We start from the raw sequence: 57,671 nt of genomic DNA, 5'->3' as shown, positions 1-57,671 counted from the left end.
ATATTTGTTGCGCTCGCCGGATACGGGCTTGTCATGCTGATGGCCGTCATCTTTGCCGTACCCGAAACACTGCCGCGCGAACGCCGCAACGACCGCGGCTCAACCACCATGCTCGAGCGCTACCGCATGGTGTTCTCTGACCGCGTGTACGTGGGCATGCTCATCATTGGTGCCATGACGTTCTCGGGCCTGTTCTCGTACCTGTCGGCGTCACCGTTTCTGTTTCAAATCACCCACGGGCTCGACCCGCAACAGTACGGCCTGCTGTTTGCCATGAATTCGATCGGCATGGTGATCGGAGTGCAGGTGTCGTCGCGGCTCGCCGCACGATTCGGCCCCCAGTGGGTGCTGGCGTTCTCCACCGGCCTGCAAATTATTGCGGCCACCATGATCATCACCCTCGACCAACTGGGCACCGGACTGTGGGGCGCGGTTGTGCCCCTGTTCTTCTTTATGCTCTCGTGCGGGTTTACTTTTCCGAGCGTGCAGGTACTCGCTCTTGACCGGCACGGTAAAGCAGCCGGCACCGCCGCATCGCTTCTGGGAGCCTGTAACTTCGGTGTCGCCGCGATCATCTCGCCCCTGGTCGGGTGGCTTGCGCGCGACGCGGGCATTACCGCGACGACCATGGCGGCCGTTATGGTGGCGTGCTCGACGATCGGCACCCTTGCGCTCTGGTTCATCGTGCGCCCGCGCACCGTCGGAATGCTCAACCCCTAAACCGCGCGTGCGCGCCGTCGGGTTTTTACGGGTCTTTACCCGATGAGCATGAGCACCGCATGCGACTGCTCAATAGCTTCCAATTCGTGGAGCACCCCGGCCTCCACCTGAATCGAACCGCCCTCACCCAGCTCATATTCGGCACCATCGACCCGGAACAGAATGCGCCCCTGCGCCACCTGCACAATAATCGGCACCGGTGCACGATGCTCTTTCATCACCGCACCGGCATCAAAAGACAGCGCACGCACCTTTAACCCGGGGGCATCAAAAACTCGGAACGGTTTGACACGGCCTTCAACAACCGGGTTCTGTGCCTGCCAGTCGGCGCTGCTACTGGCCAAAAGAGTGTGCGACATATCGACTCCGTCCGCTTCCGTTCTTCGAAACAACTCCTGTGCCCACCGTATCGGTCGGCATGGGCGGCCGGCTCAAAACGGGGGAATGTGTGGGGTGCAGCATCCGGATGCTACTGTTCACCGGCATGCGCATGCGACACAATGACCACATGGCACGATCACGATTAATGCAGTGGGGCGCCGCTGCCCTCGTCTTGGCGTTGGCGCTGGGAGTGTGGGTGGTGTGGCTGCCGATACCGCTGTTCGCCGCAGCAGACCAGGGCTGGCATGATTTTGTTGTCGAGCACCGCACACCGCTTATGGTGTCGATCGCGACCGTGCTGAACTGGGTCGGCGGCGGTGTCATTGGAGCAATCGTCATACCGCTTCTGACCGCCCTCATTGTGCTGATCACCCACGGATGGCGGTGGGCCGTCACCGTCGTTGTGGCGCTGGCCAGCAGCAGCGTGGCCGTGCAGATACTCAAATATGCGTTCTCGCGGGCACGGCCCGACAGCCCCCTCGTACCGACTGACTTTGGTTCATTCCCATCCGGGCATACATCGCATGCCGCGGGCCTGGCGATAGTGGTGTGGCTGCTGTGGCCGCGCGTTATCGTCGTCATCGCCGCAGCGCTGGCTGTTATCACGATGGCGCTGTCACGCACGATCGTGTCGGCACACTGGGCCAGCGACACACTCGGAGGCATGCTAACGGGCCTCGCCATGACACTGATCGTCTGCGCAGCCATGAACGGCTGGGTGCGCCGCGATCATCGAAAGCTAGGCTGGAAACACCGCGCCGACCCCCAATAAATCCCCCAGGAGTAACCGTGTCGCACATTCGCGCCTACCAGCCCGCCGACCGTCCAGCGCTCTACGACGTGTGCGTGCGCACCGCGAACGCCGGCGGCGACGCCCGCGGAATTTTCTCTCACGACCACCTGTGGGGCGACGTCTGGGCCGTGCCCTACGCCGAACGACACCCCGACCTCGCCTGGGTCGTCGAAAGCGACGACAAACGCGTCATCGGCTACATCGTCGCCACCGACAACACCGACGCCTTCGAAACCTGGTTCCGCGACGAATGGTGGCCAACGCGCGCACCCGCCTATTCGAAGGGTGTGCCGGATGCTCGTGGTGCAGCGGGTGATGGTGGCGGCGCTGGTGTTGGTCGTGCTGGCGCGGATGTTGGTGATGACTCGGGCGCTGGTGGTGCGGGCCCGGATGCTGGTGGCGGTGCGGGTGTTGGTGATGACTCGGACGCTGGTGGTGCCGGCGCGGGTGTTGGAGGAGGTGCTGGTGTCCGAGGCAGTGACCCGGAACGTGAACAGCGCGTGATCGCCATGGCCGCACACCGCGGGCCCGGCCAAGAACCCTTCGCCGCAGAGTACCCGGCACACCTGCACATCGACCTACTGCCCGAAACACAGGGGCAAGGGCTCGGCCGAAAGTTGATGGATACCCTCACAGCAGAATTGCGACGCCGAGGAGTCGCAGGCCTTCATCTGGGCATGGACCCGGCAAATAAGGGAGCCGCCGTGTTCTACGAGCGCCTCGGCTTCGACCGACTCCCCACCAGCGACGGATCACTCAAATACGGCCTGCGCCTGTAACGCCGCCGCGCGCCTTTTCGTCTCGAGCGCGCCCCTTCGCGCCTCCTGCTCCACCACCCGGCGTTCGCTTTTCGCCACCGGTCGCAACATGCCGTTGGTGTTTGACGGTGTGCGGCATGTTGTGCCCGGTCGCGGTGCGGCCCGTTCCGCCACCGGTCGCAACATGCCGTGTCTATGCGGTGTGTTGCGGCGTGTTGTGCCCGGTCGCGCAAAAAACGGTGTGGCCCGTTTCGTCACCCGCCGTTCCTGTGCACCACCCGGCGTTCGCTTTTCCGCCACCCGGCGTTTGAGCTTCCGTCATCGGGCACTCGCTGTCCACCACCCGGCGTTCGCTTTTCCGCCACCGGTCGCAACATGCCGTTGGTGTTTGACAGTGTGCGGCGTGTTGTGTCCGGTCGTGGTGTGGTCCGTTTTGCCACCGGTCGCAACATGCCGTGTCTACGCAATGTGTTGCGGCGTGTTGTGCCCGGTCGCGCAAAAAACGGTGTGGGCGAAGGAGAGCGCGCGGTAAAGGCAGCGGTTACGGCTGGCTTGGCACTCTCGGCAGTTCGGGTAGGATGATCTGTGGCCCTGCGGGGCCGCCCGGAGGATTCGCCTAGTGGCCTATGGCGCACGCTTGGAAAGCGTGTTGGGGATGAAACCCCTCGGGGGTTCGAATCCCCCATCCTCCGCCAAGCGAAATGTGCACCTGACCAGGAGTTTTTATGCTCCGGATGCTTCTCGTAATGCCTTGATCTGGCAGTATGCGCGGCATGTAGGCTGGGTCGATGGCTGTCAGCGTGAACTCTGAGTTTTTGATCACCACTGCCATCATTATCGCGGTCGCTGCGGTAATTGGGGTGGGTGTGGTTTACGGCATCCGGCTTATTGGTCTGCTTATTAGCAGGCGCGTGAGTTGGGTGGGTGAACTGGGGCGCCGAGTGCACCGGTCTTTGCTGGTGTTTACCCTGATTATTGCTGTGTGGTTGGGGGCGGCGGTTGCTCCGACGGGAGTAATGGGGCTGTGGCCGATCGTGTCGCGGCTTTTTTTGATCGCCACCATCATTGCCGGGTCGTGGCTGTTGGCGGCCGTTGTGTCTTTTGGTTTTGAACGCCTCATGGCGAAAGAGAAAGAGCTGCTGTCGGGTGCTGAGCAGCGCCGCAGGCAGACTCAACTGCTGGTCATTCATCGCCTCACCCTCGTGGTGATTGCGGTCATTGCTATTGGTGGGGCGTTGTCGACGTTCCCGCAGTTGCGTGCGCTGGGTACGAGCATTCTTGCTTCTGCCGGCATTGTTGGCGTGGTTGCGGGTCTTGCTGCGCAGTCGATTTTGGGCAATCTGATCGCGGGCATTCAGATTGTGTTTACGGATGCGATTCGGGTCGATGACATTGTGGTTATCGAGGGGGAGTGGGGCCGCATCGGCGAGATTAATTTGTCGTATGTGGTTGTTTATATTTGGGATGAACGGCGGCTGGTTTTGCCGTGTAGTTATTTCACGACCACGCCGATTGAAACGTGGACGCGGCATTCCGACAAGATTATGGGCGCGGTCATTATGGATCTTGACTGGCGTGTTCCGATGGATGAAGTGCGGGCGAAGTTCCACGAAATTATTGATGCTTCGCCTGAGTGGGATCGCCGGTCGTCGAGCGTGTGGGTTATTGGTTCCGAGGGCGGTTGGGTGACGGTGCGGTTTGTCATCTCGGCAAAGAACTCTGACGACCAGTGGGTGCTGCGTTGCCAGGTGCGCGAGAAAATGATGACGTGGTTGCAGCAGCAGCATCCGGAAGCTCTTCCGCACACTCGCGTGCGTGTCGATGACCCGACTTCGGCTGCAGAGCCTGCCCGGAACGTTCAGAGTGTGAGCACGTAGAATTTGAGGGTGGCCACCCCAAAAATTGTGTTGTTTTATGCGTTCACGCCGCTTGCCGACCCTGAGGCGATCCGTGTGTGGCAGCGTGACCTGTGCGAGGCTCTGAGGTTGCGCGGCCGCATCATTATTTCTGAGCATGGCATTAACGGCACGCTCGGTGGCGATCTGCCTGCGGTAAAAAAGTGGGTGCGTAAATTTCGTTCGTATGCGGCTTTTGCCGATACCGACATCAAGTGGAGTGAAGGCTCTGGTGTCGACGATGACGGTTACAGCGTTGATTTTCCGAAGTTGAGCGTGAAAGTTCGCGACGAAATTGTGTCTTTTGGTGCGCCGGGCGAGCTCGCTGTCGACGACGACGGTGTTGTGGGTGGCGGGGCCCGGCTTACGCCGGAAGCGTTGCACGACCTGGTCGAAAAACGTGGCGATGACGTGGTGTTTTTTGACGGAAGAAACGCGCTCGAGGCCCAGATTGGTCGTTTTCGTGACGCGATTGTGCCCGATGTTGAGACCACCCGCGATTTTGTGAAGGTGCTCGACTCGGGCGAATACGACCATCTGAAAGACAAACCGGTCGTCACCTATTGCACGGGTGGTATTCGCTGCGAAGTGCTGTCGAGCCTCATGCGTTCACGCGGGTTTGGTGAGGTCTATCAACTCGACGGTGGCATTGTTCGCTACGGCGAAAAGTATGGTGACGAGGGGCTGTGGCAGGGGTCGTTGTACGTTTTCGATCAGCGTCTTGCTGTTGATTTCAGCGACAAAGCCGCGGTAATTGGCGAGTGTGAGAATTGCGGCGCGTCGACGAATCGCACCGCTAATTGTCCGGATGCTTCGTGTCGCCGCCAGTTCGTGGTGTGTGAGTCGTGCGACCAGATGCCCTGCTCAGAGCACGCCGCAGCAGGGTAGTCAGCGAAGGCACCAGAGCGCCGACCGTCGCGAACACTGCGCGTATGACTGACCGCGGCATGATGAGCGCGCCCACACGAGTGCGCCGGGGTGCCAGCGGTGGTATTTCTGCGATGGCGCGGTGCAGAACCGGGGCGAGAGTGACCGTGTATTGGCCGGGCCGCGCAAACGTTGCCCGCTCGAAGGTTTCGATAAATGCCTGCGCCGAATCTTCAGGCATGCCGTGTGTTGCAACAAGGCGCTGAGCACTGGCACGCACCGACTCGTGGTGCGGCACGGCAAAACCATAGTCGGTCAGGGTTGCCTGCCATTCGGCGGCAGCTGCCGAGGTTGCGGCCGCAGCAGCCTCGGGCGAAGTTCCCGCAGCCGTTGCGGGGTGGCTTGCACGATGCATCCGGATGCTGCGCAGCACCCGGCGCACACCGGCCGGAAGCAGCAGCACAACCAGCACAATGCCTGAAACCCATAGCCACGGCATGGTGGTGGCGGTGGAGTCGGTGTCGGTGGCCGGTGCCCGGGTGGGTTCGGGTTGCGCCTCGGGTTCGAGAGTCGGCTGAAGTTCGTGCTCAGAGGCGTCGGTGTCGGCGGTGGGGGTGGGCTCGGGGTCGGTGACGAGGTTGTCGTCGTCATCGACGGCTGTCGTGGCGGGGATGCCGAGTGTGGCCGTGGGTTCAAAAGCTACCCAGCCGATGCCCTCGAAAAATACTTCGGGCCACGCGTGCAACTGATCGGTTGAGACAGCGTAGACGGTTTTGTCGTCTTGTTTTTGTGTCGTGGCGGCTCCGGGCAGGTATCCGACCACAATGCGGCTGGGCATGTCGAGCGTTCGCGCCATGACAGCAAAAGCGCCGGCAAAGTGCACGCAGTATCCGGCGCGTGCTTCCAAGAAAGCCGACAGGGCTTCGACACCGGTACCGTCGAAATCGTCGTCGACGGGGGCCGTCAGCGAATAGTGAAACGATGACCGAAACCAGTCTTGGAGCGCAACGAGCCGCTCATAATCGGTGTTTTCTTCGACGGTCACCGACGCGGCTGCTTCATAGAGTTCGGGAGGCAGATCTTCGGGCAGATAACGATATTTGGCTGATTGCACGAGAAAAGCACGCGACTGCCGCAGCTGTTCGAGCGTTGGCTGCCCGATCACGGTGTCGATCGTGTACACCTGGTCGGCGGCGTCGGCCGATGACGACGTCACCGTGTCGTTTTCGGGGTGGGCACGCCACGCGCCATCTAAACCACGCGCAGCCACGGCACCGGATGGTACGGGTATGCGGTCGCCCTGCAGCGCAGTGATACGAATCGAGGTGGTGTCGTGCAGTTCTTCAACACCCTCGGGTACTGCACCGGCGCGACCCTCAGCCTGGGCGCGAAGGGGCGCAGCAGAAGGGGTATCCGGATGCCACACATCGCCGTCAAAACGCGAGAGCGTGGCCACACGCAAATAGGGCGCTCGCGACGCCGTCGTCATCAGCGTGAGGGCCACGGCAGGCTCGTGCTGTCGTAGGTCACTGCCCATATCGAGTGACGTGTTGATGTGCATTGCTCCTGCCCCGCCCAGCACAGAAAGCTGATGCAACGGCACAAAAGGAGTCAGGATGAGACTGGCGACGATCGCGGCCGTGCCCAGCAGGAGCGCCACCGCTGCGCCGGGCCGCGGAGTGGGCGCGGGCTCGCTGCCGCCCCACGCCGCGCGAGCCGGGGAGTCGCTGGACTGCGGCATCCGGAGCGCAATAACGACATAGAGCCCCATCGCGATGAGCCACAGAACACCGGGCCATTGCGAGACCGCCAGTGATGGGATAGCGGCGGTGGCCAGCACAATAATGATGGCCGGAACCACCAGTCGCACGGCACCCACCAGCGCATCGAGCAAAATGACCAGGCCAGCACAGCCCGCCGTCAACGCAAAAATGAGGCCCGTGGCGGGGTCAAGAGGAGCAACACCCTCGGTCACCTGACGCATGGCATCGCCGATAAGAGCGGGAAACCTGCGCCACACGCCAGCGCCGGGCCAGGCACCAAAGACGATATCGGCCGGGAAGAGTCGTCGAAAAGTGATGACCCCGGCGATATACACCTGCACAGCCATCACAATGAGTGTTGTTGCTACCTCGGAGCGGCGACGCAGCAGCCGGCGCAGCACCATGCCCGTCACGACGCTGGCCAGCGTGGTCACCACGACCGTGACCACCCATGGGCCGGGGATAATGACCTGGGCAATGGGCCACACGGCAACGACCATGCCGAGCAGCACAATTGCCGCGGCGTGGGCGCTGCGGGGTAGGGCCGGGCGCGGGTCGGTAGAATAAGCGGAATCGGCGGCTGAGGGTTCGGCGGCGAGGGCTTCGGCAACCGCGTCGTTATCGATGACAGAGTTAGACACGCGTGGCCGCCCCACCGGTCTCATCAGAACCTTCGCCGCTGTGGGCCTGCTGCCACGCTGCAGCCGGGTCGTGCGTGAGCGGCGCCGCGCGCCAGCCGTAACTGCGGGCGTGTGCATGCACCGCGGGCGTCAACCGCTGAGCCAACAGCACAACAGAAGAGCCCAGAGCGCGCGCCCAGTCGTCGATGGTCGAAGCCTCGACATTACCCGCGATGATCACCGTCAGCAGCGCCGAACCGCGTTCAAGCACCAGGGTCTGCTGGGTTTGTTGCGGCGCGACCGCGGCAAGTTTTTCTAAAAGATCGTGGCGGCCATCTAGTCCCGCGACCGTGCCCCACTGTGCCCCGGTACTGTCGAGCACCACCACGCGGTGCCCCTGATCGGCCAGGTGCATAGTGACCGAGGCGCAGGCAGTGACCGCATCGTCCATCAGCTCAGCATGATTCTTCGCGGTCGGGCCGACCAGCCACCGCCGCAACGCCACATCAACCACCACCTGCGTATGCGTTGCATCGTGCTGCTCTTCTTGCCGCACCATCATCTCGCCGTGGCGCGCGGTGGCCCGCCAATGCACGCGACGCAGCGAATCCCCCGGTGCATAGGGGCGAGGAATAGGACTATCGGCACCATGCTGCATGAGCATGCCCCGACGAGTAACAGCCGATTCGCCCCCGGATGCTGCTGCCTGCCCGGCATCCAGAGTATAAATAGCCGGAAGCACAGTGACGCTTGTTGATTGCCCACAGGTGCGTGTGCGCTGCACAAGACCAAAAGGGTCCGTGACCGTCACCCGCAGGGGCCCGAGCGTACCCCGACCTCGCCGTGCGGCACCAACCACGTAACCCTGCGGCACCTCGCTGCCATACGAGTCGATCGACGCAACACCGAGTTCACCGCGACCCTCACCCACGAGCGGGGCAGACACCGGATCATGCCAGGCTGCAGCACGCACACGCCGCTGTCGCCCGCCCGTCGTCTGCGCCCACACATCAAGCGTCACCTGAGCACTGTCACCGACCGTAAATACGCGCGGCGAAACCTCGCGTCGAACATCAACGTTCACCATGGCGACGACAACCCACAGTGCCGCCAGCGCCACGACAGTCACCAGCATGATGCCGGATGCAACAACCACTGCCGAACCCACCATTGCCCCGCCACCAACACACAGCACCCCGGTCAGCGCAACCGCCAACCCCCGCGAAGTAACGCGACGCATGCGCATTATCTAGCGAACGGCCGTGCCCGGCACCGGAGTGCGCGCCACAATACCCTGCAAAACTGAAGCGATCGTATCGGCAGAATCAGCATGCCGAGTGCGGGCCGGTAACACCCTGTGCGCGAACACCTGCGGCATAAGCGCGCTCACATCGTCGGGAACAACAAAATCGCGGCCATCCATCGCAGCCGCCACCTTCGCAGCTCGCAACAGCTGCAAAGTAGCGCGAGGACTCGCACCCAAACGCAAAGCATTATCGGCACGTGTCGCGCGAGCCAACGCCACCGTATAGTTCTCGATCGCTTCGCTCGCATGCACACTGCGAGCCCAACCAATCAACGCAACCACCTGCTGCGTAGAAACAATGGGGCGAACATGGTTGATGGGGTCATCGCGATCGCGGGAGCGAAGCATGCGGGCCTCGGCTGCGGCATCCGGGTATCCCAACGCTATGCGCATAAGAAAACGGTCACGCTGCGCCTCAGGGAGCGGATAGGTGCCCTCCATTTCGAGCGGGTTCTGTGTTGCCACCACAAGAAAGGGGCGCGGCAAAGCATAAGTGGTGCCATCGACCGTGACCTGGTGTTCTTCCATTGCTTCTAGCAGCGCCGACTGAGTTTTTGGCGACGCACGGTTAATCTCATCGGCGATCACAACATGCGAAAAAACAGCCCCCGGCGTAAACCGAAAACTGCCCTCCGAAGCATAAAAAACCGACACGCCCGTGACATCGCTCGGTAACAGATCGGGCGTGAACTGAATGCGCCGCACATCGGCATCCACCGTCGCAGCCACAGCACGCGCCAGCATCGTTTTACCAACACCCGGCACATCTTCTATCAACAAATGCCCCTCGGCGAGCAGGCACAGCAGCGCACTACGCACGGCCTCATCGTGCCCACCAATCACGGTGCGAATCGACGCCATCATCGCATCGGTGAGCGCCGAAAAATGCTGCGCCGACATGGCCGAAGAAGAACTCGCCGGCACCGGTGAATAAAAATGCGCCGAAGATGTGGACGCGGCGGACATGGCGGGAGTGGCGGGAGTGGCGTGCATCTCGACCTTCCTCGGCGCAACACCTCTCACGCCGCGATGACTGTATTTGATCGTAACGTGCCCGTGAAGAACGCACACGAGAAGGGGCGAATTATCCCCAGGTGGGTTGTGGGTTGTGGGGTGTGCGGGGCTGCGCCGGGTGGGGTGCGGGCTAGGTGTGGGGTGTGCAGGGGAGGGTTGCCGGGAACAGGAAGATTGCCGGATGCAGGATGTTTTGTGCGGAATTGTCCTATTTTCGGCGATTGTGCTGTTTTCGGTCAATGGGACGGCGCGGGGTGGCGCAGGTGGCGAGGGCGAGCGTGCGCTGCGCGGGGTGGGTGCGGGGCTGCGCCGGGTGGGGTGCAGGCTAGGTGGGGGAGGTGTACGGGGGAGGGGTTGCCGGGAATAGGGTTGCCGGGAACACGGTTGCCGGGAACAGGAAGATTGCCGGATGCAGGATGTTTTGTGCGGAATTGTCCTGTTTTCGGCGATTGTCCTGTTTCCGGTCGATGGGGTGGCGCGGGACGGCGCGGGTGGTGCGGGCGAGCGTGCGCGAAGGGGTTGCGCTTCGGTTACACTGGTTGCTGGCTCTCCGTGTGACGATATCCAGGCCAATTCCCCCAGGGCGGAAACGCAGCAAGGGTAACCGGGCTCTATCGGGTGCACGGAGGGCCTTTTCTCTCCCCGGATGCTGCGCCAGCCCCGCTGCACGCGAACCGGCGGCGCCCACCCGCTGCACACCAACAGACTGCGCCAGCCCCGCTGCACGCGAACCGGCGGCGCCCACCCGCTGCACACCAACAGACTGCGACAGCCCCGCTGCACGCGAACTGGCGGCGCTCGCCCGCTGCACACCAACAGACTGCGCCAGCCCCGCCGCACGCGAACCGGCGGCGCCCACCCGCTGCACACTAACAGACTGCGCCAGCCCCGCTGCACGCGAACCGGCGGCGCCCACCCGCTGCACACCAACAGACTGCGCCAGCCCCGCTGCACGCGAATCGGCTGCGCCCACCCGCTGCGCACCAACCGACTGCGCCACTCCGCTGCGCGAGAACATTAGGCTGGGTGCGTGGCGCAGAGCATTTACATCACCTCGGCCGAGGGGCATACCGGTAAGTCGACGATTGCACTGGGAGTGCTCGATGCGCTCATGCGGGTTTCGCCCCGTGTGGGGGTGTTTCGGCCTATTGCGCGGTCGTCGCAGGAGCGCGATTTTATTCTTGAGTTGCTGCTGGCCCACGATGGTGTGCATCTTGATTATGACGAGTGCGTCGGTGTCACGTATGAGGATGTGCGGGATGACCCTGATCGTGCTTTGGCCACGATTGTTGACCGGTTTAAGCGGGTAGAGGCCCAGTGCGATGCGGTTGTGGTGGTGGGCAGCGATTACACCGATGTGGCCAGCCCAGCCGAGCTTGCCTATAACGCGCGTATTGCAGCGAATCTGGGTATTCCTGTGCTGCTGGTGCTCAGTGGTCGCGATCAGCGTCAGCAGGTGGAACGTTTGGGTACAACCACAGCTCGCACCCCGGCGGCTGTCGGCCATTTGGCGGCGTTAGCGCTCGGCGAGCTCGAGACTGCTCGCGCCGACCTTTTTGCTGTTATTGTCAACCGCGCGGACCCGGATGCCCTTGAGCCAACGATCGCTGCGGTGCATGAGGCCGTGCACAGTGCAGCATCCGTGTGGGCTATTCCCGAAGACCGCACGCTGGTTGCCCCGTCGATGCGAGGAATCCTTGAAGCAGTCGACGGCACGCTGGTGAAGGGCGACGCGCAACTTCTGGGTCGTGAAGCGCTCAGCGTTGTGATCGCAGGAATGTCGATGGTGAATGTGCTGCCGCGGCTCGACGAGAGCGCGGTTGTTGTGATCGCCGCCGACCGCACGGATGTGCTGTTAGCGACACTGTTGGCGGATGCATCCGGAACATTCCCTTCGCTGGCGGGAATCATTCTTAACGGGCCTTTTGAGCTGCCCGAACCGGTCGAACAGTTGCTTGATGGTTTAGCGTCGACCGTACCGATTATCGCCACCGACCACGGCACGTATGACACGGCGGCGCGTGTGATGGGTGCTCGCGGCAGGCTTACTCCGCAGTCGCGGCGCCGGTACGATACGGCAGTCACCCTGTTTCAAACGCACGTTGATATCACCGAGTTGACGACGCAGTTGGGCTTGGCGCGATCAGAGGTGGTAACGCCGCTCATGTTTGAATATGGGCTGATTGAAAGGGCACGCGCCGACCGGCAACATATTGTTTTGCCCGAGGGCGAAGACGACCGTATTTTGCTTGCCGCGGCGACGCTGGTAACGCGCGAAGTTGCCACGCTCACCATTTTGGGCAACGAAAAAACGATTCGGGGTCGGGCAACAGAACTGGGTATCGACCTGGCCGACACCGCCATCATCGACCCGACCAACTCGCCGCTGGTGGCGTCTTTTGCCGAAGAATATGCGCGCTTGCGGGCACACAAGGGTGTCACCATCGAGCAGGCCCGCGACACGGTGACTGATGTGTCGTATTTCGGCACGATGATGGTGCATCAGGGCCTTGCCGATGGCATGGTGTCGGGCGCCGTGCACACAACAGCGCACACGATCCGTCCGGCGTTTGAGATTATTCGCACGCGGCCGGATGTCGCCGTGGTGTCGAGCGTGTTTCTTATGGCGCTCGCCGACCGGGTTCTCGTATACGGCGACTGTGCGGTTATTCCCGACCCGACCAGCACACAACTGGCCGATATCGCTATTTCGTCTGCAGCCACGGCCGAGCAGTTCGGTATTGAACCGCGTGTGGCGATGCTGTCGTATTCGACGGGTGAATCAGGCACGGGCGAAGACGTCGATAAGGTGCGCGCGGCCACACAACTTGTGCGCGAACGGGCACCACAACTGCCTGTTGAGGGGCCGATTCAATACGATGCCGCCGCCGACGCCGCCGTCGCCCAAACAAAACTGCCCGATTCGGCTGTTGCTGGCCGGGCAACGGTGTTCATTTTTCCCGACCTCAACACGGGCAACAACACATATAAAGCGGTGCAGCGCTCAGCCGGTGCAGTAGCGATGGGTCCGGTTTTGCAGGGGCTGAACAGGCCCATTAACGACCTGTCGCGGGGTGCGCTCGTCGAAGACATCGTCAACACCGTTGCGATTACCGCTATCCAGGCGCAGGGGGCTTCAGCATGAGCTTTGTTCTTGTTATTAACAGTGGCTCGTCGTCGCTCAAATACAGCCTTCGTGATATGCAGCAGCAGACCGAATGTGCGAGCGGACTGATCGAACGCATCGGACAAGACGAGGGCATCGTTACGCACGAGGTTGCGGGTGATAATAAGCATCCGGATGCCACACCCTCGTCGGATCCTCAAAAATTTACCACCGAGCGACGCATCGCCGACCACCATGAAGCGTTTGCTGTCATGCTTGAGCATTTTGCTCAGCATGGTCCCCACCTCGACGAACATCGCCCCGTGGCCGTAGGGCACAGGGTTGTGCACGGTGGGGCCCGTTTCTTTGCGCCGACGCTGATTGACGACGATGTAGAACGCCAGATTGGTGAACTGGGAGTATTGGCACCGCTGCATAACCCGGCAAACCTGGCCGGGATTCAGGCGGCACGGCACGCTTTTGCCGATATTGTGCACGTTGCTGTTTTTGATACCGCTTTTCATCAGACACTGGAACCGGCCGCCTACACCTACGCGATCGATGCGCAGTTGGCCCGTGAGCACCGGGTACGCCGTTACGGTTTTCATGGCACGAGCCACAAATATGTGAGCGAGCAGGCTGCGCAGTTTCTTGGCCGCGATAACGCCGAACTGCGGCAGATTGTTTTTCACCTGGGAAATGGTGCTTCGGTCACCGCGATTCGCGGGGGTCAGTCGGTCGAGACGTCGATGGGCCTCACGCCGCTCGAGGGCCTTGTTATGGGCACGCGCACGGGCGATATCGATGCGGCAGCGCTGTTACATTTAGCGCGGCGCGCGCACCTGTCGATTGACGACCTCGATACTCTCGTCAACAAACGCAGCGGCCTGCTGGGTTTGGCAGGTGTGAGCGACATGCGCGACGTGCTGGAAGGGCTTGAGCGTGGCGACGAAGCAGCAACGCTCGCCTTCACCGTGTATGTGCATCGGCTGCGCGCCTATGCGGGTGCCTATATTGCGCAGCTTGGTGGGGTTGATGTGATTTCGTTCACGGCAGGGGTCGGCGAAAATGCGGCTCGGGTGCGAGCAGAAGCACTCGCAACACTGGAGTTTATGGGCATCACGGTCGATGCGGAACGCAATACGGCGCCGGGTCGCGGCATCCGGCACATCAGCAGCCCTGAGTCGCCGGTGGCGGTACTTGTTGTGCCCACCGATGAAGAGCAAGAAATCGCTCGGCAGGCCCTCACACTGGCCTAGGCGTCTCGGCCGACACTGCGCCTTACTTCTTTATGCTGTCGCGGCTACGCTGGTAGCAGCACCGGTGAGCCGGTCGGTCATTTTCCATCCACAGTTTCAGGAGGCTCGCGTGCCAGAGGCTCTGCCTGCGCTCACAACATTCGACGGAATTCTCTTCGACCTCGACGGGGTGCTCACCCCGACTGCAGAAATACACATGCGTGCATGGCACCGTGTTTTTGACGACGTCTTTACCGAGCTCGGTATAACCCCTGCGTATACGGATGCCGACTATTTTGCGCACGTTGATGGCAAAAAACGCTACGACGGAGTAGCCGATATGCTGCGCAGTCGCAACATTGAAATGCCGTGGGGTGCGCCCAGTGACCCGCCCGAAGCGGCCACCGTATGCGGAATTGGTAACCGCAAAAATGCGGCATTTGAGGCGGCCCTCCAGGGTGAAGGAATAGCACCGTATCCGGGTTCTTTGGCGCTCATCACGTATCTCGCCGAACAGGGAATACCCATGGGCGTTGTTTCCAGCTCTAAAAACGCCCCCGAAGTGCTCGCTATCGCCAAAATCGACCACTTCTTTCGCGTTGTCGTTGACGGCGCCGTGGCGGAAAAAGACGGACTCGCATCGAAACCCGCCGCCGATATGTTTCGCGCAGGGGCCGAACGCCTCGGTGTCGACCCTGCGCGCGCCGCCGCTGTCGAAGACGCCGTCTCGGGCGCTGCCTCCGCCGCAGCATCCGGATACTCATGCGTGATCGGAGTCGACCGTGGTGCCGGAGAACAGGCACTGCTCGACGCCGGAGCCACGATCGTTGTTCGCGACCTTGCCGCCCTCGTGCCCGGTGCAGCGCTCGCGTAGCATCCGAAATTCTTCTTGCACCATTCTTTTGCACCACACCACCCAGCACAGCCCGGAGAACGAATGATCGACCGCGATATTTACCCCGTCGACCCCTGGCGTTTTGTTGAAACTCGCTACCCTCTTGTCGACCCCGGAGTCAGCGAAACCCTCTTTACCGTGGGTAATGGTTATTTAGGGTTGCGTGGCAACCATATTGAGGGTCGCATTGCGCACGAGCACGGCACGTTTATTAACGGCCTGCATGAAACCTGGCCCATTCGCCACGCAGAACAGGCTTATGGTTTTGCCGAGGTAGGGCAAACAATTGTTAATGCTCCGGATGCAAAAGTAATGCGCATCTATGTTGATGATGAGCCGCTGTCGTTCGACGAAGCAGATATACGCGAGTACCGTCGGCAAATCGATTTTCGCACCGGCGTTCTTGAACGCGACCTGCTGTGGGTAACCCCCTCGGGCAAAAGGGTGCGCATTCGCGATGAGCGACTGGTGTCGTTTGAGGAACGCCATATTGCGGTGCTCCGACTCGAGGTGACGGTAGAAAACGACGACGCACCAGTCACCGTCAGTTGCCAGATGCTCAACCGTCAAGATGGCGAAGACGTCTATGGCGGTGTGCCCGAAATGATGCGGGCCGGGTTTGATCCGCGCAAGGCGGAGAAAATCTCTGACCGAGTGCTGGAGCCGGTGGAGTTCTGGCAAGAAGATCTGCGCTCAGCGCTGTCGTACCGCGTAGCAGCATCGGCTATGACGGTGGCTGTTGTGGCCGACCACGTGGTCGAGACCGAAAACGAATACACGGCGCGGCGGCTGATCGACGCCGACATCGCCAAGAACGTTTTTCGCGTGCAGGCCCGCGCTGGGGTGCCCACGCGCATCACCAAGCTCATCAGCTATCACTCCTCGCGCGGGGTGCCGGCGCGCGAACTTGTTGACCGCTGCCGCCGCACTCTCGACCGCATCGGCGTGGAGGGCGTACAAGAACAGTTCGACGCACAGGAGCGCTGGCTCGCGGCTTTCTGGGAGCGCTCCGACGTTCAGATCGGCGGGCACGACGACCTGCAGCAGGCAACACGGTGGTGCCTGTTCCAGATCGCCCAGGCGTCGGCGCGTGCCGATGGCCTGGGGGTAGCTGCCAAGGGAGTTTCGGGCTCGGGCTACGGCGGCCACTATTTTTGGGACACCGAGGTGTACGTCATGCCATTTTTGACATACACCTCGCCGCAGTGGGCCCGCAATGCTCTGCGTGCTCGCGTACTGATGCTGCCCGCCGCTCGTCGCCGTGCGCAGCAGCTGAACGAGGCCGGGGCACTTTTTCCCTGGCGCACCATCAACGGCGAAGAAGCTTCGGCTTATTACGCGGCGGGAACAGCGCAGTATCACATCAACGCCGATGTCAGCTTCGCCGTCGGCAAATATGTGCGCGCTACCGGCGACCTCGACTTCATGCTGCGTGAGGGTGTCGACATCCTCGTCGAAACCGCACGGCTCTGGGCCACGCTCGGGTTCTGGCGCACGAACGGCGGCACGGACACCTTCCATATTCACGGTGTGACCGGACCCGATGAATACACCACGGTCGTCAACGACAACCTGTTTACCAATGTGATGGCACGGTACAACCTTCGTGTGGCCGCGCGCGTCGTCAACGAGATTCGTGAGCATGATCCTCACGCTTATGCGGCCATGGTGGAGCGGCTGCGGCTCGAAGAGGGCGAAACCGAGGCGTGGGAGCACGCGGGCGATGCCATGCATATTCCGTATAGCGAGGCGCTGGGGATTCACCCGCAAGATGCCATGTTCCTCGAAAAAGAGGTGTGGGATCTCGACAACACTCCGGCCGAGCAGCGCCCGCTGCTGCTGCACTTTCACCCGCTGGTCATCTACCGATTCCAGGTGCTCAAACAGGCTGATGTGGTCTTGGCGCTCTTCCTGCAGGGCAACCACTTCACTCCCGAGCAAAAACGGGCCGACTTTGAGTACTACGACCCGCTGACCACAGGAGACTCCACGCTGTCGGCCGTTGTGCAGTCGATACTCGCGGCCGAGGTGGGCTATCAAGATCTGGCACGGCAGTATTTTGAACAGGCGCTGTATGTCGACCTCGCAGATTTGCATCACAATGCTTCGGACGGCGTGCATGTTGCTTCGGCCGCCGGAGTGTGGACTGCTCTGGTCAGTGGCTTTGGCGGGATGCGCGACCACTATGGCGATCTGAGCTTTGACCCGCGCCTGCCCGAAGACTGGCCCGAGCTGTCGTATCCGCTGCGCTGGCAAGACACACTGCTGCGAATCACCGTGACGCGAGAAGCGTTGACCGTGCGCATTGACGAGGGCGAGGCGATAGATTTTTATGTTCGTGGCGAAGCCTTCCGCGTCGAACCGGGATTCGACTCGGTCGTCTCGTTGGTCAACCAGGGGCCGGTGCTTCCGGGTCGACCAACGCTGCGGCGTTTTGCTGATGCGCGGCGCGAAGATGGCACGCTTTTGTCGGCATCGGTTCCCTCAACATCGTCGATTCCGATCGTCGGACCGTTCGAAGACTGATGCCGATGTCAGAGGCACACTTTAGGCTGGTCGAGTGACCACCGCTCTGTATCGCCGCTATCGTCCCGAGACGTTCGCCGAAATGATTGGTCAGTCCCAGGTGACTGACCCGCTCATGACCGCTCTACGTGGCGACCGCGTGGGCCATGCATACCTGTTTTCTGGGCCGCGTGGCTGTGGCAAAACAACATCGGCCCGTATTCTTGCGCGCTGCTTGAACTGTGCCGAAGGGCCGACCGATACACCCTGTGGCACATGCCCGAGCTGTGTGGAGCTATCACGGGCGGGCGGAGGTTCGCTCGACGTTGTCGAGATCGACGCCGCCAGCCACAACGGTGTTGATGATGCCCGCGACCTGCGGGAACGAGCAACTTTTGCTCCCAGCCGCGACCGCTACAAGATTTTTATTCTTGACGAGGCACACATGGTCACGGCGCAGGGCTTCAACGCACTGCTCAAGCTTGTTGAAGAACCCCCGGCACACGTCAAATTTATTTTTGCCACGACCGAGCCAGAAAAAGTACTCGGCACGATTCGTTCGCGCACGCACCACTATCCGTTCCGGCTGGTGCCGCCCGCAGCCATGCTCGAATATGTCGAGCGACTGTGCGCCGAAGAGAACGTCACGGTCGACACGGGTGTTTTGCCGCTCGTCGTGCGCGCCGGAGGCGGTTCGCCACGAGACACTCTCTCGCTGCTCGACCAGCTCATTGCTGGATCAGAAGAATCGGATGCCGGTGACGGTGGTATCGCTGTGCGCTACGACCGCGCTGTCGCCCTGCTGGGTTACACGCCGTCGTCGCTCCTCGACGAGATTGTTGAAGCGCTCGCCGGCAACGACGCCTCGGCTGTTTTCCCTGCCATTGACCGCATCGTGCAGACGGGGCAAGACCCGCGCCGCTTCGTTGACGACCTGCTCGAGCGCCTGCGAGACCTCATTGTGCTGGCGGCCGTCGGCGACAGGGCATCGTCGGTTCTTCGAGGCGTGCCCGAAGACGAACTCGCACGCATGCATACACAAGCACAGCTCTTCGGGCGTGATCGACTCTCGCGCACCGCCGACATTGTGAGCCTCGCCCTCGACGACATGAGCGGTGCCACCTCGCCCCGCCTTCACCTCGAACTCATGATCGCGCGCGTGCTTGCTGCCGAACCCGCGTCGACCAGCGAAGCACCGAGCAGCAGCCCTGCGCCTGCGGCAGCCGCTTCTGCTCCGGCATCGCGGCAACAGAGTCCTGCTGCCGCGCCAGCGCCGGTACCTGAACCAGCGTCGGCATCCGAACCAGCCCAGGTACCCGAACCAGCGTCGGCACCCGAACCAGCCCAGGTACCCGAACCAGTACCTGCACCTGCACAGAAACCTGCGCCCGCGCCCGCAACCGCGTCTGCCGCCGAGTCGAAGCCCGAACCTGCTGCATCCGGCCCCGTCACAATCGATACCGTTCATGCTGCCTGGCAGAGTGTGCTCGGCCGACTCGAGCAAATCAGTCGCGCCTCATGGCTCGTAGCCACGGGTGTCGAGCCGTTGGCGTACGACACCGGCGAGGCTATTTTGACACTCGGTTTTCACAGCCCGAGCGATGTCGAGCGTTTTCGTGGGGCCTCGGTGGCCGAGGGACCATCCGAGCACCTGCGCCAGGCGATCGAAGCCGAACTGGGTGTGCGCGTCAAATACCGGCCAGCGCCGCTTCCTGCGCGCACCGAAAACGTCGCGACGCAACAGTCATCCACTCAACCGCCAACAACGCCACCGAGTTCCGGATCACCGAGTGCTGCTTCACCGAGTGCTGCTTCACGCGACGCCACACCGCCGAATGCTGCACAGTCGACACCGGCGCAGCAGGCACCGACAGTCCAGAGTGCTCCACAGCCTCGGCCCTCCGCCTCGGCTGCTGCACCCGTGACCGACTGGGCAGTAGCGTCTATTCCCAGCAGTGAACCGGCTTCGCCGAGCACCCCCGACAACTCGTTACCCGCCACGCCGGATGCCACCCGCTCGCCCGCACCCGCTTCCGCACCAGCGTCGCTTCCCGTCGACGACGAACCTGCCGATGCCGAGGCCATGCCAGCATCGGGCTGGTATCAGCCGCCCACCGACGGCGAGGTCTCGGACGACGAACCGCCACCCTACGACGACGAACCGCCGTACCCCGACGACGACCGCTACGCCACGCCGCCCGCAGCACCCGCACAGGCGTCGGATAGTGCAGCATCCGGCACCCCGAGTGCTGTCGCGCCGGCGCAAGCAGTACCGACCCAGGCCGCGCCCGTACAGGCCCCTGCTGCGGCTGCCCGCCGCTCATCGGCCGGTGGAGTGCAGCGCTACGGTGAAGCCGTTATTCGCCAGGTGCTCGGCGCCACATTCGTGCGCGAAGAGCCCTATGAACCGCCCGCGAGGTTCTCGTAATGTACGACGGAATTGTTCAAGAACTCATCGACGAATTCGGGCGACTGCCAGGAATTGGCCCGAAGTCGGCGCAGCGCATCACCTTCCATATTTTGCAGACCCCCAGCTTTGACGTCACCCGGCTCGCCGAACTGCTCACCCATGTGCGTGAACGCGTGCGTTTTTGTGAGAACTGCGGAAACGTCGCCGAACAAGAGCTCTGCGGCATCTGCCGCGACCCGCGCCGCAACACCGCACTCATCTGCGTCGTCGAAGACGCCAAAGACGTCTCGGCTATTGAACGCACTCGCGAGTTCCGCGGTCTTTACCATGTGCTCGGCGGCGCCATCAGCCCCATCGCAGGAATCGGCCCCGACGACCTCCGCATCGCACAACTCATGTCACGGCTCGCCGACGGCACCGTACAAGAAGTGATTCTTGCCACCAACCCCAACCTCGAAGGTGAAGCAACAGCCAGCTACCTCAGCCGCCTACTCACCAGCATGAACATCACCGTGTCGCGCCTCGCCTCCGGGCTTCCCGTCGGGGGCGATCTCGAATACGCCGACGAAGTCACACTCGGGCGCGCCTTCGAAGGCCGACGCGTACTATGACACCGCGCAACAGCCCCATAACTCGCCGCGGATGGGTGCTGTTTGCCGTCATGTCGCTCGTGTGGGGCATCACGTACCTCTTTATCAAAGAGGCTGTCGCCACCTTCAGCCCCGCAGCCGTTGCATCCGGCCGCACACTCCTCGCCGGAATCATCCTGCTCCCGTTCGCCATCCGCAGCGGAGCACTCCGACAAGCCTGGCGATACTGGCCATGGATTCTCGCCTTCGGTGCAGTAGAAATGGCCGGGCCCTTTCTGCTCCTCAGCCACGCCGAAACCACCATGCCCTCCGGCCTCACCGGCCTACTGGTAGCAACCGTGCCACTCTTCGCCGTCATCATCGCCCTATTCCGCGGCGACCGCACAGCACTCACACCCATCCGACTGGGCGGGCTGCTGCTCGGCTTCATCGGCGTCGCGGTCGTTGTCGCAAGCCCCGGGCTGATTGAACTCACAGCGGGCAGCAGCATCGCCATCGGCGAGATCATGCTCACCGCCCTGCTCTACGCCATTGCGCCGTTCATCATCGCCCACAAACTGGCCGATGTACCATCGATCGGCACCATCACCCTGGCGCTGCTCACCGTCGGAATCCTTTACCTGCCCCTCGGCATCGCCACACAGCATCAGGTGCCCACAACCCGCTCCATCGTTTCGCTCGTGCTGCTCGCCATCGTGTGCACGGCGCTGGCCTTCTTGGCGTTCTTCGCACTCATCCGTGAAGTAGGGCCGGTACGGGCACCACTGTTCACCTACGTCAACCCCGTGGTTGCTGTTGCGCTCGGAGCCGTCATCCTCAGCGAGCCCATTACGCCCGGCCTGATCCTCGGCTTTCCACTGGTGCTTGCCGGATGCTGGTTTGCCGCCACCGGCGGAAAACTACGCCGCACAGAACCTGACCTCACCACCGGCCCCGTCACCACCGTCGAAACAGCCGAGGCCCTCCTCGCCGACACCGCCACAGACACCGACACCACCACCACCGACAAGCACTAGCAGTCGCCCCAGGCTCGCGTCATATGACAGCGCGCGCATATGAATCACTCATAGAATATGTGCGGGCGAATCTGCTCACCATCCCCAGGAGTGATACGTGGCTCTCATCGTGCAAAAATACGGCGGCTCCTCCGTCGCCGACGCCGAAGGCATCAAGCGCGTCGCCAAACGCATAGTCGATACCCGCAGGGCAGGTCACGACGTTGTCGTTGCCGTCAGCGCCATGGGCGACACAACCGACGAACTACTCGACCTCGCAGCCGAAGTTGCCCCCATCCCGGCACCCCGCGAACTCGACATGCTGCTCTCCAGTGGCGAACGCATCTCGATGGCTCTGCTGGCCATGGCGATTCACTCGATGGGTTTTGACGCCCGCTCCTTCACCGGCCCCCAGGCCGGTATGCGCACCGATAGCAGATACGGCTCTGCGCGCATCGTCGATGTCACCCCCACCCGGCTGCGCGAAGCGCTTGACGAGGGCGCGATCATCATCGTCGCCGGATTCCAGGGCCTCAACGACGACACTCAAGACATCACCACCCTTGGCCGCGGCGGCTCCGACACGACCGCCGTCGCTCTTGCCGCGGCTCTCGACGCCGATGTGTGCGAAATCTATAGCGACGTCGACGGCATTTTCACCGCCGACCCACGGGTGGTGCCGCTCGCCCGCAAACTGCAATCGGTCACGAGCGAAGAAATGCTGGAACTTGCGGCCAACGGTGCGAAGGTGCTCTACATTCGTGCCGTCGAATACGCGCGCCGCCACGGCGTTATGATTCACGCGCGCTCCACTTTCACGCCCAATGAGGGCACGTACGTACTGGGCGAAGGCATGAGCCGCCCCAGCCTCACCGAGGGAGAAGCCATGGAAGAGCCCATTGTTGCCGGAGTCACCACCGACCTCAGCCAGGCAAAAATTACTATCGTTGGCGTTCCTGACGTGCCCGGTAAAGCGGCCGGTATCTTTACGATCGTCTCGAAGGCGGGTGCCAACGTCGACATGATCGTGCAAAACATCTCGGCCGCCGCTACCGGCCGTACCGACATCTCGTTCACTCTGCCCAAGGCCGAAGCCGCAACCGTGCTGCGGGCACTGGCGGCAGAAAAAGACAGCGTCGGCTTTGAAAGCCTCGTGCACGACGACCAGATCGGTAAGCTCTCGGTCGTCGGCGCAGGTATGCGCTCGCACTCCGGCGTCTCGGCGATCCTGTTCGAAGCGCTCTCGGCAGCCAACATCAACATCGAAATGATCTCGACCTCCGAAATTCGCATCTCCGTGGTTGTGCGCGGCGATGAACTGGCAGAAGCTGCACGCACGGTGCACAGCTCCTACGGGCTCGACAGCGAAATCGAAGCGGTTGTTGCCGCAGGCACGGGTCGCTAGGCCGCAGCATCCGGTAGAATCCAGGCAACCCTGACACCGTCGCCAGGCGTGGCACCTACACCCCGGCGTCGCGTCCTGGCATTCGTTCTGCTATTGCACGAAGCCAAGGACAATCATGACCCGTATCTCAGACAGCGGACTCTCCGTCGCGATCGTCGGTGCCACCGGCCAGGTCGGCACTGTCATGCGCGGCATTCTTTCTGAACGCTCTTTTCCCATCGGTCAGCTGCGCCTGTTCGCCTCAGCGCGTTCGGCGGGCACCACTATCGACTACAACGGCACGCCCGTAGTGGTTGAAGATATTGCGACGGCCGACCCTCGGGGCATCGATATTGCTATGTTCTCGGCGGGTGCCACGGCCAGTCGGGCCTATGCCGACAAGTTCGCGGCGGCGGGCGCGGTTGTTATCGACAACTCCAGCGCATGGCGCAGCGACCCCGAAGTTCCCCTGGTCGTCAGCGAGGTTAACCCCGAGCAGATTGATCAACGCCCGCGCGGAATTATCGCCAACCCTAACTGCACAACGATGGCCGCTATGCCGGTGCTGAAAGCGCTGCACGACGAAGCAGGGCTGGAGCGTCTCGTTGTTTCGACGTATCAGGCTGTGTCGGGTTCGGGTCTTGCCGGAGCCGAAGAACTGCTCGGCCAGGTAGAAAGAGTTCTTGAACAGGGCGACACTCTGCGTCTTGTGCACGACGGTTCGGCGGTTGAGTTTCCGGCCCCCGAAAAATATGTCGCCCCGATTGCTTTCGATGTTGTGCCGCTGGCGGGCTCGGTTGTCGATGACGGTCTGAACGAGACCGATGAAGAGAAGAAACTGCGCAACGAGAGCCGCCGCATTCTTGATCTTCCCGACCTTCGTGTCTCGGGTACATGCGTGCGCGTGCCGGTGTTTACTGGCCACTCGCTCTCGATTAACGCCGAGTTTGCCCGCGACATTACCCCCGAACGTGCCCGCGAGGTGCTGGCTGCTGCACCGGGCGTGAGCGTCGAAGAAGTTCCCACGCCGCTGCAGGCGGCAGGTAAAGACGCCAGCTTCGTCGGCCGCATCCGCGCTGATCACGCAGCCGCTGACAACCGTGGCCTTGCGCTGTTTGTCAGTAATGACAACCTGCGTAAGGGAGCAGCGCTGAACGCTGTGCAGATCGCCGAGATCGTTGCGGAGCGCTTGAGCGCTTGAGCGCTTGAGCGCGCAGTAGTGCGGTTGTGGGGTTATTGGTCATTTGGTCAAGGGGTGCCGACAAGCGAACTAGACTAGACGGGTGACCGAAACCGTCGACGTCGTACTCATCGGTGGCGGCATCATGAGCGCCACCCTGGGTACCCTTCTTCATGAACTGCAGCCCGACTGGAAGATTGTCGCTTTTGAGCGGCTATCCGATGTGGCCCAAGAGAGCTCTAATGCGTGGAATAACGCGGGCACGGGCCATTCGGCCCTGTGTGAGCTGAACTATATGCCACAGGCTAAAGACGGGTCGATGGACCCGGCGAAGGCAGTGAGCATTAACGAACAGTTCCAGCTCAGCCGCCAATGGTGGAGCACGCTGGTTGATCGCGGTGTGCTCGAAGAACCGCGCAGCTTCATTAACCCCACACCGCACATGACTTTTGTGCGCGGCGAAAAAGATGTTGCGTTCTTGAAACAGCGCTACGAGGTGCTGCGTGAACAGCCGCTGTTCGCAGGGATCGAGTACAGCGAAGATTCGCGGGTCATTCACCAGTGGGCACCGTTGCTCATGAAAGAGCGCATCGACGACGGCGAACCGTTTGCAGCAACGCGTGTACCTGCCGGTACCGATGTTGACTTTGGTGCGTTGACGACACAGATGTTCCGTCACCTCGAAGAAGAGGGCACGACGGTGTACCGCAACCGCGAGGTGCGCAAGCTGCTGCGCCAGAACGATGGCACGTGGGAGGTGCGGTACCGCGACACGCTGGGCCGCACTCCGGGTCGCATCCGGTCGCGTTTTGTTTTTGTTGGTGCGGGTGGTTGGGCACTGAAACTGCTGCAGGGGTCAAAGATTCCCGAAATTCGGGGTTACGGATGCTTCCCCATTGGCGGTCAGTGGCTCAAGACCAGCAACCCCGAGATCGTTGCCCAGCACAAGGCCAAGGTCTATTCGCAGGCTCCCGTGGGCGCGCCGCCGATGTCGGTGCCGCACCTCGACACCCGCGTGGTCGATGGCGAGGCGAGCGTCATGTTCGGGCCTTTTGCGACATTTAGCCCGAAGTTTTTGAAGAACGGCAATCCGCTCGACATTGTGACCCAGGTGCGACCGCACAACCTGTTCAGCATGCTAAAAGTGGGGCTGACAAACCTCGACCTCGTGAAATACCTCATCAGTGAACTGTTGAAGACTCACACCGGCAAGGTCGACACTCTGCGCACATTTATGCCCACGGCTCGCGACGAAGACTGGGAGCTTTTGAACGCTGGACAGCGCGCGCAGGTGATGAAAGACGGCAAGCTGCAGTTTGGTACCGAAGTGGTTGCTTCGGCAGACGGTTCGATTGCCGGTCTGCTGGGCGCTTCGCCCGGGGCCTCGACCGCTGTTCCGGTCATGCTGAATGTTTTGCGCAGCTGCTTCGCCGACGAGTACGCAGAGTGGGAGCCGCGTTTGCGCGAGATGATTCCCACTCTGGGCGAAAAGCTTAACGACGACCCGGATGCTGCTCACGCTGCCATGAAGTCGACGGCAGACGCCCTCGACATCGCTCTGTAACGGGCTGTCGTGGCGAAACTGTATTTCCGCTACGGCGCGATGAACTCGGGCAAATCTACTGCCCTGTTGCAGGCTGCCCATAACTATGAGGAGCGCGGACAGCACGTGTTGCTGGCTAAGCCCGCTGTCGACACGAAAAGCGCGGGCCACGTAGAGAGCCGCCTCGGGATGACTCGTGAGACCGATTTTCTTATCGGTCATGACGACAACGTGCGCGAACTTTTTGCCGGCGAACGCAGCGAGTTGCAGCGCCGGTATGCGAACTCTCTTCTGCCGAGCCCGCACACGGATGTGGCGTGTCTGCTGATCGACGAAGCCCAGTTTTTGACCACAGCACAGGTCGATGACCTCTTTCGGATTGCCGTTGATGATGGCATTCCGGTTATGGCCTACGGCATCCGGGTTGATTTTCGTACTCATGCCTTTGAGGGTGCAGCACGACTGCTTGCCGTTGCCCATACGCTCGAAGAGCTCAAGACTATTTGTCGCTGCGGCCGCAAGGCTGTGTTGAATGGGCGCCGCATCGGTGACCGTTTTGTTTTCGACGGCGACCAGGTTGCTATCGATGGTCAGCATGCCACGGTCGATGAGGCTGCTGCTGAGGCACCCGAACTTGTCACATACGAGTCGCTGTGCGGTAGCTGTTACCTCCAGGAGTCGGGCGGAACGCTTACCTAGGCCTTCATAGGCTGAGCGAGTAGGCGCGCTTGCGTGGTCTGACCACACGCGATACTGTGGTCAGACCACAAGGGGGAGCTGTGACGACACACGAAAACGCCACCGCGCAGCCGCGCGCGTGGCAGAGCGTGCTCGAACACATTGAAACGCGGCTCGTGCACGGTGCCCTCGCGCCGGGCGACCGTCTTCCTGCTGAGCGAGAACTCGCGGCCGAGCTGGGAGTAGGGCGCTCGAGTGTGCGTGAAGCGCTCCGCGTGCTCGAAGTGATGGGCCTTATCCGGACAGCGACAGGCTCCGGCCCGCAGGCCGGCGCGATCGTCATCGCCACGCCCGTCGGTGGCATGGAAACCCTCCTGCGGCTGCAAGTGGCAGCGCAGGGATTTGCGCTTGCCGACATCGTGCGCACGCGACTCGTGCTCGAAAGCACCGTGGTCACGACCCTTGCTGCGCGCCATGATCGCGACCACGCACTGCGTAACGCCTACCGTGTGCTCGAAGCGATGGATGCCCCCGATCTTGCCGCGCATGACTTTTTGGCACTGGATGCCCGACTGCACCTTGCCCTCGCTGAAGCATCCGGCAACACTGTCATTACGGCCGTTATGGCCGGGCTCCGCACTGCGATCGAGTCGTACGTGCGCGAGGGATCAGCCCACATCAGCCAGTGGCCTGACATGGCCGCGCGGTTACGCAACGAACACCGCAGCCTGATCGATGCGATAGCCGCTGGCGACGCTATGCGCGCGGCAACCATCGTGCGCGAGCACATTCTGGGCTACTACACCGCAACCGGTCTTGTTGCAGCATCCGGCGCCGACATCTCGATGCCAGCGTCCACCACCCTTCACACCACACCGCACAAGGAGCACTGATGGTTCAGCGACAGCTTCCTCGTCCCGCCGAGATTCTTGAACTCATGCAGTTCAAAAAACCGCAGTTCAACGCAAAAAAGCGGCGCCTTGCCAGCGCGCTTACCATTGACGACCTGCGCACCATCGCGCGTCGGCGCACGCCCAAAGCAGCTTTCGATTACACGGATGGCGCTGCCGAAGGCGAACTGTCGCTGGAGCGCGCACGGCAGGCGTTCCAAGACGTTGAGTTTCACCCCGGCATTCTCGCCCCGGCGCCCGATGTCGACACGAGCGTGTCGATTCTTGGCGGGCACAGCTCGATGCCGTTTGGAATTGCCCCCACCGGGTTCACTCGCCTTATGCAGACCGAAGGTGAGGTTGCCGGCGCCGGGGCAGCAGGGGCCGCCGGAATTCCGTTTACCCTCTCAACCCTCGGCACCACATCGATCGAAGGCGTTATCGAAGCCAACCCGCACGGGCGCAACTGGTTTCAGCTCTATGTGATGCGTGACCGCGAAATCTCGTATGAACTCACACGGCGGGCGGCCGCAGCAGGCTTTGACACCCTCATGTTCACGGTCGACACGCCCGTGGCCGGTGCACGCCTTCGCGATGCTCGCAACGGCTTCTCTATCCCGCCGCAGCTGACCCTCGGCACGATCATTAATGCGCTGCCGCGCCCCTGGTGGTGGATCGATTTTCTTACCACCCCCAAGCTCGAGTTCGCCTCGCTCACATCGACAGGCGGCACTGTCGGCGAACTGATCGACTCCGCCATGGACCCCACCATCAGCTACGACGACCTTGAGGTTATTCGTGGCCTGTGGCCGGGCAAAATTATTGTGAAGGGCGTGCAAACGCTCGAAGATTCGCAGCGCCTGCATGACACCGGCATCGACGGCATTGTGCTGTCCAACCACGGTGGCCGCCAGCTCGACCGTGCACCGATTCCCTTCCACCTGCTGCCCACGGTGCGTAAGGCTGTCGGCGACGACTTCACCGTCATGATCGACACCGGCATTATGAACGGTGCCGACATTGTGGCATCCGTGGCTCTGGGCGCTGACTTCACCCTTATCGGTCGCGCCTACCTTTACGGGCTCATGGCCGGCGGGCGCGCGGGAGTCGACCGCACGATCGAAATCTTGCGTACCGAGATCGAACGCACCATGCGCCTGCTGGGCGTTTCGAGCATCGCCGAGCTAGAGCCCGGTCATGTTACTCAGCTGGCCCGGCTTATGCCGCTGCATCCGGCAGTACAGGCCGTGCATGCCGACTAGTCCGCTGATACGAGTGCATGAGGTTTAACAGGTGCTGCTCGTGCCAGGCAGGCGCAGAAAACGCGATGCCCACGGGCAGCCCCTCATAAAACCCGGCATTCACACTGCCGATCGGATACCCCGCGAGCGCGGTGAGCGTTGATGCGCCCAGCGGATACGGCTCACCGTGCACGGGGTCGATGCGTGCTGCCGGTGCCACGGCCGGTGCGATGAGAGCATCGAGCCGGTAGATGGCGAAGGCCGTGTCGATCGCGGTGCGAGCCATGCGTTGAAAATGGGCGATCGCTGCACGCACTTCAGTATCGTCATCGCCCACTGACTCGGCGATCGAGCGCAGAATTTCGTGGTCGGGGGCATCGGCAGGTTCCGGATGCTGCGCAAGAAAGGCCACCACATCGGCCATGGTGCGCACGGCAAACTCGGGGTCGACGTAGTCGCGCATATATCGTTCGAGTCCGCTGCGTGTTTCGGCCATGAGCGTGCGCACTTGGCGGCCTCGCGTGCGAAGAATTTCGTCGTATTCGGGTATCGCGACGTCGTCAACGATTGTTGCGCCGGCTTCGCGCAAAAGTGGCAGTGTCTGCTCAAAGATTTCGGTGGCTGCGGGGCTGTGCTTGCACGCGACACGGTCGATGCCGAGGCGGGCGCCGCGCAGGGCTGTTGCTGATAGGGCGGCGGCGTAGTCGGTGGCATCCGGGGTGGTTGGTCGGATCGGCAGGTGTGGTGCGTGTGCATCGCCGGGTGCAGAGCTCGGGGTGTCGGGGTCGGGGCAGAGGGCGAGCACGGTGAGCGCTGTTGCGAGGTCGGCGACGGTGTGGGCCATGGGGCCTGGACTGTCTTGAAAATATGAGATCGGTATGATGCCGCGGCGACTCACGAGACCAACGGTGGGCTTGATGCCTGTTATGCCGGTGACCGAGGCCGGGTAGGCGATCGACCCGGCCGTTTCGGTGGCGATCGTTAACGGTACGTATCCGGCTGCGATGGCGACGGCTGAGCCCGAGCTGGAACCACACGCGCTGCGCGAGGTGTCCCAGGGGTTGCGGCATTGTCCGCCGCGGCCGCTCCACCCGCCGTGGGCGTTTCCTGACCGGATGCTACTCCACTCGGACAGGTTGGTTTTGCCAATAATGACGGCGCCGGCCTCGCGCAGCGTGGCAACGAGGTCGGCGTCACGCAGGGCATAGGCGCCCTCGAGCGCCGATGATCCGGTGGTGGTCTGTGTGCCATCGGCGGTGGCGATATTGTCTTTCACGAGCACAGGAATGCCGTGCAGCGGCCCACGGTCGTGCCCTGCCCGCAGTTCGTCGTCGAGGCGACGCGCATCATCGATCGCGTGCGGTGCGCATTCAATCACCGCGTGGAGGCCGCGTCCCTCCCGATCATCGTGGGCGATGCGCCGCAGGCTTTCGCGTGTGAGATCGCTGGCCGAGACCTGGCCGGAACGTAAGAGATGCGCCCATTCGGCGACATCCGGGGTGGAATCACTGATGGCATGCGACACGGCGCTTCTCCTTACCTGCCAACCTGCCTTACTACTGTGCCGCGTGGCGGTCGAGGAAGGCAAACACCTCGTTGTCGTCAACCCCGGGGAAGGCTCCGCGGGGGAGGGGCGAGAACATGTGGGTGTGCACTCGTGCGCTGGGCCAGGCTTTGCCCTGCCAACGTGCTGATACATCGGCGGGTGGGCGGCGGCAGCAGGCTTCGTCGGGGCATGTGGATGTTGCTCGATGCGATGTTTCGCGGCCGCGCCACCAGCGGGAGTCGTCAAACGGAACCCCGACGGTGATCGAGAATTCTCCGTGGCGAGCCGAACCTGTCTGGGTCGAACTCCAAAAAGTGCCGGCCGGGGTGTCGGTGTACTGGTGGTACTCGGTGGTGCGGTTCTGCTGCGAAAATGCGTGCCGGGCAGAGAAGTGTCGGCATACCAGTTGGCCTTCGACCGAGCCCGTGACATCCATGGGCAGGGGGAAGTCGTCATTGGCATAGACGCGGGTGATGGCCCCCGTGCTGTCGACGCGCAGGAAGTGCAGGTGCATGCCCAGGTGTTCGGTCATGAGATTGGTCATGCGCATGCCTGCCGATTCGTGGGTGACCCCGAAGGCGTCACGAAAATCTTCCACAGCAAGGTTGCGATCCTTTTTCGCCTGCTGCAAAAATTTCACCGCGGCGGTTTCGGGCATCAGGCAGCACGCGGCAAAGTAGTTAATCTCTAAACGCTGCTGCAAGAAGTCAGCGTACGAGGTGGGTGGCGTGTGCCCCAGCAGCCGGTGGGCCATGGCTTGAAGCGCCATGGAGCGCAAACCGTGCCCGCCCGGAATCGACGCTGGTGGCAGATAGATGCGGCCGTGCTCGAGATCGGTGACCGAGCGGGTAGAGCTGGGCAGGTCGGCAACATAGATCAGTTCAAAGCCCAGACGCTCGGCCATAATGCTCACCGTGCGGTGCGTGAGCGCGCCCGACACGTGCCCGGCGAGCTTCAGCTGCTTCTCTGCCAGCTTTTCAATGTCGGCAATGTAGTTATTTTGTGCCGTCATGCGAAGACGCAGCTCGGTGTTGGCGCGCCGAGCCTCTTCGGGTGTTGCTATGGCCTCACGTTCGCGACGCTGAAGTTCGCGATGTAAACCCAGCACTGACTCGAGCATTTCATCGCTCATCCCCTTGGTGATACGCAGCGACGGCACACCGAGCTGCAAAAATACGGGGCTACTCTGCGCCCGCTCGAGTTCGATCTCCAGTGCCGCGCGTCGGTTGGGAGGTTCGGTCGAGAGTAGATCAGACACCTCGGTTTCGGTGGCCTCGGCGATTGCCTGCAGCAACGACAGCTTCGGCTCGCGTTTGCCGTTCTCGATGAGGCTCAGCTGCGAACCGGCAATTCCGACGCGAGCGCCGAGTTCTTCGAGGGTGAAGTTCTTGAGAAGACGGTGATGCCGGATGCGGTGCCCCAGGGTTGCCAGCTCGATACTCGTGCTCATAGTTTTACTATATCGAAAGAAATGCGATTCTTTCAAACAAATATGGGTGAAAACACCTCGATATCTGCATCATTATGGAAATAACCCGGATTGATGGGCCTCGGCTTCAAAGGAGCAGACATGGCTATTGCACACACGCTCGTCCCTCGCGTCACCTCTGTTGCGCCCTCGTACCAGCACGGGCAAGCGCCGGACTATGACACGGCGTCTATGGCCGAGCTGCGTGCATGGGTCGACACGATTGCCGAACTCACCCAGCCCGATCGGGTGCACTGGGTCGATGGCTCTCGCGCAGAAAACACCCACCTCATGAACCAGCTGGTCGACGAGGGCAAACTTATTAAGCTCAACCCCGAATGGCGGCCCGGCTCGTACCTTGCCCGCTCACACCCGAGCGATGTAGCACGTACCGAAGCGCGCACATTTATTGCCTCCAACCGCGAAGAAGACGCGGGGCCCACCAATAACTGGGCCGACCCCACCGAAATGCGCGCCACGATGAACACCGTCTTTGCCGGATCCATGCGCGGGCGCACCATGTATGTCATCCCCTTCTCGATGGGGCCCGTCGGCGGTGCCCTGTCACACATCGGCGTACAGGTGACCGATAGCGCTTACGCTGTGGCGTCCATGAGCATCATGACGCGCGTGGGAGCCAGCGTGCTCGAACGCATCGCTGATGGTGACCCGTGGGTGCGCACAGTGCACTCAGTGGGAGCACCGCTGCAACCCGGCGAAGCCGATGTTGAGTGGCCGTGCAACGACGACAAATACATCGTGCACTTTCCCGACACTCTCGAGGTGTACTCGTACGGATCCGGGTACGGCGGCAATGCCATCCTCGCCAAAAAATGCTTCGCCCTGCGCATCGCCTCGGTGATCGCCCGCGACGAAGGGTGGCTGGCCGAACACATGCTGCTGGTGCGCGTCATCTCGCCCGAGGGTAAGCAGTACCACGTGGCGGCAGCATTCCCCTCCGCCTGCGGAAAAACAAACCTGGCCATGCTGCGCCCCACTATCCCCGGCTGGAAGGTCGAAACTCTCGGCGACGACATCGTATGGATCCGACCTGGCACCGACGGGCGTCTCTACGCTATGAACCCCGAAGCAGGGTTCTTTGGTGTGGCGCCGGGCACCGGAGAATCCACCAACATCACCGCGGTAGAAACCCTGTGGGGTAACACCATCTTTACCAATGTGGCGCTGCGCCCCGACGGTGACGTGTGGTGGGAAGGCCTCACCGACACACCACCCGAGGGCCTCATTGACTGGGAGGGTAATCCCTGGAATCCAGCATCCGGAAAACCCGCAGCGCACCCCAACTCTCGTTTCACCGTCTCGGCAGCACAGTGCCCGCAAATATCTGACGACTGGGAAAACCCCGAAGGCGTGCCGCTCGATGCGATTCTGTTTGGTGGCCGCCGCGCCAGCAACGTACCGCTCGTGGTCGAAGCCACCGACTGGACCCACGGCGTGTTCCTGGGGGCCACTATCTCTTCGGAACGCACCGCGGCAGCCGAAGGAACCGTCGGCGAACTGCGCCGCGACCCGTTTGCCATGCTGCCGTTTTGCGGTTACAACATGGGCGACTACTTCGCGCACTGGCTCAACGTGGGTAAATCGCTGCGTTTTGACCGCGCCCCGCGCATCTTTCAGGTCAACTGGTTCCGTCGCGGCGACGACGGCCGGTTCTTGTGGCCAGGTTTCGGCGACAACGCCCGCGTGATCGACTGGATCATTCGCCGCGTTGAAGGCCAAGTGAGTGCCGAAGCAACGCCCATCGGTCGCATCCCGCTGATCGACGACCTCGATCTCAGCGGGCTCACGATTCCCGAAGCCGACCTCGCCGAGCTCTTCGACATTGACCCGCAAGCATGGCTTGCCGAAGCCGACTCGACAGAAGAGTTCTTCGAAATCTTTGGCGATCGCCTCCCCGCCGCTCTCCGCAGCGAACTCGACGCCCTGCGCTACCGCCTCGCGCAGACCCAGCGCTCGCTCACCTAAGCACGCGCAGGCATCGAGCGCACGCTCGGGAACACAGGTTTGGGCAGGGTACCGCGCAGAGAACGCTGAGTGTGCGCGCGGTGCCCTGCCCGAAGCTACAGTCCGGGGCATCCGGATGCTACGGCCTACACCAGCAACTGATGCCGAGCCAGATCACGATACAGCGGCACCGTATCGACGAGCTCTTCGTGAGTTCCCTGCCCCACTACTTCACCCTCGCGCAGCACCACGATGAGGTCACTGTCGACCACGGTCGATAGCCGGTGGGCAATAACCACGAGCGTGCGCCCGGTTGCTGCCTCGTCGATGGCCTCCCGCATGCGCTGCTCATTAACGCCGTCGAGCGACGACGTTGATTCGTCGAGCAACAAAATGGGTGCTTCGGTGAGCAGGGCCCGCGCAATCGCTAGCCGCTGGCGCTCGCCGCCCGAAAGCATCACGCCGTCTTCGCCCACGGGCGCCTCCAGGCCCAGGGGAGTGCGATCTAACACATCGCCCAGGTTGACTGTGCGCAGTACGCGCTCGCAGTCAGCATCGGATGCCTGCGGAGAAGCCAGTCGTAGGTTGTCGGCGAGGGTGCCCGCGAGCGTGGGGGCATCCTGCTCGACATAGCCGAAGTGGCTGCGTAACTCTTCACGCGAATAGTGGCGGATGTCGTGTCCGAAGAGTTCGATCGCCCCGTCGGTGGGGTCGTAGAAGCGTTCGATGAGCGAGAGCACCGTGCTTTTTCCGGCACCGCTCGGACCCACCAGCGCGACGCGGGCACCAACCGGAACATCGAAAGTGACCCCGCGCAAAATGTCGCGATTGTGCGCCGCGGTGTCGTCGGCCGATGGCTCTGCGGCTTCAACCCCCACCTGCGTGAGCAACTGCGCTGCCTCGTGTTCGGCTGCGGCGCGCGCAGCAATAACACTGTCGGGGTAGCGAAAGCGCACGCTATGTAGCCGCAGTGCCGGCGCCTCGGCGGTGCGCGTCGCGGTCATGGCGGGTTCTGGTGTGTCGTACTCTGTTTCTGTGGGCAGGTCGAGAACCTCGTGAATTCTGCCGAGCGCACCGAGCGCCTGGTTAACCGAGGTGATGGCTCCAAAAGCCTGACCGAGCGGCATGATCAGCATGAACAAGAACATGATGAATACCACGAGCGAAGCAATTGTTAACGCTCCGGATGCAACACGAAAACCGCCCACCCCCAGCACCACCAGCAGTGACACTTGCAGGGCGATTCCGGCCACCGGCACCACCATCGACGAGATGCGGGCAATGCGCACACCGACGCCGTAGGCCTCGCGAGCCACACCCTCGATCGCGGTTGTTTCTCGGGTTGACGCACCCGATGCGCGGATCGTGCGAATCGACGACACGGCACGTTCGACCCCGGATGCCAGTTCACCGACTTTGTGCTGCTGCTCGGCCGATGCCGTACGAATGTGTCCGCTGAGCATCACCACCACCACGACAGAGACGCCAATAACGGCAACGATCAACACCAGCAAAAAAGGGTCGATGATGAGCATCGCGACGAGCGCACCAAGAAAAATAATGGCGCTGCCAATAGCGTCGGCAAGACCCTGAGTGAGCACAGCGTAGAGCAGGGTCGTGTCGGTGCCCACGCGCGACACCAGATCGCCGGTGCGGCGGGCATCAAACTCGCTGATAGGCAGGTGCAGAATGCGGGCGATCAACTGTCGCCGGCTCGAGTACACAACAGCCGTACCGGTGCGTTGCAGCAGATAATGCTGGTACCCGGTGATGACAGAAGAGACGATAACGAAGCCCACGAGCAGCCACACGAGAGCCCCCAGGGGCAATTGCTCTTGCACGCGTCCGATGACTTCGCCTACGAGGAGTGGCTGTACCAGCGTGGTTGCTGCACCCAGCACGCTGAGCACGGCAACCACCAGGAGCACCCCGCGGTGCTCCATAAGGTAGGGAACAAGCTGGCGGAAGGTTGCGCGAGGGCCGTCATAGGCGGTGCCGCGACGGCGGCGGCGGGCAGACATGCCTGACATGAAAAACCTTCCCTCACTGTTGTGTCCTGACACTATTGTGCGCGGTCTACTTATGTGGTGCCTGGCTGTGGGCTCGGTGCTGCGTGCCGATACGATAGATAGTTCACACCACGCCTGAGGAGCAGACATATGACTGTCGTTGTTACTGCCATTTTTCACCCTGTCGAGGGCAAAAAGCAGCAGCTTATTGCCGCTATGCGTCGCGGCATCGAAGCTGTGCACGAAGAGAAGGGCTGCGAGCTTTACGCCATTCACGACGCCGAAGACGGCACGGTCACCATGATCGAAAAATGGACCACGGCAGAAGACCTCGCTGTGCACGCTGATGGTGACGCGGTAAAGATTTTGAACGCCGATATTGAACAGTACCTGGCTTCGCCCGTCGTCGTCACAAAAATGACGGCACTGCCCATGGGCTCCGAATCGGCCGGGGCACTGTAACCGGTATAGCTGCCAATAATAGAAGCGCGTGCGGCCCTCGGGCTCGCACGCGCTTCTATTATTGCTGCCGGATGCTGCGCAGCAGCGGCTTCAGCCGTTGACCTCGCCCGTGCCGAGGTATGCCTGGATAATATCGTCGTCGGCCAACAGGTCGCTGGCGGGGCCAGAGCGCACCACGTGGCCGTTCTGCAAAATATGGCCCTGGTCGGCTGCTTGTAGCGCGCGCCGCGCATTTTGTTCCACCAGCAGTACCGTTGTGCCGGTGGCGCGCACCTCGTCAATAACGGCGAACACCTCGTCGACAATCTTGGGGGCAAGACCCATAGACGGTTCGTCCATAAGAATCACGCGGGGTCGGGCGAGCATGGCACGTGCGATGGCCAACATCTGCTGTTCCCCGCCCGAAAGCGAACCGGCGGGGAGTTTGCGTCGTTCACCGAGCACAGGAAAACGCTCGTACATTTCGTCGATAGCTGCGCCGGCACCCTTGCCGTAGGAGCGGGCTCCCATCTGCAGGTTTTCGGCAATCGACATCGTCGCGAGCACTTGGCGGCCCTCGGGCACTTGAACGAGACCTCGGGGCACGAGCCTGTGCGATTTCGCCCTGGTGATATCAGTGCCGTCAAACGTGATGCTGCCGCTGGCCGGGCGCACAATGCCCGAGATGGCGTTGATGATCGACGACTTTCCTGCGCCGTTCGCACCGACGAGGGTTACGAGCGACCCGGCTGCCACATCGAATGACACGTCACGAACGGCTTCGACTCGGCCATAGGTGACCGAAAGGTTTTTTACACTCAGCAGTGGCTCGCTCATTACGGCGTCCCTTCTGTTGTGGCAGCACCCAGGTACGCTTCGATCACTCGCTCATCGGCGGCGATATCAGCGGGCGTGCCATCGGCGAGCACTTCACCGAAGTTGAGCACAATGATGTGGTTGCAGGTGCCCAGCACCATGCCCACGTTGTGCTCGATAAAGATGATGGTGAGGCCGTCGTTGGCGAGCGAACGAATGAGTGTCGACAGGCCTTCGGCTTCGACGTGGTTCATTCCCGCGGCGGGCTCATCAAGTATGAGCAGCGAGGGGTCGGCAGCCAGTGCCCGCGCAATTTCGAGCCGACGCTGATCACCGTACGACAGGGCGCTGGCGGTGGTGTTGGCTTTGTCGAGTAGGCCCACGCGGTTGAGGCAGCGGGCGGCGTGTTCGAGCGCAATTTTCTCATCGCGACGTGCCGACGGCAGCCACAGGAGGCGACGCAAGAACGTGGGCTTTGCCACCAGGTGGGCGCCGATGAGCACGTTTTCTACCGCTGTCAAACGGTTGAAGAGCTTGGAGTGCTGGAAGGTACGCGTAACACCGGCCGCTGCGATCTTGTGTACGGGCGTGCGCCCAATCTCTGCGCCCAGCACGGTTGCTGTGCCGGCCGAGGGCGGGATAAGCCCGCTGATCATGTTGACGAGCGTTGTTTTTCCAGCACCGTTCGGGCCGATGAGCCCTACGATGTCGCCGCTACGTACCGTGAGGTCAACACCGCGTACGGCATGCACGCCGCCATATTCCTTCGACAGGCCTTTCAGCTCGGCAACAATTTCTCCCTGTGCCGGATGCTGGCGCTGAGCCCGATCACTCGCTGCCATGTCGATCGACGATACATCGATCTTCTGTCGGCGGCGGGGGATAAGGCTTGCCAGGCCTCCGGGAAGGTAAAGAATGACGATGAGGAGCAGGAGCCCAGAAATGAAGGGACGAATCCATCCGGCTTCGATGCCAATCATGCGCTGTGCTTCGGGAAGAAGGGTCTGGAAAGCACTGCCGAGCACGGGTCCAAAGAAGTTAGCCGTACCACCAACGACGGCGGTGACAAGACCGTCGATCGCGGTCGTGAACGCGAAGTCTTCTGGAGCAATGAGGCGCATGTAGTACGCCCACAGCACACCATAAAGTCCGGCCAGCACACCCGCGGCAACAAATGCGCTCAAACGGTGGCCACTCACGTTGATGCCAATGGAACGGGCGGCCAGTTCGTCTTCACGAATGGCTTCGAGCGCACGCCCGTAGCGCGAACGCGTTTGCCGGGCAAACCAGTACGCCACGATCAGCAGAATGACCCAGGCGATCGTGGGGGTGAGGATCTTGGGCACCGACATACCGTTGGCGCCGCCTGTCCATGACGAGTTGAGAATAAAAATACGGATGGCCTCGGCAAACCCGAGTGTGGCAATCGCAAGATACACACCGCGCAGACGCATGGTGGGCAGGCCAAGAATGACGGCCGCGATGGCGCCGACGGCCATACCGATCACCATCCCGAGCAGGAGCGTTGGGATTGGTCCCCAGGTGGTGGGTGCGGGGGTTAATGAGGCGGCAGTGAAACCGGCAATGCCGGCAAAACCTGCCTGGGCAAGGCTCAGCTGCCCGGCAACAAGCACGGCGTAGAACGAGAACGCAAAAACACCGTTGAGCGCAATAAATACGAGAGTTGATTCTGTAAACATGCTCAGACCTCCCGCACCTTACGCTTACCAAAGATGCCCTCGGGGCGCACGAGCAAAATAATAAACAGCAGCGCGAAGGCAATAAGATCACGCCAGCTGGAGCCGATGTATTGAATAGCAAACACTTCGGCAACGCCCAGTACGAGGCCGCCGACGAGAGCGCCCGGCAGCGAGCCCATACCGCCGACAATAATGACGGCGAGCCCCTTCAGCTCGATGGCACCGCCCATGCCCAGCTGGGCACTGTTGACGTTGAGGGCAAACAGCACACCGGCCACGGCACCCAAGGCGGTGGAGATGGCAAAGGTCACGGCCGTTACGCGATCGACGTTGACGCCGAGAACACGGGCTGCGGTGGGGTTCTCTGCCACGGCACGCATGCTGCGGCCCAGGGCAGAACGATTCACGAGTAACCCGAGCACAATCATGAGCCCGAGTGAAATGACCAGAATGGTCAGCTGAAGGTAGCTGGCAGTAACCCCGGCTACCTGCACGCTTTCCTCCGAGACAGTGCCCGGAGGAAAGCGCTTGGTGTTGGGCCCGAAGGCCGCCTGCAGCAGCGCAATGAGCATGCCACCCATCGCGATCGACGAAATCAACCCCGCAAAGTGGGCATCGGGTCGGTCTTTGAGAGGCCGAAACGCTATGCGCTCAATGAGTAAACCCAGAATCGCCCCGAACACGAAAACGAGCACGAGTACGACACCAATGGGGAGGTCATAGGCTTCGGTGAGCCAAATACCCACGAACGCCGAAGCGGCGAACGCGGCCGGGTGGGCCAGATTCAAGCGGTCCAGAATGCCGAACACCAGTGTGAAACCAATGGCGAACAGTGCATAGATGGAGCCCAGAAAAAGGCCGTTGAGCAGCTGCTGCATGGGGGATGCCCTTCGTCAGTAGGCCGGGTGCTTAGTCGAGAACGGCGAACTTGCCATCCTGAACGATTTGCACAACGGCTGCGTGCTCAGCGTCGCGGTCCGAGTTGATCGTGACAGAACCCAGCGGTGTCGCAAGGTCTTTCACCTGAGTGAGGCCATCACGCACGTCGTCACGCTCACCCGAGCAGTTGGCGCGCACAGCGTGGTCAACGATCTGCAGACCCGTGTAGGCCTGCGCCGCGAACTGGTCGGGCTGGCTACCAAAACGCTCTTCAAAAGCAGCGAGGAAGTCGGTGTTTTCGGGGCTGTCCGAGGCCGAGTTCCACGCGGCACCCACGATCACGCCTTCGGCAGCAGCACCAGCATCTTTCATAAGCTGCGGGTTGTTGAAACCGTTGCCGCCGAGAATCGGTTCATCGATGCCCAATTCGCGAGCCTGCGTGACGAGCGGAATAGCTGCCTCAATAAGAGCGGAGACAACGAGCGCATCCGGGTTCTTCTCTTTAGCCGCCGTCAGAAGGCTGCGGAAATCGGTGTCTTTTACCGAGAACGTGAGGGTATCAAGCACCTCAACGCCCTGGTCTTCGAGAGCCTCAGCCATGACGTCGTAGCCCGACTGCGTGAAAGCGTCGTCGTTGCTGTACATAACAACAACCTTTTTTAGGCCAAGCTTTTCGGCGGCCGAACCGATTGTCTGCGGAATAACCTGACCTTCGGTGAGCGAGTCACGGAAGATAAAGTCACCCTGCTCGGTGATACCCGCAGCGGTGTTTGAGATAGCAAGCACCGGAAGACCGGCCTCCTGTGCGACCGGCTGGGCCTGGAACGCGGTGTTCGACAGGGTGGGGCCAATAACCAGGCTCGTCTTGTCACCCGCGAAGCCCTCAAAAACGCTGATCGCCTGACGGGGGTCACTGCCATCGTCTTCGACTTTGAGCGAATATGTCACACCATCTTTGGCGTTGAGCTCGTCGAGAGCAAGCTCGAGGCCCTTCTGCTGCGACTCGCCGTAGCTGGCAGCGCCACCGGTGAGGCTCAGCGCCGCACCGACGGGAACGGTTGCTTCAATGACACAGCTGTCGCCCGAGCCGGTACCGACCAGGCCGCCATCGGCGGTTTCTGACGAGGAGTTGTCGCCGCCGGTGCTACTGCAGCCAGCCAGCAGAAGCGCAGACGCGCCGAGAAGTGCGGCGGTACGAATGACCTTGCGCATGGGGTTCTCCGAATCGTTGATTACTAAGACACAGGCCACGGTGCAGTGTGGCGTGGCTACAAGAGCCACCCGCGTTCCCAGGTGCGTTCGGCCTCAGTGCTCGTGGTCGGCGCCCCAGTGCGCGGCTTCTTGATTATAGGCACCGTATTGTCTCGATTCCGCGCCGCAGTATAACGATAAAGAGAAACCGGATGCCGCACACAGTGGCATCCGGTCTCGTGATTTCTGGTCTGGTTTACCAGAGCACCGCAATACTCGCGTTGGCGAGGGTCAGCACACCCACAAGCCAGAACAGTGCTGCAGGAACACTATCGGTGCGGCGCTGACGTGCTGATCCGATACCCAGCAGGGCACCGATAATAAGCAGAATGATGAGTTTGGTGCCGATCTTCGGATAGTTCATCGCACCCTCAACGCCCCACGGCGCAGCCAGGGCAAGACCGGCGATAGCGGCGATAACCAAGCCCCAGTTCATGATGCGGGTAATGTGCTTGCGACCGCCGAATGCCTCTACTGCCCAGGCACCGAAAAGTACGGCGAATCCAACCAGGTGAACAACTACAACGACATGACGCAGGATCTCCATACCCCCTAGGGTACGGCCCTGCGCTGTGCGACGCCAGTGAAGGCTAGCCCCGCAACTGGTGAACCGTCAGCGCTGTACGAAGCGCAGCATCCGCCGCCTCTGCTCCCTTGTCTTCCTTCGAGCCCGGCAAGCCGGCGCGATCGAGTCCCTGCTGTTCGTCATCAAGGGTCAGCACGCCAAAACCTACGGGCCTACCGGCATCCAGCGCCACGCGCGTGAGGCCGTCGGTTGCCGCCGAAGAAACATACTCGAAGTGCGGGGTGCCGCCACGAATAATCACACCCAGGGCAACAACCGCATCGGCCCCGCCAGCAAAAGCAGCCTGCGCAGCCAGCGGCAACTCGAAGGAACCAGGAACACTCACCACGCTGTACTGGGCACCGGATGCCTGCAGCACACGCTCCGCACCTGCAATGAGTCCGTTGCTAATAGCCTCGTGCCACGTGCCAGCCACCACCACAACTCGCAGCCCCGTCGCATCAATAGCACGGCGCTTGGGGGATCCCTCACCACTCATACGTTTTTCTCCTTCACTGAACGCGGGCCATCCGCGCCCGCATCATTACCGTGCGCGGCACTGTTGCTTTCATCCAGCGATTGATGCAGTGCCGCATCGTCGAGCACATGACCCATGCGTTCACGCTTGGTCACCAAATAATCATGATTATTCGGCCCTACACCCACAATCAGCGGCACCTGCTCGACCACGTCAACGCCAGAGCGACGCAGCTGCTCTACCTTGTCGGTGTTGTTCGTCAAAAGACGCACCTGCGACACCCCCACATCTGCCAAGATCCCTGCCGCCGCCGCATATTCACGGGCATCCGCAGGCAGGCCCAAAGCCAGATTGGCATCTACGGTGTCGAGGCCGTCCTCTTGCAGGCTGTACGCCCGCAACTTGTTAATCAACCCGATACCGCGCCCCTCGTGGCCACGCATATAAATGACCACGCCGCCTTCGCGCTCAATCGCATCCAGTGCTGCCTCAAGCTGCGGTCCGCACTCGCACTTCAATGACCCGAAGGCCTCGCCCGTGAGGCACTCCGAGTGCACGCGCACGAGCGAGGTTGCTGCGATGTCACCCTTTACGACAGCAAGATGGTCGGTGCCCGTCATCCGGTCTTTATAGGCCAGAAAACGGAACGTGCCGTGCGTGGTCGGCACCGTCGATTCCGCCCGCAGACTCACCCGGCGACGCTGCTGTGGCTCGGCCTGCAGCTCGCCGCTGCGAGGCTCATGCTCGTCGAGGTAGGCAATCAGCTGTTCAATCGTGACGACGGGAACACCGTCGCGAGCACCCAGTTCCAGCAGGCCCGGCATGCGCATCATGCTGCCGTCATCGGCAACAACCTCGGCGATCGCACCCACGGGGCGAAGCCCCGCCAGCCGCATCAACTCCACCGCCGCCTCGGTATGACCACTACGCTCACGCACACCACCGGCCACGGCACGCAGCGGCAGAATATGGCCCGGACGAATCACGCTGGATGCCGTGGCATCCGGTGCCGCCAAAATATTGAGCGTGTGAGCGCGATCTGCCGCGCTGATGCCGGTCGTAATACCCTCCGCCGCATCCACCGAGACCGTGTAGGCCGTACCGCGGGCGTCTTCATTCACCTCAACCATGGGCGGCAGATGCAAAGTATCCGCAATCTCGGCAGGCATGGGTGCACACACAAAACCGGATGACCACCGCACCATCCACGCCACCGACTCGGGCGTAGCCAACTCGGCCGACAAAATGACGTCGCCCTCGTTCTCGCGATCCTCATCGTCGGCCACAATAATCGGCCGCCCCGCACGCAAAGCCTCCAGCGCCTGCGGAATCGTTGCAAGGCTCATCGCGAGCCCCCTTCCCTCGAAGAAACAGCATCGGTGGTTACCGTGCGAAAAGCCATGAGACGCTCCACGTGGCGAGCAAGCACATCGGTTTCTAGGTTGACCCGATCACCCACAACCAGGCTTCCCAGTGTCGTTGCCGACAGTGTTTCGGGAATCAGCGACACCTCGAGCCACGGCTCGGCCACCCCGGCATCCGAAACAGCACTCACCGTTAACGAGGTGCCATCGACAGTGATCGACCCCTTATCGACCACGAGCGGAGCAAGATCGTGGGGCACGCCGACGCGCACAACCTGCCACTGATCGCCCGGCCGAACCTGCTGCACCGTGCCGACGCCATCAACATGGCCCTGCACGATGTGCCCGCCGAGTCGAGCACCCACAGCCAGCGCCTTCTCAATATTCACCTGCAGGCCCACCCGAGCCTGCGCCAGGGCCGAAACATCCAGCGTCTGCTTCATCACATCGGCATTAAAAGTGTCGGCAGAAAAATCAACAACCGTCAAACATACGCCGCTCACCGCAATCGACTCACCGTGCACCGCATCACGCACTGCACCCGGCGCACGCACCGTTATCCTCGCACCCTCGCCCGAAGCCGCAATCGCGACAATCTCGCCGACCTCTTCAATAATTCCCGTAAACACTAACTGCTCCCTCCTTCGTGCTGCGCGCCCACATCACGCTGCGCAACCCACAACATGTCGTCGCCGAGCACCACACGTTCACGCACCGTCAAACGCTGTGCTTGCGCGAGCGAACCCACACCGATATCCGTCAGCGCCATGCGCGAACCACCTACCAGCAGCGGAGCAATATAGACCAGCATCCGGTCAACCACCCCGGCTGCAAGAAAAGCGCTCGCCACCGTTGGCCCGCCCTCCACAAACACTGAATGCACGCCACGATCATGCAAGTCGGTGAGCACCGCAGACACATCGTGTGTGGCATAAATGGCAGGAGAAACCGGATGCCGCCACACCGCCGCATCACTCGGCACCGGCCTGTGCCCCATCACCACCGGCATCGGCTGATGCTCGTACAGCACCTCGCCACGGCGCGCAGTCAACGACGGATCATCCGCCAGCAGCGTGCCCGTACCCACAAGAATCGCTGCAGCCTCGGCCCGCCGCCGGTGCACATCGGCTCGGGCCTCCGGGCCCGTCAACCATTTACTCGAGCCATCATGGGCCGCAGCCCGGCCATCCAGCGACTGCGCCCACTTCACGGTTACTTCAGGGCGGCCCAGACGCGTCGCCGTCAACCACGGCCCAACAAGCAGTGCTGCCTCGTCGGCCGCAAGACCCGCCACAACATCGACCCCTGCAGCCCGCAGCCGGTCAGCACCGCCCCCGGAAAGCTCACCGGGGTCATCGAGCGCATAAACAACCCGGGCCACCCCGGCGTCAATGAGCGCCTGCGCGCACGGGCCAGTCCGGCCCCTGTGATTGCACGGCTCGAGCGTGACAACAGCGGTCGAACCATGCGCAGCATCCGGAGCAATACGCACAAGAGCATCGATCTCGGCGTGTGGCGTGCCCGCGCCGCGGTGCCAACCCTCGGCCAGCACCTCACCCTCGGGCGACAAAAACACCGCCCCCACCTGCGGGTTGATACCCGCGGGGCCGCGCCGGGCAAGCTCCAATGCGCGCAGCATAGCGAGGTGTTCGATGGTGCCCACTGCCATGCCATGCTCCTCGCAAAAGATCGTGAAAATAGTCAACGACCCGAGGAAAAAAGACTCTTCAGGCACACGCAACAGCGTGCACCGTGCTGCCTCCCATCCGGACTAGCAGGGTTCTCACCCCGCATCACCGTCGGTTCCGGAATTTCACCGGATCAGCCTTACCCAACAACCGTTGTGCGCAGCTCGCGGACTATCACCGCCGGTTCGGATTCTCACCGACCCCGGAGCACGTTGATGACTCCACTCTACCCAACGCTCAGGCACAACGGGCATTCCCGTAACATGTCGATACCCGCGCGGGCTCAGCCCAAAACAGGCCAGTCGGCAGGCACACGATCATCGGAGGGGAGAAGGCTCGCAGCCCAGCCATCATCACGACCCCGATGGCTTACCAGACCCTGGCGCAGAGTGCCCTCATAGCGAAAACCCAGAGCGCGAGCAGAACGCGCAGAAGGAATATTGCCGACAACAGCACGCCACACGATGCGCGCCAAACCAAGCTCGTCAAAACCCCAGTCGATCACCTGTTTGCCCGCCTCGGTCAAAAAACCCTGGCCACGGCCCGCAGGACTCACCCAATAACCCAGCTCTGCTTCGCCGCCGTGCTCGTGCGGGCGAATCCTGTGCAGACCGATCATGCCCACGAGATCTTCATCGTGCAGCATTGCCCACACGGCTTCCGAACCACTCTGCCAGTCAGTAGCCACCTGCTGAATAAAACCCTCCGCATGGTCGCGCGTGTACGGTGAAGGAACCGTCGTCCAGCGAGGGATCTCGGGATCTTGGCACGAAGCCCAAATGGCGTCAATATGCTGCTCTTGTGGAGCACGCAAAACGAGGCGTTCCGTGGTGAGAATGGTCGGTTGCATCAGGCAAGCCTAGAGCACGCCGACACCGTCGGCGAACTCGCCTACACGCGGCGCAGCAGCCCCACCCGGTCGTACACGGCACTCAGAGTGGCGTCGGCAACTTCGTCGGCTCGGGCAGCGTTCTTCGCCAAGATACGGTCAAGCTCGGCCGGGTCGTCGAGCAGCTCGAGAGCACGCTCACGCACGGGGCCAAACTCGTCAACGACAACCTCGGCGAGACCCTTTTTAAAGTCACCGTAGCCACGCCCGGCATAGTCGTCTTCTATTTCGGTCACCGTACGGCCCGACAGCGCCGAGTAGATAGCCAGCAGGTTCGAAACACCCGGCTTGTTCTCGCGGTCGTAACGCACCGAACCCTCGTTGTCGGTGACGGCGCGCATCACTTTTTTTGCCGACTTCGCTGGATCGTCCAGCAGCCACAGCAGCCCCGCATCGGTCTCGGCCGACTTCGACATTTTCGACGAGGGGTTTTGCAGGTCGTAAATCCGCGCCGAGTCTTTCTGAATCACAGGTTTCGGTACCGTGAATGTCTCACCGAAGCGTTTATTGAACCGCTCCGCCAAATCACGCGTCAACTCCACGTGCTGCTTCTGGTCGTCACCCACCGGCACAATCTCGGTCTGGTACAGCAAAATGTCGGCCGCCATCAAAATGGGGTACGTAAAAAGACCCACCGACGCGGCATCGGCACCCGAACGCGCAGACTTGTCTTTAAACTGCGTCATCCGGCTCGCCTCACCAAAACCGGTGATAGTGCTCAAAATCCAGGCAAGCTCCGCATGCGCACGCACATGCGACTGCACGTACAGCGTCGACTGCGCAGGCTCGATACCGGCCGCAATATACTGCGCCGCCGTGCGCCGAGTCTTGTCGCGCAGTTCTTCGGGGTCTTGCGGAACCGTGATCGCATGCAAATCAACCACCGAGAAAAACGCGTCATACGACGACTGCAACTCGCGCCACTGCATGAGCGCACCAATATAGTTACCGGCGTGTAACGAATCGGCCGAAGGTTGCATTCCTGAGTAAAGACGCGGTTTCATCACTGTTCCATCCTAGAGGCCCGTTACCTTCCCCCAGCACCGGATGCATGCACCCCGCACTCGCCCGTTGCCTGCCAGTCCGTTGCCACCCGGTTGTTGCTACTCGCTGTACTCGTAGTCAACAATGACGGGGGAGTGGTCGGTCCACCGTTCTGCATACGAGGCCGCCCGAATGACACGGTAGTCGCGTACACGCTCGGCCAGTTCCGGCGTGACGACGTGATAGTCAATACGCCAGCCCGTATCGTTGTCAAAAGCCTGGCCGCGCATCGACCACCATGTGTACGGCCCGTCAACGTCGCCGTGAAAGCGCCGCCCCACATCGACCCAGCCCAGACCCGTGCCGGTCGTGCCATCAACGCAGTCAATAGCTGCACCGCGCTCACCAAAAAACCGGTCGAAATATGCGCGTTCGCGCGGCAAAAATCCCGACTTCTTACGGTTTCCGCGCCAGTTCTTGATATCGAACTCGCGGTGGCCCACATTGAGGTCGCCCGTGACTGCCACGAGAGCACCAGGCTGGGCGAGTTGCGGCAGGCGCTCCTCCATGGCATCAAGAAAACGCCACTTCTCTTCCTGTTTCGGCGTATGGGCCTCACCCGAATGCACATAGGTGCTCACAACCGTGAACACGTCATTCCCGAACCGGAAATCCGCCTCCAACCAGCGGCCTGCGGAGTCGAAATCAGCCGGACCAAAATCCCACCGCACCGATTCGGGCTTCTGCCGGCTCACGATCGCTACGCCTGCGCGCCCCTTCGCGCTCGCTTCAACGTGATGAAAATGCCAACCAGGAAAAGCCGCTTCAACATGCTCGTCCTGAGCCCGTACCTCCTGCAGAGTCAGAATGTCGACATCGGCGGTCTCTAACCAATCCAACATCCCTTTGCGCACAGCCGCGCGAACACCATTGACATTGATCGAAGCGATACGAACATGAGCCATACCTCAACCCTAACGGCGGCCTCGGGTTGCGCTGCCCACCGGTAACGCAGCATCCGGAACATCAATAACCTCTGCCTTTTTGAGGCTGCGCACATAGGCATCAACGTCGAGACCCGCGGCGCGGGCATCGGCAACGGTGGTCCACCAGATTTCTTCGGCGTGGCGTAAGAAACGGCGTGCCCGCACCTTTTGCCACCAGTGCGCGCGCGCCGCCGTCGACTGCGCGCGGTTGAGCTGCACCCGCGCCGCCAATACCAGGGCCCGCTGGTGCGCAAACTTTTGGTCCAGCATCTCTTCTTCTGTCAGCGGCTGGTCACGATCACGCGCTGTCGTAGCAATCCACGCGGCCGCCAATAAGACCACCATCGCGATCCAGCGGCACCACAACAGCAGACCGATGATCACAGCAAACGTGGCTAACAGCGGGTTGCTGGGCGTGTTTGACAGCAGCAGACCGGCAGCCAACTGCAAAACAACAATTGCGCCACCGCCCAAGGCAGCGCCGGGCCAGATGGTGCGCCAGTGAATCGACGTGCCCGCGAGAAAACGCATGAGCATCGCCAACGCCAGCGTGTCGATAGCAAAAGCAACAAGGGTCGATGACAACCGGACACCGACCGAATAAATCCAGTGAGTCATGCTCCAGTCGAGCAGCTCGAAAATAAACGTGAGAGCCCACACGCCCGCAACGCTCAGCGCGGCACCAATAAGCAGCGCCAGCCCGAAAGAAACCGCCGAGGCGAAGTCATACACCTTAAGGATCGCAAAGTTGCGGGTATCGGGCGCCAAACCAAAAATATCGCGCACGGCAAGACGCGTGTAGGTGACGGCGGTCATTGCAGTCCACCACGCCGCCACGATCGCGATAGCAGCGGTTACCCACAGCAGACTCGACAGATCGCGCGTGAGCGATATAACGTCATCCGGCTCGGCAATACCGGTGTCACTGATGAGCCCCGGCACATAAGAGTTGACGATATCGATGATGGCGGTGATAGCCGTGGTACTACCGCCCAGCCAAATACCCACGGCCGCAAACGCAATGTACAGCAGGGCGAACAGGGCAAACAGGCCCTGGTAGCTCATCCCAGCCGAGAGCAGCATCCCGTTGCGCTGCTGAAAGTGCTGCACAACACGAATGGGAAAGAACTGGAGTGTTCGCCGCGTGAGAGCTGCGGCTTTATCAACGGCTGCGGCGTAGGCGGGGGCCGTTGAACCCTGGTCAGTCACCTGATGACCCCTCCGTTGCTTGACGGTAGAGAACCATAACGCCGGGCCGACGCAGTGTCGACCCGGCGTATCCGGATGCTTCTAACCGCAGTTGATACCGAACTCTATGGGCGCCCGCGCAGAATCGCCTGCTTCACTTCGGCGATCGCCTTGGTCACCTCGATGCCACGAGGGCAGGCCTCGGTGCAGTTGAAAGTGGTGCGGCAGCGCCACACGCCCTCTTTATCGTTCAGGATGTCGAGGCGAACATCAGCGTTGTCGTCACGGGAATCGAAGATAAACCGGTGAGCGTTAACGATTGCGGCCGGGCCAAAGTATTGGCCGTCTGTCCAGAACACGGGGCACGACGAGGTGCACGCCGCACACAGAATGCACTTGGTGGTGTCGTCGTAAATAGCGCGCTCGGCGATCGTCTGCTTGCGCTCCTTGCCCTTCTCGGGCGTGCTGTTGGCAACAAGGAACGGCTGAATTTCGCGGTAGGACGCGAAGAACGGCTCCATGTCGACAACAAGGTCTTTTTCGAGCGGAAGACCCTTAATCGCTTCGACATAGATGGGTTTTGAAATGTCGAGGTCTTTAATCAGTGTCTTGCAGGCCAGACGGTTGCGACCATTGATACGCATCGCATCGGAGCCACAAATACCGTGAGCGCAGGAGCGACGGAAGGTCAACGAACCGTCGACTTCCCATTTGATCTTGTGGAGCGCATCGAGAACTCGGTCTGTGTCGTAAAGCTCAACATCGTAATCAACCCAGCGCGGTTCTTCGTCGACCTCGGGGTCGAAGCGGCGGATGATGAACGTGACCAGATACGATTGCACGGGTGTTTCGGTCTCGGCGGCGATCTCGCCAACAGCGTTCGGATCGACAAGTGCAGTAGACATCAGTACTTCCTCTCCATGGGCTGGTAGTTCGTGATGACGACGGGCTTCCAGTCGAGTGTGATGTGGTCGGTGGCATCGGCTGAGTGGGGGTCACCGCTCAGGTACGCCATCGTGTGTTTCAGATATTTTTCGTCATTGCGCTCGGGGTAGTCGTCGCGCATGTGGCCGCCACGGCTTTCCTTGCGGTTACGGGCGGCGTAGACAACAACCTCTGCAATGTCGAGCAGGAATCCGAGCTCGACGGCTTCGAGTAGGTCGGTGTTGAAGCGACGGCCTTTGTCGTCGACGTGCACGTTCTTGTAGCGTTCGCGCAGATCTTCGATGACACCCATGACGTGCGTGAGTGACTCGTCGGTACGGAACACCTGTGCTCCGCGGTCCATCTCTTCTTGCAGTGTGCGGCGCAGCGTGGCGATGCGTTCCGTACCCTGGTTTTCGCGTAGGCCCTCGAGCATTTCCCGCACCTCTTTGGCGGGGTCTTCGGGCAGCGGCACAAACTCTGCCGTCTTGACATATTCGACGGCGTTGCGCCCTGCGCGTTTACCAAAGACGTTGATGTCGAGCAGCGAGTTCGTGCCCAGTCGGTTGGCGCCGTGCACCGAAACACAGGCACATTCACCGGCTGCGTACAGGCCAGGAACAACGGTGTCGTTGTCGGCGAGTACTTCGGCGTTGGTGTTGGTGGGGATGCCGCCCATGGCGTAGTGGGCCGTGGGCATCACCGGAACAGGCTCGACCACGGGGTCTACACCGAGGTAGGTGCGCGCGAATTCGGTGATGTCGGGCAGTTTTGTTTCGAGTACCTCTGCACCCAGGTGCGTGCAGTCGAGGTACACATAGTCTTTGTGCGGGCCCGCACCGCGCCCTTCGGCAACCTCTTGCACCATGCATCGCGCCACGATGTCACGTGGTGCGAGGTCTTTAATAGTGGGCGCGTATCGCTCCATGAAGCGTTCACCCGAGGCGTTACGAAGAATCGCACCTTCACCGCGGGCCCCCTCGGTCAGAAGAATGCCGAGGCCTGCCAGGCCTGTCGGGTGGAACTGGAAGAACTCCATATCTTCGAGGGGGAGACCCTTGCGCCATACAATGCCGACGCCGTCACCGGTGAGGGTGTGGGCGTTCGAGGTGGTCTTGAAGATCTTGCCGAATCCGCCCGTGGCAAAAACGACCGATTTCGAGTGGAAGACGTGGAGGTCGCCGGTGGCCAGGTCGTAGGCAACAACGCCAGCCACCTGGGTGGCGCCGTCTGCGTCTTTGACCGTGATGAGGTCGAGCACGTAGAACTCGTTGAAGAAGTTGATACCGAGTTTCACGCAGTTCTGAAACAGGGTCTGCAGAATCATGTGGCCGGTGCGGTCGGCTGCATAGCAGGCGCGGCGCACGGGAGTCTTGCCGTGTTCGGCGGTGTGGCCACCGAATCGACGCTGGTCGATTTTGCCTTCGGGCGTGCGGTTGAACGGCAGCCCCATGTTTTCGAGGTCGATGACCGCGTCGATAGCTTCTTTAGCAAGAATTTCTGCGGCGTCCTGGTCAACCAGATAGTCGCCACCTTTGACCGTGTCAAAGGTGTGCCACTCCCAGTTGTCTTCTTCGACGTTGGCCAGCGCTGCGGCCATACCGCCCTGTGCGGCGCCCGTGTGTGAACGGGTGGGGTAGAGCTTGCTGATCACCGCGGTTCGTGCGCCGGGGCCTGCTTCGATCGCGGCCCGCATGCCGGCGCCACCAGCGCCAACAATAACGATGTCGAATTCGTGGTAGTGAACGCCGTCACGAATAACGGAGTCCTGGGTTTGGGTGGTCACTGTCGCTGCCTTACTTGTCATTCGTTAGTTCGCTAGGGCCTGGCATGCTTCCCACATCGCACCATCTTCAAACACACCGTTGCAGGGGTCGAAGGTAAAAACGACGAGGGTGCCGAGCACGATGAGCAGTGCGGCGGCAAGGCCGAGTGCCCACACCAGCGTTTTGCGGATGCCGGGAGACTGCACATAGTCGTTGACGATCGTGCGCATTCCGTTTGCGCCGTGGATGAGAGCAAGCCACAGCATGATGACGTCCCACCACTGCCAGAACGGCGTGGCAAATTTTCCTGCCACGAAGGCAAAGTCAAGAACGTGAATTCCTGCGTCTCCGGCCAGAAGGTTGACGAAAAGGTGTCCGAAGATCAGAACGATCAGTAGCACACCGGAGCCACGCATGAACAGCCAGCCCCATTTTTCAATATTGAATCTGCGCTGACGGCGCGCAGCGGGTGCGGTCGCTGTAGCAGTCATCATTCGCCTCCGAATACGTTCATGAGGTGACGAGGCGTGAAGCCGGCCATAAGCACGACCCATACGGCAAGGACACCCCAGAACAGTTGACGGTGGTAACGCGCACCCTTAGACCAGAAGTCAACAAGGATGATGCGCAGCCCGTTAATCGCGTGGAACACGATGGCGGCTACCAGCACGACCTCGCCAACGCCCATAATCGGGTTCTTGTATGTGCCGAGGACTGCGTCGTATGCCTCGGGCGAAACCCGAATGAGTGCGGTGTCAAGGACGTGCACCAGTAGGAAGAAGAAAATGGCAACTCCCGTGATCCGGTGAAGCACCCACGACCACATCCCTTCGGTCCCTCGGTAGAGGGTTCCACGGGGTGATTTTGAGGTGGTTTCCGGAATCGACGGTGCCAAGCGAGTGCTTGCGGACACGTGCGTCCTCCCTGATCGATGCGAGGTCGGCATGCGCGCAGCGGCGCGCCCGATCTCTCCCATCCTATTCCTGTCAAGCGGCTGAGAGCGACCAAGGCCCACCTAAGCACGTGTTTCTGTGGATATATTGCACGTTTCACTGAGTCTTTACGCCCCGAACCGTTCGCTTCCTGCCTTCCTGCCTGCCTTCCTTCCTTCCGCGGCCGGTTGTGTCACTTCCTTCCTTCCGCGACCGGTCACGACATGCCGTGGCGTGTGCGCTGGCGGCGGCGTGTTGTGTCCGGTGGCGAGTGGGGTATGGGTGGGCGTGTGTGCGACCGGTCACGACATGCCGCTAGGCGATCACGGGTGACGGCGTGTTGTGTCCGGTGGCGAGTGGGGTGTGGGTGGGCGTGTGCGCGACCGGTCACGACATGCCGCTAGGCGATCACCGATAACGGCGTGTTGTGCCCGGGCGCGAGAGAAACGCCGCGAAAAGCACACGAGACTGCGTCGAAGCGCAACGGTACGACATACAGCGGCGGTACGACGTGCAGCATCCGGTGTGGAAGCGTGCAGCGTCCGGCGTGACGTGCAGCATCCGGTGTGGAGCAAAGAACTCCCTGTTCGGCGACCGCGCTACAGCGTCTCTATTGCTTCCATCCCCGCAACCGGAGGGCTTGCCGCACGAGTGCTATGGCACGGTGTGGTTCGTGACGAATCTGCAGGTGCCCTAGGCGCAAGAGAGTCCAGCCGGCCGCGGTATATGACGAATGTTTTTCGATGTCGCGCTGCCACTGCTTGCGCAGGACGCGATGGTGATCGCCTTCTATTTCGACAAGAGTGCGGTGTTCCGGGTAGGCGATGTCGGCAATTCCGAGCAGGCGGCCATTATCGCCGCGAATTTCGACGTCGAGCTGGGGTTCGGGTAGGCCTGCTGTGGCAGCGATCAGGCGATAGTCGGTTTCTAGCGGTGATCCACTGCCCACCCGAATATGGTGGAGGGCAGCACGCAGTCGCCGGTTTCCGGGCCGATTCGCACTGTTGACGATTTCATGCAGGTCATCGATGCTCGCACGTTGCTGTTCGACGAGATGCTGTGTGGTGGCGTCGCGGGGCACGTTGACTATCGCGTCACCGAGAATCACCAGCATCCGGGTGCTGAGACTGCGCCCCAGCATTGCCCAGGTCGACGCCGCGTCGGCCAACGGTAGGTCGTCGACGGTCGTGATGCGTGCGAGGTGGGGCGCAACGCGGCGGCCTCGCACTCCTTGCGAGCGCGGCGGACGGTGAGGATCATGCACACCCACATGCAGCGCATCACCGTGTGGGCATGGCAGACCGTGGAGGACGGCCGCTGTTTCATCGACAAAAAAGGCGTCACGAGACATGACCGTGGCATAGGCGCGAGCTAATTCTCGGATGCGCACATGCTGATCGTCGACGTACGCCGATTCCGGTTCGCCGCGGACATCCGCGGTGGACGCATGGACCGGGGAGGCTGCGGCGCGCAGCATCCGGACCCCATGGAATGGTTTTTCGAGATCGCCGCGCCGCAGACGTGCGGTAGAAACCCCCGCTAAGAGACCCTGCTGCACAGAAAAAGTGCGCGGCAAATGCAGAGGAAGCGGTGCAGGGGCAGGCGACATAACTTCATGGTGGCGGGGCGGCGCAAGAAGGCGACTCCGGATGCTGCAGACGGTGCACAACTCGGTCGCGCAGTGAATTGTGGACGAATCGCGCGCGCCCGGCCGTGCACCTGCGCGACCGGTCAGGAAACGCCGTGGGGCGTGCGGGGGTGGCGGCGTGTTGCGCCCGGTGGTGGGTGGGGTGTAGGTGGGCGTGTGTGCGACCGGTCAGGACATGCCGCTCGGTGGTCACTGGTAACGGCGTGTTGTGCCCGGTGGCGGAAGAGTGCGGACGAGTAACGCGGAAGAGGCAAGAAGGAACCCGACAAGCGGCGAGGCGTGCGAGCGTGCGAGGGGCGAGGCCCGGCTACTGTGGGTGCATGCACAGTGCGATTCCCAATTTTTATGCGGTGATCCCTGCCGGGGGCATTGGTAGCCGGTTGTGGCCGCTATCGCGGGCCGATGCGCCGAAGTTTTTGCACGACCTGACCGGGTCGGGGCAGTCGTTGCTGCGCGATACGTGGGATCGACTGGAGCCGCTCGCGGGGCGTGACCGTATTGCGGTGGTGACCGGCCGTGCCCACCGAGCTGCGGTCGAAGATCAACTGCCCGGTATCCCCGACCACAACGTTTTTCTTGAGTCGGAGCCTCGCGAGTCAGCGGCGGCGATTGGTTTGGCCGCCGCGATTCTTTACCGTCGTGACCCCGACGTCATTATTGGTTCATTTAGTGCTGACCATGTGATTCGGGGCACGAGGGTTTTTGAGTTTGCGGTGCGTGACGCGGTTGAGGTTGCCCGGGAGGGGTATATCTGCACGATCGGTATTTCGCCGACGGAACCGGCTGTGGGCTTCGGGTATATCAAGCGCGGAGAAGAGCTTGTTGTGGAGGGTGCTCGTGAGGCAGCACTCGTGGACAGTTTTGTGGAAAAACCCGATCTGGAGACAGCGCGCGAATATGTCAGTGACCGCTCGTATTTGTGGAACGCGGGCATGTTTATTGCAAAGGCAGAAGTATTGCTGGATGAGCTTCGGCGACAGCAGCCCGAACTGTATGAGGGCTTGACGGAGCTGGCCGAGGCGTGGGACGACCGTGACCGTCGCGGTCCCGCTGTTGACCGTATTTGGCCCCGTCTGCCGAAGATTGCGATCGATTATGCGGTCGCGGAACCTGCGGCAAAGACAGGCAAGCTTGCCGTGGTTCCCGGACACTTTGATTGGGATGACGTGGGCGATTTTGCTTCGCTGACGAAACTCATTAGCAGCGGCCGCAAAAATGAGCTGGCCGTTTTGGGTCCGCGGGCGCGAGTGCTTTCGGATGCCGCGAGTGGCATTCTCGTGAGCCAGACGACACGCGTGATTAGTCTCGTGGGTGTGCAAGACATTGTGGTGGTTGATACTCCGGATGCTTTGCTGGTAACGACAACCGAGCATGCACAGCGCGTCAAGGGCGTGGTCGAATCGCTCAAGGTGACCGGCCGTGGCGACGTTCTCTAACTTGACTGTCGCTCACGTGGGCATAGGCCCGCCATGCTCGCACTGCCGCACACGGTTTTTGTAGAAAAAGGCCACATAACCGGGCGTTCATATTGCAGATATGTAACCTTTCGTGCTCTCTGGCGTGGTAAAGATGCGCGAAGCGCGTAACACTGGGTAACTTTGATCGACCCGCGATGGGCGCGGGTGTCTTTAGGGAGGCCGAGTTGACCATCTCCATCCGTAAGAAGCTCGCCGGTGTGGCTGTTGTCGCCGGTGTTGCCCTGGCTCTGACCGGTTGCGGTCAGGCACCCGAAGCCCCGAACACGGGCGACGATAACGCCGCGGCTCCGGAAGCCAGCGATTTTTTGCCCTGCATCGTTTCAGACATGGGCGGTTTTGACGACAAGTCGTTCAACCAGTTGTCGTTTGAGGGCGCCGAGAAGGCCGCCGACGAAATTGGTGTTCCACTGAAGCCTGTTGAGTCGAACGCTGAAACCGACTACGGCCCCAACATGGATAGCCTCGTGGCCGAAAACTGCAACGCTATTGTTGCTGTCGGTTTTGCTCTGTCGGAGGCCACGGTTGATTCGGCTCTGGCAAACGCTGAGATCGACTACATCATCGTTGACGATGCCGCCGACAATGATTTCGATGGCGAGACCGATGCTCCGAACATCAAGCCGCTGCTGTACAACACGGCTGAGGCCGCATTCTTGGCGGGCTACCTGTCGGCCGGTTTCTCGGAGGCAGGCAAGGTTGGCACGTTCGGTGGCATGGAGTTCCCGACCGTGACAATCTTCATGGACGGCTTCAAGCAGGGTGTTGACCACTACAACGAGGTCAACGGTAAGTCGGTGCAGGTCTTTGGCTGGGACGGCAGCAGTGGTTCGTTCACGGGTGGCTTCGAAGCTAACCAGGACGCCAAGAACACGGCTGTGAACATTCTTGACCAGGGTGTTGACGTGCTGATGCCTGTTGGTGGCCCCGTTTACCAGTCGGCTCTGCAGGCGATCAAGGAGCTTGACCGCGACGTTGCGCTGATCGGTGTTGACGCCGACCTGTTCGAGACCGACCCGAACACGCAAGACTTCGTGTTGACTTCGGTGCTCAAGCAGATGGATGTTTCGACGTACGAGGCAGTGATGTCCAGCGCCAACGGTTCTTTTGATGCGACGCCGTATGTGGGCACGCTCGAGAACGGTGGCGTGGGTATCGCTGATCTGCACAACTTTGCCGACAAAGTCGATGCTGCTCTCATGAGCGAGGTGGAGGCTCTCCAGCAGGACATCATTGACGGCACGATCGTCGTCAAGTCGTATCTCGACAACTAGGTTGCGTATTTCGGGGAGGTCGATCCAGGTCGGCCTCCCCGAATCGTCTGTACTGTTTTGGAACCGGATGCGGGGTGGCATCGCCACGGTCGCAGTGAAATAGGATCACCTGCATGAAGCTTGAATTGCGCGGCATAACAAAGAGGTTCGGCGCGCTTACGGCCAATGACCACATTGACTTGACGGTGAACGAGGGTGAGATTCACTGTTTGCTGGGCGAGAACGGCGCCGGCAAGTCAACCCTCATGAATGTTCTGTACGGCCTGTATGAGGCCGATGAGGGCGATATTGCCATTGATGGCGAGGTGCAAAACTTTGATGGCCCCGGCGATGCTATGGCCGCGGGTATCGGTATGGTGCACCAGCACTTTATGTTGATTCCTGTGTTTACGGTGGCCGAGAATGTGGCGCTGGGGCATGAGAAGACCAAGTTTGGTGGTCGCCTTGATATTGAGGCGGCCAGGGCTACAGTGCGCGATATTTCTGATCGTTTCGGGTTTAACGTTGACCCCGATGCCCTCGTCGAAGATCTTCCGGTGGGCGTGCAGCAGCGGGTAGAGATCATTAAGGCGCTGTCGCGCGATGCGCGTTTTCTTGTGTTTGACGAGCCGACGGCCGTGCTCACGCCGCAGGAGACCGATGAGTTGATGGGCACGATGCGGC

Annotated in this window: 48 protein-coding genes, 1 tRNA gene, 1 other RNA gene and 1 riboswitch (2 of these 51 cut by a window edge); of the genes, 25 read left to right on the top strand and 25 right to left on the bottom strand. The window is 61.4% G+C overall.

What is annotated here, in order from left to right; genetic code table 11:
• Positions 1 to 720 carry the 3' portion of a multidrug effflux MFS transporter gene (locus ACQUSW_RS05110; protein WP_428931293.1) on the top strand. Its footprint begins 570 nt before the window's first position, so only the last 720 of its 1,290 coding nucleotides appear in the window; the start codon falls outside the window, past its left edge; it ends in the stop codon at positions 718 to 720.
• 35 nt (positions 721 to 755) lie between these two features.
• On the opposite strand, the gene ACQUSW_RS05105 is transcribed toward ACQUSW_RS05110, so the two are convergent.
• Positions 756 to 1,079, bottom strand: coding sequence for a cupin domain-containing protein (locus tag ACQUSW_RS05105; protein ID WP_428931157.1), 324 nt, complete (start codon positions 1,077 to 1,079; stop codon positions 756 to 758).
• Between the two features lie 149 nt (positions 1,080 to 1,228).
• Here ACQUSW_RS05105 and ACQUSW_RS05100 point away from each other — a divergent pair, with 149 nt between their 5' ends.
• The 5 genes from ACQUSW_RS05100 (at position 1,229) to trhO (ending at position 5,435) form a co-directional block, all read left to right on the top strand.
• The gene (locus tag ACQUSW_RS05100) at positions 1,229 to 1,873 is read left to right on the top strand and encodes a phosphatase PAP2 family protein (protein WP_428931156.1); all 645 of its coding nucleotides are present in this window, start codon (positions 1,229 to 1,231) and stop codon (positions 1,871 to 1,873) included.
• Between the two features lie 17 nt (positions 1,874 to 1,890).
• Positions 1,891 to 2,673, top strand: a complete 783-nt coding sequence (locus ACQUSW_RS05095) for a GNAT family N-acetyltransferase (RefSeq protein ID WP_428931155.1) — start codon at positions 1,891 to 1,893, stop codon at positions 2,671 to 2,673.
• A 584-nt stretch (positions 2,674 to 3,257) separates the two neighbouring features.
• A tRNA-Ser gene (locus ACQUSW_RS05090) sits at positions 3,258 to 3,347 on the top strand.
• A 93-nt stretch (positions 3,348 to 3,440) separates the two neighbouring features.
• Positions 3,441 to 4,529 carry a mechanosensitive ion channel family protein gene (locus ACQUSW_RS05085; RefSeq protein WP_428931154.1) on the top strand — a complete coding sequence of 363 codons (1,089 nt, stop codon included), beginning with the start codon at positions 3,441 to 3,443 and terminating at the stop codon, positions 4,527 to 4,529.
• A gap of 9 nt (positions 4,530 to 4,538) precedes the next feature.
• Positions 4,539 to 5,435, top strand: coding sequence for an oxygen-dependent tRNA uridine(34) hydroxylase TrhO (gene trhO, locus ACQUSW_RS05080; protein WP_428931153.1), 897 nt, complete (start codon positions 4,539 to 4,541; stop codon positions 5,433 to 5,435).
• Here the strand turns inward: trhO and ACQUSW_RS05075 are convergent.
• Genes ACQUSW_RS05075 through ACQUSW_RS05065 form a run of 3 tightly spaced genes read right to left on the bottom strand, consistent with a single transcriptional unit; the run spans position 5,344 to position 10,003 of the window.
• The gene (locus ACQUSW_RS05075) at positions 5,344 to 7,818 is read right to left on the bottom strand and encodes a transglutaminaseTgpA domain-containing protein (RefSeq protein ID WP_428931152.1); all 2,475 of its coding nucleotides are present in this window, start codon (positions 7,816 to 7,818) and stop codon (positions 5,344 to 5,346) included. The genes trhO and ACQUSW_RS05075 overlap by 92 nt on opposite strands.
• Positions 7,811 to 9,037, bottom strand: a complete 1,227-nt coding sequence (locus tag ACQUSW_RS05070; RefSeq protein ID WP_428931151.1) for a DUF58 domain-containing protein — start codon at positions 9,035 to 9,037, stop codon at positions 7,811 to 7,813. Before ACQUSW_RS05070 ends, ACQUSW_RS05075 begins: the two co-directional genes overlap by 8 nt.
• Positions 9,038 to 9,046: 9 nt before the next feature.
• A complete protein-coding gene (locus ACQUSW_RS05065; protein ID WP_428931292.1) occupies positions 9,047 to 10,003 on the bottom strand; it encodes an AAA family ATPase in 957 nt (318 codons plus the stop codon).
• 655 nt (positions 10,004 to 10,658) lie between these two features.
• On the opposite strand from ACQUSW_RS05065, the gene ffs reads away from it, so the two are divergent.
• The 14 genes from ffs (at position 10,659) to ACQUSW_RS04995 (ending at position 28,793) form a co-directional block, all read left to right on the top strand.
• Positions 10,659 to 10,755, top strand: an RNA gene (gene ffs, locus ACQUSW_RS05060) — signal recognition particle sRNA small type.
• Between the two features lie 392 nt (positions 10,756 to 11,147).
• On the top strand, positions 11,148 to 13,262 hold the full coding sequence (gene pta, locus ACQUSW_RS05055) for a phosphate acetyltransferase (RefSeq protein WP_428931150.1): 2,115 nt from the start codon (positions 11,148 to 11,150) through the stop codon (positions 13,260 to 13,262).
• Positions 13,259 to 14,482: an acetate/propionate family kinase gene (locus ACQUSW_RS05050; RefSeq protein WP_428931149.1), complete on the top strand. Its 1,224-nt coding sequence runs from the start codon at positions 13,259 to 13,261 to the stop codon at positions 14,480 to 14,482. Before pta ends, ACQUSW_RS05050 begins: the two co-directional genes overlap by 4 nt.
• A 109-nt stretch (positions 14,483 to 14,591) precedes the next feature.
• Entirely contained in the window at positions 14,592 to 15,335 is a 744-nt protein-coding gene (locus ACQUSW_RS05045) for an HAD family hydrolase (RefSeq protein WP_428931148.1), read from the top strand.
• 63 nt (positions 15,336 to 15,398) lie between these two features.
• A complete protein-coding gene (locus tag ACQUSW_RS05040) occupies positions 15,399 to 17,882 on the top strand; it encodes a glycoside hydrolase family 65 protein (protein WP_428931147.1) in 2,484 nt (827 codons plus the stop codon).
• Between the two features lie 34 nt (positions 17,883 to 17,916).
• Positions 17,917 to 20,289 (top strand): DNA polymerase III subunit gamma and tau, encoded by a 2,373-nt coding sequence (locus ACQUSW_RS05035; RefSeq protein WP_428931146.1) that lies wholly within the window; start codon positions 17,917 to 17,919, stop codon positions 20,287 to 20,289.
• Complete coding sequence (gene recR / locus ACQUSW_RS05030; protein ID WP_428931145.1) at positions 20,289 to 20,882, top strand: recombination mediator RecR; 594 nt, start codon at positions 20,289 to 20,291, stop codon at positions 20,880 to 20,882. The genes ACQUSW_RS05035 and recR overlap by 1 nt, the downstream gene beginning before the upstream one ends.
• Entirely contained in the window at positions 20,879 to 21,877 is a 999-nt protein-coding gene (locus ACQUSW_RS05025; RefSeq protein WP_428931144.1) for a DMT family transporter, read from the top strand. The genes recR and ACQUSW_RS05025 overlap by 4 nt, the downstream gene beginning before the upstream one ends.
• Before the next feature lie 97 nt (positions 21,878 to 21,974).
• Positions 21,975 to 23,261, top strand: coding sequence for an aspartate kinase (locus ACQUSW_RS05020; protein WP_428931143.1), 1,287 nt, complete (start codon positions 21,975 to 21,977; stop codon positions 23,259 to 23,261).
• A gap of 115 nt (positions 23,262 to 23,376) precedes the next feature.
• A complete protein-coding gene (locus ACQUSW_RS05015; protein ID WP_428931142.1) occupies positions 23,377 to 24,441 on the top strand; it encodes an aspartate-semialdehyde dehydrogenase in 1,065 nt (354 codons plus the stop codon).
• Between the two features lie 82 nt (positions 24,442 to 24,523).
• Positions 24,524 to 25,984, top strand: coding sequence for a malate dehydrogenase (quinone) (gene mqo / locus ACQUSW_RS05010; RefSeq protein WP_428931141.1), 1,461 nt, complete (start codon positions 24,524 to 24,526; stop codon positions 25,982 to 25,984).
• A 9-nt stretch (positions 25,985 to 25,993) separates the two neighbouring features.
• Positions 25,994 to 26,662, top strand: a complete 669-nt coding sequence (locus tag ACQUSW_RS05005; protein WP_428931140.1) for a thymidine kinase — start codon at positions 25,994 to 25,996, stop codon at positions 26,660 to 26,662.
• Positions 26,663 to 26,742: 80 nt separating this feature from the next.
• On the top strand, positions 26,743 to 27,534 hold the full coding sequence (locus ACQUSW_RS05000) for a FadR/GntR family transcriptional regulator (protein ID WP_428931139.1): 792 nt from the start codon (positions 26,743 to 26,745) through the stop codon (positions 27,532 to 27,534).
• Positions 27,534 to 28,793, top strand: coding sequence for an alpha-hydroxy acid oxidase (locus tag ACQUSW_RS04995; protein WP_428931138.1), 1,260 nt, complete (start codon positions 27,534 to 27,536; stop codon positions 28,791 to 28,793). The genes ACQUSW_RS05000 and ACQUSW_RS04995 overlap by 1 nt, the downstream gene beginning before the upstream one ends.
• Here the strand turns inward: ACQUSW_RS04995 and ACQUSW_RS04990 are convergent.
• Together ACQUSW_RS04990 and ACQUSW_RS04985 are read right to left on the bottom strand one after the other, a co-directional pair.
• The gene (locus tag ACQUSW_RS04990) at positions 28,750 to 30,297 is read right to left on the bottom strand and encodes an amidase family protein (protein WP_428931137.1); all 1,548 of its coding nucleotides are present in this window, start codon (positions 30,295 to 30,297) and stop codon (positions 28,750 to 28,752) included. The genes ACQUSW_RS04995 and ACQUSW_RS04990 overlap by 44 nt on opposite strands.
• Before the next feature lie 31 nt (positions 30,298 to 30,328).
• A complete protein-coding gene (locus ACQUSW_RS04985; RefSeq protein ID WP_428931136.1) occupies positions 30,329 to 31,768 on the bottom strand; it encodes a helix-turn-helix domain-containing protein in 1,440 nt (479 codons plus the stop codon).
• A 120-nt stretch (positions 31,769 to 31,888) separates the two neighbouring features.
• On the opposite strand from ACQUSW_RS04985, the gene ACQUSW_RS04980 reads away from it, so the two are divergent.
• Positions 31,889 to 33,772, top strand: coding sequence for a phosphoenolpyruvate carboxykinase (GTP) (locus ACQUSW_RS04980; protein WP_428931135.1), 1,884 nt, complete (start codon positions 31,889 to 31,891; stop codon positions 33,770 to 33,772).
• 125 nt (positions 33,773 to 33,897) lie between these two features.
• Here the strand turns inward: ACQUSW_RS04980 and ACQUSW_RS04975 are convergent, their stop codons facing one another.
• Entirely contained in the window at positions 33,898 to 35,781 is a 1,884-nt protein-coding gene (locus tag ACQUSW_RS04975) for an ABC transporter ATP-binding protein (protein ID WP_428931134.1), read from the bottom strand.
• Between the two features lie 129 nt (positions 35,782 to 35,910).
• On the opposite strand from ACQUSW_RS04975, the gene ACQUSW_RS04970 reads away from it, so the two are divergent.
• Positions 35,911 to 36,222, top strand: coding sequence for a putative quinol monooxygenase (locus ACQUSW_RS04970; RefSeq protein WP_428931133.1), 312 nt, complete (start codon positions 35,911 to 35,913; stop codon positions 36,220 to 36,222).
• 90 nt (positions 36,223 to 36,312) lie between these two features.
• Here ACQUSW_RS04970 and ACQUSW_RS04965 read toward each other — a convergent pair whose 3' ends face one another.
• The 18 genes from ACQUSW_RS04965 to ACQUSW_RS04880 all read right to left on the bottom strand — a co-directional run bounded on the left by ACQUSW_RS04965 (position 36,313) and on the right by ACQUSW_RS04880 (position 54,220).
• On the bottom strand, positions 36,313 to 37,038 hold the full coding sequence (locus ACQUSW_RS04965) for an ABC transporter ATP-binding protein (RefSeq protein WP_428931132.1): 726 nt from the start codon (positions 37,036 to 37,038) through the stop codon (positions 36,313 to 36,315).
• Positions 37,038 to 38,717 (bottom strand): branched-chain amino acid ABC transporter ATP-binding protein/permease, encoded by a 1,680-nt coding sequence (locus tag ACQUSW_RS04960; RefSeq protein ID WP_428931131.1) that lies wholly within the window; start codon positions 38,715 to 38,717, stop codon positions 37,038 to 37,040. The genes ACQUSW_RS04965 and ACQUSW_RS04960 overlap by 1 nt, the downstream gene beginning before the upstream one ends.
• A 2-nt stretch (positions 38,718 to 38,719) precedes the next feature.
• The gene (locus ACQUSW_RS04955; RefSeq protein ID WP_428931130.1) at positions 38,720 to 39,595 is read right to left on the bottom strand and encodes a branched-chain amino acid ABC transporter permease; all 876 of its coding nucleotides are present in this window, start codon (positions 39,593 to 39,595) and stop codon (positions 38,720 to 38,722) included.
• Between the two features lie 31 nt (positions 39,596 to 39,626).
• Positions 39,627 to 40,808 carry an ABC transporter substrate-binding protein gene (locus ACQUSW_RS04950; protein ID WP_428931129.1) on the bottom strand — a complete coding sequence of 394 codons (1,182 nt, stop codon included), beginning with the start codon at positions 40,806 to 40,808 and terminating at the stop codon, positions 39,627 to 39,629.
• 235 nt (positions 40,809 to 41,043) lie between these two features.
• Positions 41,044 to 41,394 carry a Fe-S protein gene (locus ACQUSW_RS04945; protein WP_428931128.1) on the bottom strand — a complete coding sequence of 117 codons (351 nt, stop codon included), beginning with the start codon at positions 41,392 to 41,394 and terminating at the stop codon, positions 41,044 to 41,046.
• A 43-nt stretch (positions 41,395 to 41,437) separates the two neighbouring features.
• The gene (gene ribH, locus ACQUSW_RS04940) at positions 41,438 to 41,911 is read right to left on the bottom strand and encodes a 6,7-dimethyl-8-ribityllumazine synthase (RefSeq protein WP_428931127.1); all 474 of its coding nucleotides are present in this window, start codon (positions 41,909 to 41,911) and stop codon (positions 41,438 to 41,440) included.
• On the bottom strand, positions 41,908 to 43,236 hold the full coding sequence (gene ribA / locus ACQUSW_RS04935; RefSeq protein ID WP_428931126.1) for a GTP cyclohydrolase II: 1,329 nt from the start codon (positions 43,234 to 43,236) through the stop codon (positions 41,908 to 41,910). Before ribA ends, ribH begins: the two co-directional genes overlap by 4 nt.
• The gene (locus tag ACQUSW_RS04930) at positions 43,233 to 43,883 is read right to left on the bottom strand and encodes a riboflavin synthase (RefSeq protein ID WP_428931125.1); all 651 of its coding nucleotides are present in this window, start codon (positions 43,881 to 43,883) and stop codon (positions 43,233 to 43,235) included. The genes ribA and ACQUSW_RS04930 overlap by 4 nt, the downstream gene beginning before the upstream one ends.
• Positions 43,883 to 44,923 carry a bifunctional diaminohydroxyphosphoribosylaminopyrimidine deaminase/5-amino-6-(5-phosphoribosylamino)uracil reductase RibD gene (gene ribD, locus ACQUSW_RS04925; protein WP_428931124.1) on the bottom strand — a complete coding sequence of 347 codons (1,041 nt, stop codon included), beginning with the start codon at positions 44,921 to 44,923 and terminating at the stop codon, positions 43,883 to 43,885. Before ribD ends, ACQUSW_RS04930 begins: the two co-directional genes overlap by 1 nt.
• An 80-nt stretch (positions 44,924 to 45,003) precedes the next feature.
• Positions 45,004 to 45,156, bottom strand: a riboswitch (FMN riboswitch).
• A gap of 69 nt (positions 45,157 to 45,225) precedes the next feature.
• On the bottom strand, positions 45,226 to 45,792 hold the full coding sequence (locus ACQUSW_RS04920; RefSeq protein WP_428931123.1) for a GNAT family N-acetyltransferase: 567 nt from the start codon (positions 45,790 to 45,792) through the stop codon (positions 45,226 to 45,228).
• Positions 45,793 to 45,833: 41 nt separating this feature from the next.
• The gene (gene trpS, locus ACQUSW_RS04915) at positions 45,834 to 46,835 is read right to left on the bottom strand and encodes a tryptophan--tRNA ligase (protein WP_428931291.1); all 1,002 of its coding nucleotides are present in this window, start codon (positions 46,833 to 46,835) and stop codon (positions 45,834 to 45,836) included.
• A gap of 99 nt (positions 46,836 to 46,934) precedes the next feature.
• Positions 46,935 to 47,780, bottom strand: a complete 846-nt coding sequence (locus ACQUSW_RS04910; RefSeq protein ID WP_428931122.1) for an exodeoxyribonuclease III — start codon at positions 47,778 to 47,780, stop codon at positions 46,935 to 46,937.
• A gap of 9 nt (positions 47,781 to 47,789) precedes the next feature.
• The gene (locus tag ACQUSW_RS04905; protein ID WP_428931121.1) at positions 47,790 to 49,010 is read right to left on the bottom strand and encodes a YihY/virulence factor BrkB family protein; all 1,221 of its coding nucleotides are present in this window, start codon (positions 49,008 to 49,010) and stop codon (positions 47,790 to 47,792) included.
• Positions 49,011 to 49,114: 104 nt separating this feature from the next.
• Positions 49,115 to 49,894 carry a succinate dehydrogenase iron-sulfur subunit gene (locus tag ACQUSW_RS04900; RefSeq protein ID WP_428931120.1) on the bottom strand — a complete coding sequence of 260 codons (780 nt, stop codon included), beginning with the start codon at positions 49,892 to 49,894 and terminating at the stop codon, positions 49,115 to 49,117.
• Positions 49,894 to 51,720, bottom strand: coding sequence for a succinate dehydrogenase flavoprotein subunit (gene sdhA / locus ACQUSW_RS04895; protein WP_428931119.1), 1,827 nt, complete (start codon positions 51,718 to 51,720; stop codon positions 49,894 to 49,896). The genes ACQUSW_RS04900 and sdhA overlap by 1 nt, the downstream gene beginning before the upstream one ends.
• A 3-nt stretch (positions 51,721 to 51,723) precedes the next feature.
• Complete coding sequence (locus ACQUSW_RS04890; protein WP_428931290.1) at positions 51,724 to 52,170, bottom strand: succinate dehydrogenase hydrophobic membrane anchor subunit; 447 nt, start codon at positions 52,168 to 52,170, stop codon at positions 51,724 to 51,726.
• The gene (gene sdhC, locus ACQUSW_RS04885) at positions 52,170 to 52,592 is read right to left on the bottom strand and encodes a succinate dehydrogenase, cytochrome b556 subunit (protein WP_428931118.1); all 423 of its coding nucleotides are present in this window, start codon (positions 52,590 to 52,592) and stop codon (positions 52,170 to 52,172) included. Before sdhC ends, ACQUSW_RS04890 begins: the two co-directional genes overlap by 1 nt.
• Before the next feature lie 629 nt (positions 52,593 to 53,221).
• Entirely contained in the window at positions 53,222 to 54,220 is a 999-nt protein-coding gene (locus ACQUSW_RS04880; RefSeq protein WP_428931117.1) for a hypothetical protein, read from the bottom strand.
• 359 nt (positions 54,221 to 54,579) lie between these two features.
• On the opposite strand from ACQUSW_RS04880, the gene ACQUSW_RS04875 reads away from it, so the two are divergent.
• The 3 genes from ACQUSW_RS04875 to ACQUSW_RS04865 all read left to right on the top strand — a co-directional run.
• Entirely contained in the window at positions 54,580 to 55,695 is a 1,116-nt protein-coding gene (locus tag ACQUSW_RS04875; protein ID WP_428931116.1) for a mannose-1-phosphate guanylyltransferase, read from the top strand.
• A gap of 206 nt (positions 55,696 to 55,901) precedes the next feature.
• Positions 55,902 to 57,008, top strand: coding sequence for a BMP family lipoprotein (locus ACQUSW_RS04870; protein WP_428931115.1), 1,107 nt, complete (start codon positions 55,902 to 55,904; stop codon positions 57,006 to 57,008).
• Between the two features lie 113 nt (positions 57,009 to 57,121).
• Positions 57,122 to 57,671 carry the 5' end (the start) of an ABC transporter ATP-binding protein gene (locus ACQUSW_RS04865; protein ID WP_428931114.1) on the top strand. 956 nt of this gene lie beyond the right edge of the window, so the window shows 550 of its 1,506 coding nt (coding positions 1-550); its start codon is at positions 57,122 to 57,124; its stop codon lies beyond the right edge, outside the window.

It is taken from the genome of Microbacterium luticellae, assembly GCF_050408645.1.
Lineage (GTDB): Bacteria > Actinomycetota > Actinomycetes > Actinomycetales > Microbacteriaceae > Microbacterium.
Note: the sequence above shows the minus strand (reverse complement) of the source record. Positions and strands in the feature narration are given on the sequence as shown.

Coding starts and splice junctions, on each gene's coding strand:
- ACQUSW_RS04920 (WP_428931123.1), bottom strand. CDS start 45,792: ATGCAACCGACCATTCTCACCACGGAACGCCTCGTTTTGCGTGCTCCA.
- ACQUSW_RS04875 (WP_428931116.1), top strand. CDS start 54,580: ATGCACAGTGCGATTCCCAATTTTTATGCGGTGATCCCTGCCGGGGGC.
- ACQUSW_RS04980 (WP_428931135.1), top strand. CDS start 31,889: ATGGCTATTGCACACACGCTCGTCCCTCGCGTCACCTCTGTTGCGCCC.
- ACQUSW_RS04955 (WP_428931130.1), bottom strand. CDS start 39,595: ATGCAGCAGCTGCTCAACGGCCTTTTTCTGGGCTCCATCTATGCACTG.
- trpS (WP_428931291.1), bottom strand. CDS start 46,835: ATGAAACCGCGTCTTTACTCAGGAATGCAACCTTCGGCCGATTCGTTA.
- ACQUSW_RS04985 (WP_428931136.1), bottom strand. CDS start 31,768: ATGAGCACGAGTATCGAGCTGGCAACCCTGGGGCACCGCATCCGGCAT.
- ACQUSW_RS04970 (WP_428931133.1), top strand. CDS start 35,911: ATGACTGTCGTTGTTACTGCCATTTTTCACCCTGTCGAGGGCAAAAAG.
- ACQUSW_RS04945 (WP_428931128.1), bottom strand. CDS start 41,394: ATGGAGATCCTGCGTCATGTCGTTGTAGTTGTTCACCTGGTTGGATTC.
- ACQUSW_RS05040 (WP_428931147.1), top strand. CDS start 15,399: ATGATCGACCGCGATATTTACCCCGTCGACCCCTGGCGTTTTGTTGAA.
- ribA (WP_428931126.1), bottom strand. CDS start 43,236: ATGAGCCTTGCAACGATTCCGCAGGCGCTGGAGGCTTTGCGTGCGGGG.
- ACQUSW_RS05085 (WP_428931154.1), top strand. CDS start 3,441: ATGGCTGTCAGCGTGAACTCTGAGTTTTTGATCACCACTGCCATCATT.
- ACQUSW_RS04890 (WP_428931290.1), bottom strand. CDS start 52,170: ATGACTGCTACAGCGACCGCACCCGCTGCGCGCCGTCAGCGCAGATTC.
- ribH (WP_428931127.1), bottom strand. CDS start 41,911: ATGAGTGGTGAGGGATCCCCCAAGCGCCGTGCTATTGATGCGACGGGG.
- ACQUSW_RS04950 (WP_428931129.1), bottom strand. CDS start 40,808: ATGCGCAAGGTCATTCGTACCGCCGCACTTCTCGGCGCGTCTGCGCTT.
- recR (WP_428931145.1), top strand. CDS start 20,289: ATGTACGACGGAATTGTTCAAGAACTCATCGACGAATTCGGGCGACTG.
- ACQUSW_RS04900 (WP_428931120.1), bottom strand. CDS start 49,894: ATGTCTACTGCACTTGTCGATCCGAACGCTGTTGGCGAGATCGCCGCC.
- ACQUSW_RS04910 (WP_428931122.1), bottom strand. CDS start 47,780: ATGGCTCATGTTCGTATCGCTTCGATCAATGTCAATGGTGTTCGCGCG.
- ACQUSW_RS05065 (WP_428931292.1), bottom strand. CDS start 10,003: ATGTCGGCGCAGCATTTTTCGGCGCTCACCGATGCGATGATGGCGTCG.
- ACQUSW_RS04995 (WP_428931138.1), top strand. CDS start 27,534: ATGGTTCAGCGACAGCTTCCTCGTCCCGCCGAGATTCTTGAACTCATG.
- ACQUSW_RS05105 (WP_428931157.1), bottom strand. CDS start 1,079: ATGTCGCACACTCTTTTGGCCAGTAGCAGCGCCGACTGGCAGGCACAG.
- ACQUSW_RS04880 (WP_428931117.1), bottom strand. CDS start 54,220: ATGTCGCCTGCCCCTGCACCGCTTCCTCTGCATTTGCCGCGCACTTTT.
- ACQUSW_RS05100 (WP_428931156.1), top strand. CDS start 1,229: ATGGCACGATCACGATTAATGCAGTGGGGCGCCGCTGCCCTCGTCTTG.
- ACQUSW_RS05025 (WP_428931144.1), top strand. CDS start 20,879: ATGACACCGCGCAACAGCCCCATAACTCGCCGCGGATGGGTGCTGTTT.
- ACQUSW_RS05015 (WP_428931142.1), top strand. CDS start 23,377: ATGACCCGTATCTCAGACAGCGGACTCTCCGTCGCGATCGTCGGTGCC.
- sdhA (WP_428931119.1), bottom strand. CDS start 51,720: ATGACAAGTAAGGCAGCGACAGTGACCACCCAAACCCAGGACTCCGTT.
- ACQUSW_RS04965 (WP_428931132.1), bottom strand. CDS start 37,038: ATGAGCGAGCCACTGCTGAGTGTAAAAAACCTTTCGGTCACCTATGGC.
- ACQUSW_RS04960 (WP_428931131.1), bottom strand. CDS start 38,717: ATGTTTACAGAATCAACTCTCGTATTTATTGCGCTCAACGGTGTTTTT.
- ribD (WP_428931124.1), bottom strand. CDS start 44,923: ATGGCAGTGGGCACCATCGAACACCTCGCTATGCTGCGCGCATTGGAG.
- ACQUSW_RS04975 (WP_428931134.1), bottom strand. CDS start 35,781: ATGTCAGGCATGTCTGCCCGCCGCCGCCGTCGCGGCACCGCCTATGAC.
- ACQUSW_RS05050 (WP_428931149.1), top strand. CDS start 13,259: ATGAGCTTTGTTCTTGTTATTAACAGTGGCTCGTCGTCGCTCAAATAC.
- ACQUSW_RS05070 (WP_428931151.1), bottom strand. CDS start 9,037: ATGCGTCGCGTTACTTCGCGGGGGTTGGCGGTTGCGCTGACCGGGGTG.